The 57,671-nt window shown below is 74.1% G+C and carries 51 protein-coding genes; 25 read left to right on the forward strand and 26 right to left on the reverse strand.

What is annotated here, in order from left to right; all coding sequences use genetic code 11:
• From BAW75_RS15380 to BAW75_RS15395, 4 genes are all read right to left on the reverse strand, one after another.
• Positions 1-1,475: hypothetical protein (locus tag BAW75_RS15380; protein ID WP_104113996.1), on the reverse strand; the 1,475-nt coding region annotated here is incomplete at its 3' end.
• Between the two features lie 133 nt (positions 1,476-1,608).
• Positions 1,609-2,613, reverse strand: coding sequence for a glycine betaine ABC transporter substrate-binding protein (locus BAW75_RS15385; protein WP_043327905.1), 1,005 nt, complete (start codon positions 2,611-2,613; stop codon positions 1,609-1,611).
• A 152-nt stretch (positions 2,614-2,765) separates the two neighbouring features.
• Entirely contained in the window at positions 2,766-3,488 is a 723-nt protein-coding gene (locus tag BAW75_RS15390; protein WP_104114025.1) for an ABC transporter permease, read from the reverse strand.
• Entirely contained in the window at positions 3,485-4,174 is a 690-nt protein-coding gene (locus tag BAW75_RS15395) for an ABC transporter permease (RefSeq protein ID WP_043327903.1), read from the reverse strand. Before BAW75_RS15395 ends, BAW75_RS15390 begins: the two co-directional genes overlap by 4 nt.
• Before the next feature lie 2 nt (positions 4,175-4,176).
• Between BAW75_RS15395 and BAW75_RS15400 the strand changes: the two genes are divergently transcribed.
• Positions 4,177-5,169: an ABC transporter ATP-binding protein gene (locus BAW75_RS15400; RefSeq protein WP_069088243.1), complete on the forward strand. Its 993-nt coding sequence runs from the start codon at positions 4,177-4,179 to the stop codon at positions 5,167-5,169.
• A gap of 2 nt (positions 5,170-5,171) precedes the next feature.
• Here BAW75_RS15400 and BAW75_RS15405 read toward each other — a convergent pair whose 3' ends face one another.
• The 7 genes from BAW75_RS15405 to folP all read right to left on the reverse strand — a co-directional run bounded on the left by BAW75_RS15405 (position 5,172) and on the right by folP (position 9,850).
• Complete coding sequence (locus BAW75_RS15405) at positions 5,172-5,663, reverse strand: hypothetical protein (protein ID WP_104113997.1); 492 nt, start codon at positions 5,661-5,663, stop codon at positions 5,172-5,174.
• 83 nt (positions 5,664-5,746) lie between these two features.
• Positions 5,747-6,049 (reverse strand): hypothetical protein, encoded by a 303-nt coding sequence (locus BAW75_RS15410; protein WP_030502043.1) that lies wholly within the window; start codon positions 6,047-6,049, stop codon positions 5,747-5,749.
• 60 nt (positions 6,050-6,109) lie between these two features.
• Complete coding sequence (locus tag BAW75_RS15415) at positions 6,110-7,342, reverse strand: ABC transporter permease (protein ID WP_104113998.1); 1,233 nt, start codon at positions 7,340-7,342, stop codon at positions 6,110-6,112.
• 115 nt (positions 7,343-7,457) lie between these two features.
• A complete protein-coding gene (locus BAW75_RS15420; RefSeq protein WP_104114026.1) occupies positions 7,458-7,946 on the reverse strand; it encodes a DUF3180 domain-containing protein in 489 nt (162 codons plus the stop codon).
• 85 nt (positions 7,947-8,031) lie between these two features.
• Positions 8,032-8,559, reverse strand: a complete 528-nt coding sequence (gene folK, locus BAW75_RS15425; protein ID WP_043327898.1) for a 2-amino-4-hydroxy-6-hydroxymethyldihydropteridine diphosphokinase — start codon at positions 8,557-8,559, stop codon at positions 8,032-8,034.
• Complete coding sequence (gene folB, locus BAW75_RS15430) at positions 8,556-8,915, reverse strand: dihydroneopterin aldolase (RefSeq protein WP_043327897.1); 360 nt, start codon at positions 8,913-8,915, stop codon at positions 8,556-8,558. The genes folK and folB overlap by 4 nt, the downstream gene beginning before the upstream one ends.
• Positions 8,912-9,850: a dihydropteroate synthase gene (gene folP / locus BAW75_RS15435; RefSeq protein ID WP_244206129.1), complete on the reverse strand. Its 939-nt coding sequence runs from the start codon at positions 9,848-9,850 to the stop codon at positions 8,912-8,914. Before folP ends, folB begins: the two co-directional genes overlap by 4 nt.
• A gap of 359 nt (positions 9,851-10,209) precedes the next feature.
• Here folP and BAW75_RS15440 point away from each other — a divergent pair, with 359 nt between their 5' ends.
• From BAW75_RS15440 to BAW75_RS15470, 7 genes are read left to right on the forward strand one after another with little or no spacing between them, the layout of a single operon-like run.
• Positions 10,210-10,524, forward strand: coding sequence for a hypothetical protein (locus BAW75_RS15440; protein ID WP_043327895.1), 315 nt, complete (start codon positions 10,210-10,212; stop codon positions 10,522-10,524).
• 14 nt (positions 10,525-10,538) lie between these two features.
• Positions 10,539-10,901: a hypothetical protein gene (locus BAW75_RS15445; protein ID WP_013288977.1), complete on the forward strand. Its 363-nt coding sequence runs from the start codon at positions 10,539-10,541 to the stop codon at positions 10,899-10,901.
• A gap of 49 nt (positions 10,902-10,950) precedes the next feature.
• Positions 10,951-14,328, forward strand: a complete 3,378-nt coding sequence (locus BAW75_RS15450; protein WP_104114000.1) for an ATP-binding protein — start codon at positions 10,951-10,953, stop codon at positions 14,326-14,328.
• A gap of 1 nt (position 14,329) precedes the next feature.
• Positions 14,330-16,267, forward strand: coding sequence for a hypothetical protein (locus BAW75_RS15455; RefSeq protein ID WP_104114001.1), 1,938 nt, complete (start codon positions 14,330-14,332; stop codon positions 16,265-16,267).
• A complete protein-coding gene (locus BAW75_RS15460) occupies positions 16,264-16,824 on the forward strand; it encodes a hypothetical protein (protein ID WP_043327892.1) in 561 nt (186 codons plus the stop codon). Before BAW75_RS15455 ends, BAW75_RS15460 begins: the two co-directional genes overlap by 4 nt.
• The gene (locus BAW75_RS15465) at positions 16,821-17,996 is read left to right on the forward strand and encodes a M23 family metallopeptidase (protein ID WP_043327891.1); all 1,176 of its coding nucleotides are present in this window, start codon (positions 16,821-16,823) and stop codon (positions 17,994-17,996) included. The genes BAW75_RS15460 and BAW75_RS15465 overlap by 4 nt, the downstream gene beginning before the upstream one ends.
• 10 nt (positions 17,997-18,006) lie before the next feature.
• The gene (locus tag BAW75_RS15470; RefSeq protein ID WP_104114002.1) at positions 18,007-18,606 is read left to right on the forward strand and encodes a hypothetical protein; all 600 of its coding nucleotides are present in this window, start codon (positions 18,007-18,009) and stop codon (positions 18,604-18,606) included.
• Position 18,607: 1 nt separating this feature from the next.
• Here BAW75_RS15470 and BAW75_RS15475 read toward each other — a convergent pair whose 3' ends face one another.
• Entirely contained in the window at positions 18,608-19,168 is a 561-nt protein-coding gene (locus tag BAW75_RS15475; RefSeq protein WP_104114003.1) for an Rv0361 family membrane protein, read from the reverse strand.
• Between the two features lie 213 nt (positions 19,169-19,381).
• On the opposite strand from BAW75_RS15475, the gene BAW75_RS15480 reads away from it, so the two are divergent.
• A complete protein-coding gene (locus BAW75_RS15480; RefSeq protein WP_208635256.1) occupies positions 19,382-21,910 on the forward strand; it encodes an FtsK/SpoIIIE domain-containing protein in 2,529 nt (842 codons plus the stop codon).
• Positions 21,907-22,608, forward strand: a complete 702-nt coding sequence (locus BAW75_RS15485) for a hypothetical protein (protein ID WP_104114005.1) — start codon at positions 21,907-21,909, stop codon at positions 22,606-22,608. Before BAW75_RS15480 ends, BAW75_RS15485 begins: the two co-directional genes overlap by 4 nt.
• A 53-nt stretch (positions 22,609-22,661) precedes the next feature.
• Here the strand turns inward: BAW75_RS15485 and folE are convergent, their stop codons facing one another.
• The 4 genes from folE to BAW75_RS32340 all read right to left on the reverse strand — a co-directional run bounded on the left by folE (position 22,662) and on the right by BAW75_RS32340 (position 26,586).
• Positions 22,662-23,279: a GTP cyclohydrolase I FolE gene (gene folE / locus BAW75_RS15490; protein ID WP_013288986.1), complete on the reverse strand. Its 618-nt coding sequence runs from the start codon at positions 23,277-23,279 to the stop codon at positions 22,662-22,664.
• Between the two features lie 86 nt (positions 23,280-23,365).
• Positions 23,366-25,396, reverse strand: coding sequence for an ATP-dependent zinc metalloprotease FtsH (gene ftsH / locus BAW75_RS15495; protein ID WP_043327886.1), 2,031 nt, complete (start codon positions 25,394-25,396; stop codon positions 23,366-23,368).
• Positions 25,397-25,773: 377 nt separating this feature from the next.
• On the reverse strand, positions 25,774-26,349 hold the full coding sequence (hpt, locus tag BAW75_RS15500) for a hypoxanthine phosphoribosyltransferase (protein WP_013288988.1): 576 nt from the start codon (positions 26,347-26,349) through the stop codon (positions 25,774-25,776).
• Between the two features lie 99 nt (positions 26,350-26,448).
• On the reverse strand, positions 26,449-26,586 hold the full coding sequence (locus BAW75_RS32340) for a hypothetical protein (protein ID WP_167435576.1): 138 nt from the start codon (positions 26,584-26,586) through the stop codon (positions 26,449-26,451).
• A 150-nt stretch (positions 26,587-26,736) separates the two neighbouring features.
• On the opposite strand from BAW75_RS32340, the gene BAW75_RS15505 reads away from it, so the two are divergent.
• Positions 26,737-27,696, forward strand: a complete 960-nt coding sequence (locus BAW75_RS15505) for a GlxA family transcriptional regulator (RefSeq protein WP_104114006.1) — start codon at positions 26,737-26,739, stop codon at positions 27,694-27,696.
• A gap of 293 nt (positions 27,697-27,989) precedes the next feature.
• On the opposite strand, the gene tilS is transcribed toward BAW75_RS15505, so the two are convergent.
• The 3 genes from tilS to dacB all read right to left on the reverse strand — a co-directional run bounded on the left by tilS (position 27,990) and on the right by dacB (position 31,758).
• Positions 27,990-28,940 (reverse strand): tRNA lysidine(34) synthetase TilS, encoded by a 951-nt coding sequence (tilS, locus tag BAW75_RS15510; RefSeq protein ID WP_104114007.1) that lies wholly within the window; start codon positions 28,938-28,940, stop codon positions 27,990-27,992.
• 178 nt (positions 28,941-29,118) lie between these two features.
• Positions 29,119-30,186 carry a zinc-dependent metalloprotease gene (locus BAW75_RS15515; RefSeq protein WP_043330860.1) on the reverse strand — a complete coding sequence of 356 codons (1,068 nt, stop codon included), beginning with the start codon at positions 30,184-30,186 and terminating at the stop codon, positions 29,119-29,121.
• Between the two features lie 66 nt (positions 30,187-30,252).
• Positions 30,253-31,758, reverse strand: coding sequence for a D-alanyl-D-alanine carboxypeptidase/D-alanyl-D-alanine endopeptidase (gene dacB / locus BAW75_RS15520; protein WP_420915008.1), 1,506 nt, complete (start codon positions 31,756-31,758; stop codon positions 30,253-30,255).
• 293 nt (positions 31,759-32,051) lie between these two features.
• Between dacB and BAW75_RS15525 the strand changes: the two genes are divergently transcribed.
• Complete coding sequence (locus BAW75_RS15525; protein ID WP_013288994.1) at positions 32,052-32,558, forward strand: inorganic diphosphatase; 507 nt, start codon at positions 32,052-32,054, stop codon at positions 32,556-32,558.
• Positions 32,559-32,615: 57 nt separating this feature from the next.
• Here the strand turns inward: BAW75_RS15525 and eccD are convergent, their stop codons facing one another.
• Entirely contained in the window at positions 32,616-33,998 is a 1,383-nt protein-coding gene (eccD, locus tag BAW75_RS15530; protein WP_104114009.1) for a type VII secretion integral membrane protein EccD, read from the reverse strand.
• 105 nt (positions 33,999-34,103) lie between these two features.
• On the opposite strand from eccD, the gene eccCa reads away from it, so the two are divergent.
• The 4 genes from eccCa to BAW75_RS15550 all read left to right on the forward strand — a co-directional run bounded on the left by eccCa (position 34,104) and on the right by BAW75_RS15550 (position 41,048).
• Positions 34,104-38,042 (forward strand): type VII secretion protein EccCa, encoded by a 3,939-nt coding sequence (gene eccCa / locus BAW75_RS15535; RefSeq protein ID WP_104114010.1) that lies wholly within the window; start codon positions 34,104-34,106, stop codon positions 38,040-38,042.
• Positions 38,043-38,151: 109 nt separating this feature from the next.
• Entirely contained in the window at positions 38,152-39,450 is a 1,299-nt protein-coding gene (gene mycP / locus BAW75_RS15540; RefSeq protein WP_420915009.1) for a type VII secretion-associated serine protease mycosin, read from the forward strand.
• A 47-nt stretch (positions 39,451-39,497) separates the two neighbouring features.
• A complete protein-coding gene (locus tag BAW75_RS15545) occupies positions 39,498-40,292 on the forward strand; it encodes a phosphatase PAP2 family protein (protein ID WP_104114012.1) in 795 nt (264 codons plus the stop codon).
• Between the two features lie 30 nt (positions 40,293-40,322).
• A complete protein-coding gene (locus BAW75_RS15550) occupies positions 40,323-41,048 on the forward strand; it encodes a phosphatase PAP2 family protein (RefSeq protein WP_069088227.1) in 726 nt (241 codons plus the stop codon).
• Between the two features lie 15 nt (positions 41,049-41,063).
• Here the strand turns inward: BAW75_RS15550 and BAW75_RS15555 are convergent, their stop codons facing one another.
• From BAW75_RS15555 to BAW75_RS15580, 6 genes are all read right to left on the reverse strand, one after another.
• Complete coding sequence (locus BAW75_RS15555) at positions 41,064-42,242, reverse strand: MarP family serine protease (RefSeq protein WP_043327876.1); 1,179 nt, start codon at positions 42,240-42,242, stop codon at positions 41,064-41,066.
• Positions 42,243-42,318: 76 nt separating this feature from the next.
• On the reverse strand, positions 42,319-43,011 hold the full coding sequence (locus tag BAW75_RS15560; RefSeq protein WP_104114013.1) for an NUDIX hydrolase: 693 nt from the start codon (positions 43,009-43,011) through the stop codon (positions 42,319-42,321).
• The gene (locus BAW75_RS15565; protein ID WP_208635257.1) at positions 43,008-43,613 is read right to left on the reverse strand and encodes a TlpA family protein disulfide reductase; all 606 of its coding nucleotides are present in this window, start codon (positions 43,611-43,613) and stop codon (positions 43,008-43,010) included. The genes BAW75_RS15560 and BAW75_RS15565 overlap by 4 nt, the downstream gene beginning before the upstream one ends.
• Entirely contained in the window at positions 43,610-44,389 is a 780-nt protein-coding gene (gene nth / locus BAW75_RS15570) for an endonuclease III (RefSeq protein WP_064446796.1), read from the reverse strand. Before nth ends, BAW75_RS15565 begins: the two co-directional genes overlap by 4 nt.
• Before the next feature lie 59 nt (positions 44,390-44,448).
• Entirely contained in the window at positions 44,449-45,669 is a 1,221-nt protein-coding gene (locus BAW75_RS15575; protein WP_420915010.1) for a CapA family protein, read from the reverse strand.
• Between the two features lie 106 nt (positions 45,670-45,775).
• Positions 45,776-46,453 carry an adenosylcobinamide amidohydrolase gene (locus BAW75_RS15580; RefSeq protein WP_064446863.1) on the reverse strand — a complete coding sequence of 226 codons (678 nt, stop codon included), beginning with the start codon at positions 46,451-46,453 and terminating at the stop codon, positions 45,776-45,778.
• 219 nt (positions 46,454-46,672) lie between these two features.
• Here BAW75_RS15580 and BAW75_RS15585 point away from each other — a divergent pair, with 219 nt between their 5' ends.
• The 9 genes from BAW75_RS15585 (at position 46,673) to BAW75_RS15625 (ending at position 57,400) form a co-directional block, all read left to right on the forward strand.
• A complete protein-coding gene (locus BAW75_RS15585) occupies positions 46,673-47,350 on the forward strand; it encodes a Crp/Fnr family transcriptional regulator (protein ID WP_007466162.1) in 678 nt (225 codons plus the stop codon).
• A 161-nt stretch (positions 47,351-47,511) separates the two neighbouring features.
• A complete protein-coding gene (locus tag BAW75_RS15590; RefSeq protein WP_104114015.1) occupies positions 47,512-48,255 on the forward strand; it encodes a metallophosphoesterase family protein in 744 nt (247 codons plus the stop codon).
• A gap of 105 nt (positions 48,256-48,360) precedes the next feature.
• Positions 48,361-48,981 carry a TetR/AcrR family transcriptional regulator gene (locus tag BAW75_RS15595; protein WP_043327870.1) on the forward strand — a complete coding sequence of 207 codons (621 nt, stop codon included), beginning with the start codon at positions 48,361-48,363 and terminating at the stop codon, positions 48,979-48,981.
• A 30-nt stretch (positions 48,982-49,011) separates the two neighbouring features.
• Positions 49,012-49,803 carry a TIGR03084 family metal-binding protein gene (locus BAW75_RS15600; protein WP_104114016.1) on the forward strand — a complete coding sequence of 264 codons (792 nt, stop codon included), beginning with the start codon at positions 49,012-49,014 and terminating at the stop codon, positions 49,801-49,803.
• Positions 49,800-51,470: an acyclic terpene utilization AtuA family protein gene (locus BAW75_RS15605; RefSeq protein WP_104114017.1), complete on the forward strand. Its 1,671-nt coding sequence runs from the start codon at positions 49,800-49,802 to the stop codon at positions 51,468-51,470. Before BAW75_RS15600 ends, BAW75_RS15605 begins: the two co-directional genes overlap by 4 nt.
• Positions 51,467-52,606 carry an acyl-CoA dehydrogenase family protein gene (locus tag BAW75_RS15610; protein WP_104114018.1) on the forward strand — a complete coding sequence of 380 codons (1,140 nt, stop codon included), beginning with the start codon at positions 51,467-51,469 and terminating at the stop codon, positions 52,604-52,606. The genes BAW75_RS15605 and BAW75_RS15610 overlap by 4 nt, the downstream gene beginning before the upstream one ends.
• Complete coding sequence (locus BAW75_RS15615; RefSeq protein ID WP_069088221.1) at positions 52,603-54,210, forward strand: acyl-CoA carboxylase subunit beta; 1,608 nt, start codon at positions 52,603-52,605, stop codon at positions 54,208-54,210. Before BAW75_RS15610 ends, BAW75_RS15615 begins: the two co-directional genes overlap by 4 nt.
• A gap of 14 nt (positions 54,211-54,224) precedes the next feature.
• Positions 54,225-56,240, forward strand: a complete 2,016-nt coding sequence (locus BAW75_RS15620) for an ATP-binding protein (protein WP_104114019.1) — start codon at positions 54,225-54,227, stop codon at positions 56,238-56,240.
• Positions 56,237-57,400: an acyl-CoA dehydrogenase family protein gene (locus tag BAW75_RS15625; protein WP_043327864.1), complete on the forward strand. Its 1,164-nt coding sequence runs from the start codon at positions 56,237-56,239 to the stop codon at positions 57,398-57,400. Before BAW75_RS15620 ends, BAW75_RS15625 begins: the two co-directional genes overlap by 4 nt.
• Positions 57,401-57,671 lie beyond the last annotated feature (271 nt).

Below are 57,671 nucleotides of genomic sequence, written 5' to 3' on the forward strand. Positions count from 1 at the left end.
CCACCCGCGTCCGCCCTGCCGCCGCGCACCGACGCCCATCGGTCCTCGATCCGGTACTCCGTGCCGGCGCTGTCGGCGTGCATCGCGGCCCGTCGCTCCCCGAGGCGGATCTCCCGGCCCGCGTCGTCGTCGCGGACCGCCGCCCAGCGGTTACCCGCACGCAGCTCGGACCAGTGATCGCCGTCCGCCCGGTCCCGGCCTTCCCGCGCGTCCAGGGCCCCGGACGCGCCCGGTTCGCTGTGCCGGACGGCCGGTTCGCTGTGCCGCGCGGCGGGTTCGCTGTGCCGCGCGGCCGGTGACCAGGCCGGAACGTCGGCCGCGCCGCCCGGCGCCCAGCCGGCCCGGTCGTCGCCCGACCACTGTCGCTGCTCCTGGGCCGCAGCCCGGCCCTGGTCGTCCGACCAACGGCCACCCACGGACCAGCCCTGCTCCCCGCCGACGCCCGCCCACGGATGCTCGGCGCCCACGCGTCCGGCGTCGGCAGGCGAGTGCCCGTCACCCGGCCCGAAGCCGTCGTCCCGCGCACTCCCGACCCGGCGGCCGTACCCGGAGCGCTCGCCACCCGCCGGAGCACCCCAGCCGCTGTCGTCCGTGCCGGTCCATCCCGCGTCGGCCCGGTCCTCGCGGCCCCGCTCACGCTGCCCCGCGCCCCGGTGATCGGCCGGGTCGCCGCCCCGGGAGCGGTCCTCGTCCGACCAACCGCCGGGGAATCCGCCGTACCGGGAGCCGGTCGGCTCGGCGCCACCGCCGACGATGGTGTGCCGGGTGGTGACGTGCACGGTCTCGGTGTGGTGGACCACGCCCACCGGGCGGGACTCCGGCCGGGCGGCCGGTTCGGACACGCGCGCCGACCCGTACACGCCGCTCCCGGGCCGGTCCGGCGGGCGCACCGCCGCCCGCGCCGGCTCGGCGTCGTGGCGGCCCGCCCGCGGCGGTTCGCCGTCGGGCTCGCCGCCGTAGCGGCCACCGGAGTACGCCGGACGAGCCGGTTCGTCCTCGTCGCGACCGGCCGGGTGACCCCGATCCGCCTCGTACGCCCCGGCGGCCGGCACCCGGGCCGCGCCGCTCGGGCGATCCTGGGCGGGCGCGGAGGCCAGTCCCGCGGCGGCCGCATCGAGCCGATGCCGCACCGCCCCGGCCGCCTCCTCCGCCCGGCGTGCCTGGTCCAGCGCCTGGTTGCCGCGTTGAGCGGCGGCCACTATCTCGGCCCGCAGCTCCCGCCGGAGCTGCTCCAGCTCCTCGCGCAACTCCTCGGACGCCGCGCCGCCCGAACCGCCCTCCGGCCGCAGCGCGATGGACAGGCCGATCAGCACGACGGCGAGGATCGCCAGGACCGCGCCGAACCGGAGCGAGCCGTTGCCGTCGGCGATCAGCAGGATGAGCGCGGCCAGCGGCGCCAGCCCCACACCGGCCCAGAACAGGACTGTCAGCGGGGTGGGGTTGCGCTTGTCGGCAGGAGCGACCGAGGCGGGCATGGCTGAGCACAGTACCGAGAGTTCCACCTGAGGGGAACGGGTCGGCGTGACTCGATGTGCGGGCCTGCTGAGCAGGCAACCGCCCGGGGTGCGCGGCCGGCCGGCGCGCGTGGCGCCGGCCGGCCGCGGCGCGTCAGCTCGTGGCCAGCGCGGCGTCGGAGGAGAAGACCAGGCCGACGCTCGCGGCGCCGGTCTTCAGCGCGTTCTTGGTCTGCGGGCCGCCCGCGTCCAGCGAACTGAACGAGCCCGCCTTGAAGTCGTAGACCTCGACCAGACCGGCCTGGCACTTCGGCCGCTGCGGGCACTCCGGCGGACCGGCGAGCACGGTGGCCTGCCCGGAGCACTTCGCGGCCAGCTCGGAGAGCGTGGACACGCCGTACTTGTCGGCGAACGCCTTGGTCACCGCGAACGCGTTCTGGTCCTGCGCCTGGGACGGCTGGCCGAACACCAGGCCGGCCTTGTCGCCCTCGGTCTTCAGCGCGGCGACCGTCTTGTCCAGCTCCGGTGAGGAGACGGGCTGGGCGTCCTTGCCGTTGGCCTTGGTGTTGAGGAACTCCGCCATGGTGGCGGCGTACTCCGGGACGACCTGGATCTGCCCCTTCTCCAGGGCCGGGCCGTACAGCTCCCGGTTGCCGATCGTCTGCACCTTGACCTGGTAGCCGGCCGCCTCCAGCGCGATCTTGTAGAGCTCGGCGATGGTCTGGCTCTCGCTGAAGTTGCCGGCGCCGACGGTGATCTGGCCGCCCGGGCCCTTCTCGATCCCGTCGGTCACGCCGTTGGCGGACGCGAACTCCTTCGCCGCCGCCTGCGGCGTCTTGCGGTCGACGTCGACCGCCCGGTTGAGCTGGATCAGCTTCGGGGTGTCGAGCTTCGCGGAGACCTTGTCCAGCGCGGCGACGAGCTGCGGCGTGGCCGCCTTCGCGTTGATCGCGGGAATGACGTTGTCGGTGTTCTGGAGCTTCTTGTCGTCGGTCAGGACGACGAGCTGGTCGCCCGCCACCGGGGCACAGCCGGCCCCCGAGGCGCCCTGCTCGGGCGCGTCGGTGCCGGACGAGCCGGCGTCGCCGCAGCCGGTGAGGAGAGCGGCCGCGGTGAGTGCGCCGAACGCCCCCGCGACCAGTCGTGTACGCGCACGCATGAGTGCCCGCCTTCCGTGTCCCGGCGCGACCCGTCGGGCCGGCCGCGTGTCCGACGGGCGAACCGGACGGCCACCCGCGACTCCAGCCAATATCCTCCGGACCCGACCGACAAACTCGGAGCGGTTTTCGTCACCCGATCGTCACCGGCGGCTCAACTTCCGGCCGTCGCAGCCGTCGCGCGGCGGTTCGCCCGGCGGCGGACCGAGCGGATCGGACGCGGCGTGACGAGCCGCTCCACGATCGCGAGCAGCCCCTCGACGAGCAGCGCCAGCCCGGCGACCAGCACCCCGCCGGCGATGATCTGGCCGCCGCCGGCGGCGATGTCGAGCCCGAAGCCGGCGCGGATGATCTGGCCCAGCCCGCCGCCGTTGACGAACGAGGCCAGCGCGGCAGTGGCCACCACCTGCACGGCCGCGGTACGGAAACCGGCCGCCAGGTAGGGCACGGCAAGCGGCAGCTCCACCCGGCGCAGCACCTGCCCGCCGGACAGCCCCATCCCATGTGCCGCGTCCCGCGCCTCCGGGTCGGCCTGCCGCACCCCGGTGTACGCGTTCGCCAGCAGCGGCGGCACCGCGAAGACCGCGAGCGCCACCACCACCGCCGGCCGGCCGAAGCCGAGGAAGGTCAGCGGGAGGATGGTCAGCAGGGCCAGGGTCGGGATCGCCAGCGTGACGTTGGAGACCAGCAGCACCAGCCCGCCGCCCCGGCCGCTGTGCCCGAGCCAGAGGCCGATCGGCCAGGCCACCAGGCATCCGAGCAGCACCGCCAGGGCGGACATGCTCAGGTGCTCGCCGAGGCGGTCCAGCACGCCGCCGGGATTGGTCCAGTTCAGCGGGTCGTTCAGCCAGACGACCGCCTGCTCGACGGGGTTCACCGGGCGGACCTCCCGCGCAGCCACGGGGTGAGCAGGCGGCCCACGCCGGCCAGCACCAGGTCCAGCACCAGCGCCAGCAGCACGCACAGCACCGTGCCGGTCATGATCTGTGCCTTGTAGAAGTTGTTCTGGAAGCCGGCGAAGATGAGCTGGCCGAGCCCGCCCCGGCCGACCACCACACCCACCGTGACCAGCGCGACAGTCGACACCGTCGCCAGTCGTACGCCGGTGAGGATGCCGGGCAGCGCCAGCGGCAGCTCGATCCGGAACAGCCGCCCCCACCGGCCGTACCCCATGCCCTCGGCGGCCTCCCGCACCTCCGGCGGCACCTGGTTCAGCCCGGCCAGCGCGTTGCGCACGATGACCAGCAGCGCGTACAGCGCCACCACGGTGAGCACGGTGATCGCGCCGATGCCCAGGTAGGGCGCGAGGAAGGCGAACAGCGCCAGCGACGGGACGGTGTAGAGCACCCCGGTCAGCGCAAGGATGGAGGCCGACAACGACCGGAACCAGTACGCGAGCACCGCGAGCGGCAGCGCCACCAGCGCGGCGATCACCACGGCCCGGGCGGTCAGCCAGGTGTGCTCACGCAGCGCGGCCAGGATCGTGTCAGAGTTGTCCCGCACGTACTGCCAGGAGAACCACGGATTACCCGGGTCGGCCCGGTAGCTCAGGTGGAGGGACACAGGTGGACGGTACCCCGGGGGACGCTGCCGGACACGGCGCGGCGTCGATCACGCTGGAACGCATCCGCAAGCGCTACCCGGACGGCACCGAGGCGGTACGCGAGCTGAGCCTGCAGGTCGGCGCCGGTGAGCTGGTGGTCCTGATCGGCCCGTCCGGCTGCGGCAAGTCGACGGTGCTACGGATGATCAACCGGCTGATCGAGCCGACCGGCGGGCGGATCCTGCTCGGCGACGACGACGTCACCCGGGTCGACCCGGTGGCGCTGCGCCGCCGCATCGGGTACGTCATCCAGAACGTCGGCCTCTTCCCGCACCAGACCGTCGCGGCGAACGTGGCGACAGTGCCGGGACTGCTGGGCTGGCCGAAGCAGCGCACCCGCGCCCGCGTCGGCGAGTTGCTGGAGCTGGTCGGCCTCGACCCGGCCCAGTTCGGCCGGCGGTACCCGCACGAGCTGTCCGGCGGGCAGCGGCAGCGGGTCGGGGTGGCCCGGGCGCTCGCCGCCGACCCGGTGGTGCTGCTGATGGACGAGCCGTTCTCCGCGGTGGACCCGATCGTCCGGACCCGCCTGCAGGAGGAGTTCCTGCGCCTGCAGGCCGAGGTACGCAAGACGATCGTGCTGGTCACGCACGATCTCGACGAGGCGGTCCGGCTCGGCGACCGGATCGCGGTGCTCTCCGAGGGCGGCCGGCTGGAGCAGTACGACACGCCCGCCGCGCTGCTCGGGTCACCCGCTTCGGACTTCGTCCGCGAGTTCGTCGGCGCCGACCGGGGCATCCGGCGCCTCGCGGTGACCCCGGTGACCCGCGCCGTCCTCGACCCGCTCCCGGCCGACGGGGGCGCCGGCCTGCCCAATGTGGCGCTCGGCGACTCGGCGTACGACGCGCTCGGCGCGCTGCTCACCTCCGGCGCGGAGCACGCCGTGGTGACCGAGGAGGGCCGGGCGGTGGGCCTGCTCGCCCGTACCCGGGTGCTGGCGCTGGGCGCTGTGGACTGAGCTCAGGCCCGGCCGCCCAGGCTGGCCAGCCCGACGATCCAGCCGGCGAAGAAGCCGTACGTGACGCCGGTGCTGGCGGACTGGAACGCGGCGAACAGCGAGCCGTGCGGGCCGAGGAGCGTGGCGAGCAGGGCGCTGAGCCCGGCGGCGAGCACGTACGCGCCCCAGCCGGAGAGGAACTGGCTGCCCGAGGACGCCACCCGGTCGACCTGCGGGCCGGGCAGCAGGTAGAGCAGCGCAGCGGCCAGCACGATCAGCAGGATCGCCCGCAGGTTGGTGGCGAACACGCCCTCGTCGGCGTGCCACCGCCAGGACGGCCAGGCCAGCAGCCGCAGGAACCAGCCGCCCGCCCCGGTCGGGTCGGTGGCGCGCTGCGCCCAGTCCACGTACATCGGACTGCCGCCGACGGCGACCAGCAGGAACGCGGCGAGGGTGCCGGTGCCGGCGGCCGTGCCGTACCGGGAGTCGGCGCGGGGGCGGTTGCTCAGAGCCATGCGGCGGTCAGTTCCCGGCCGGTCGCGCCGGGCAAACCTGCGCAACCGGCCGGCCGTCGCCGGCCGGCGGGTCGTCATCGACGTCAGTGCTTCATCAGGTAGTCGATGAAGGCGGCGCGCAGCAACGGCGCGGACTCCTCGTAGCCGTGCCCGGTCAGCTCGCGCCAGAGCGCGTTCGCCTCGTCGATGGTCGGGCCGATCGAGTTCGGCGCGCCGTCCAGCGCGGCGGCCTCGTCGGCGTTGGGCAGGTGCCGCAGGACCGACCAGAAGAAGCCCACGTCGCGACGCTCGCGGGCCAGGTTGAACGCCTGCTCGCGCAACTCCTCGGTGGAGAGCTTGTCGAGCTCGTCGAAGGTGCGGCCGCCGGGGGCAGGAGTCTCGCTCATGCCGCCGAGCCTAACCGGCGAGATCAGCTCCGGCGCGCCGGACGCACGGCCACGGTCGGGTCAGCGTTCGTCGGCGTCCCAGCGCCGGGGCTCGCTCTCCCAGCGCGGGGCCTCCCACGCCTCCACCGGGGTGTCGTTCTGGCGTACCGGCAGCACCGACGGCCAGGTGTCGGCCGGCTCGGGCGCCGGGGTCATCCCCCAACCGCCGCTCGTCGCGCCGTCCCGCAGCGGGCGGACCGGAACCGGTCCCACAGTCGCCGGCGGCGCCGGGCGGGGCCGGCCGAACGTCTCCACCAGCCGGGTGACGAGCAGCCCCGCGCCGAGCGTGGCGCCGCCCAGCGCCCACCGGCCGACCGACCAGCCCTGCGGCACGGTCCAGGCCAGGAACACCACCACCAGGCATACCGCGAGCAGGGTGCCGAAGATGCCGCCGCGACGGCCGTACGCGCTGGTGCCGCCGAGCATCACCGTTCCGACCGCCAGCACGGTCCAGTCCAGGCCGGTGCCGGGCGCGACGGCGCCGTCCCCGTTCGCGGCGATCAGCACGCCGCCGAGCGCCGCCAGCACGGTGGACGCGATCAGCGCCAGCGCGGTCACCGTGGCGGCCACCGCGCCGCGCCGCCGGGCCGGGTCGGCGACCGGCCGGAACCGGCCGATCAGCCGGCGCACCGGCATCATCGCGGCGAACAGGCCACCGAGGACGGCCACCGCGGCGAAGCCCACGAAGAGGTACAGCGCGTTGCGGCGCGGGTCGTAGTCACTCTGCACCGCGACCGGCACGCTCCGGCGCTCCAGATAGACGATCACGCCGGCCGCCCCGGCCAGGCTCGCCGCCCAGCCGGGCACGTGCAGCACCACCACGGCCAGCGCGAGCGCCAGCCCGGCCGCCGCCGCCACCGCGAGCGCCGGCAGCAGCGCCTCCCGCATGCCGCGGTCGCCCTGCTCGGCGAAGTGCAGCGCGGCGGCCAGCGCGACCGGGCCGACCGCCAGGTTCACCGCGCCGGCCCGCAGGCTCAGGCCGGCGGCCAGGGTGAGCAGGCCGAGCGCGGCCACGTCGACGAGCAGCGTCTTCAGGGAGCCGCCGCGCAGCGCGTCCGCGTCCTCCCGCCAGAGCAGCCAGGTCACCGCGACCAGCGCGGCGAGCAGCACGAACTCCCAGAGCACGTGCACCGCGATGCGGTCCCGGCCGGGCTCGCCGTGCGCCGGGTCGTCGAAGACGTGCTCCAGTACGGCGGCGGGCACGCCGGACGATGTCTCCGGCGGCGCTGTCCGACCCGCGTCGTCGTACGCCATAGACCCGCGCCTCCCAGGTGGCCGCGTCCGGCCCACGGGCGGGCGGACCGTGGCGGCCGTCGCTCTCCGGTCGCCAGGGACGGTACCGCCGGGCCGGGGTGTGGGGAACCCCGGATCAGAGACGCCCGCGCGGCGTCTCGCGGTCGCCCGGCTCGCGGTCCTCGTCGTCCTCCTGCTCCGGCACCCGGCAGGAGCGTTCCAGCCAGAGCGCGGCGGCGACGAGCGCGAGCGACGCGATCAGACCGCCGAGCGCGGCGGGCCGGTCGCCCTGGGCGGCATTGGTCCGTTCCACGAAGAGCCAGCCGGTCAGGCCGGCGTAGAAGCCGGCGAAGATGGCACCGGCCAGCGCGGACGCCTTCGCCAGCACCACGAACCGGGCGACCAGCAGTGGGTTCACCGGCTCGCGGCCGGGCCGCCGCTCGATCCGGCTGCGGGTGTTCACCGCCGCGTAGCCCTCCAGCACGGCCAGGCCGGCCAGCGTGATCACCGGCAGCCAGGGCAGGTCGGGCGCGAAGTCGTAGTAGAAGCCGCTGATCAGCAGCCAGGCCACCGCGGCGGCGGCCAGGCCGGCCACCACGAGCGTGGAGGCCCGGGTCGGCCCCATCCGGAAGCGGTCGGGCCCCTGCGGGGAGCGGTCGGTGCTCACCGCGCCTCCTCAGCTCGCCACTGCCGGGCCACGCTCCTGCGGGTCATGTGTCCGACTCTAGCGTCAGATCGGGTCGTGGGCTCAGTTCCAGGGCGTCACCGGCCAGCGGCTCGGCGTTGAGCAGATCGGTCAGCCAGCCGTGCCCGGGCAGCCGGCCGTGCGGCTCGACGTCGATCCACGGGCGCAGCACGAACGCGCGCAGGTGGGCCCGGGGATGCGGCACCGTCAGCTCGGGATCGTCGCGGAGCACCGGCTGGCCGGCGTCGTCCCAGACCGCGATCACGTCCACGTCGAGCGTGCGCGGCCCGTACCGCCGCTCCGGGTCGCGGGCCCGCCCGGCCGCCGCCTCCGCGGCCCGGGCGCGGGCCAGCCAGTCCTCCGGCGTCGCCGCCGGGTCCGCGACCATCACCACCGCGTTCAGGTACGCGGGCTGGTCCGCGTCCCCCCACGGTGGAGTCTCGTAGACACCGGAGACCAGCAGGACCCGGTCGCCGAGCGCGGCCACCGCGCCGCGCAGGTGGCCGAGGCGGTCGCCCAGGTTGCTGCCGATCGACAGCACGGCCCGGGTCACCGGGTACGCCTCATCGTGACGGCGACGTCCCGGAACGCGTGCGGGATCGGTGCCTCCGGCTTGTGCACGGTCACCGTCGCCGCGGCGACCAGCGGCTCGGCCAGGCAGACCGCGAGCAGCCGGTCGGCGAGTGTCTCGATGAGGTTCACCGGTTCGCCGGTGATCACCGCGACCAGCCGTTCGGCGAGTTCCCCGTAGTGCACGGTGTCGGTCACCTCGTCGGAGCGGGCGGCCGGGCCCAGGTCCAGTTCGAGCACCGCGTCGACCACGAACTCCTGCCCCTGGGCGCGCTCGAAGTCGTAGACGCCGTGCCGGCCGTGCGCGCGCAGGCCGGTCAGCTCGATCCGGTCGGTCACCTGTCGCCTCCACTCGCGCCGGTGGCCGCTTCCGCCGGACGGCTGCGGGTGACCGCTTCGGTCGGCGCCGCGGTCGCGGGCCGCCTGCCGGTCGCGGTGACGAGCCGCGGGCTGCCGGTGGCCTGCCAGACGGCGAGCGCGTCGGCGGTGCCGCGGACGTCGTGCACGCGTACCCCCCAGGCGCCGGCCGCGACGGCGAGCACGCTCGTCGCGACGGTCGCGGCCTCCCGCCCGGCGGTGGGCCGCGGCTCGCCCGCCGCGTCGGCGAGCAACCGGCCCAGGTAGGACTTGCGGCTGGCCCCGAAGAGCACCGGAAAGCCCAGGTCGACCAGCTCGGGCAGGCGGGCGCTGAGCGCCCAGTTGTGCGCGGCGGTCTTCGCGAAGCCCAGACCCGGGTCGACGACGATCCGGTCGGCGGCCACCCCGGCGGCGAGCGCGGCGTCGACCCGCCGGCTCAGCTCGTCCCGGACCTCGGTCACCACGTCGGTGTACGTGGCCAGCTCGCGCATCTCCCGCGAGTGTCCCCGCCAGTGCATGAGCACCCACGGACAGCCGGCGTCGCGGACCACCCGGGCCATGTCCGGGTCGGCGAGGCCGCCGGAGACGTCGTTCACCAGGTACGCGCCGGCGGCGAGGACCGCCTCGGCGACCCGGGCCCGGCTGGTGTCGATGCTGACGACGATGCCGGCGGCGCTCAGCTCACGGACCACCGGCAGCACCCGGGCGGTCTCCGTCTCCGCGTCGACCCGCTCGGCGCCGGGCCGGGTGGACTCGCCGCCCACGTCGATCAGGTCGGCGCCGTCGGCGCGAAGTCGCACCCCGTGTGCGACTGCCGCGTCCAGATCGGCGTATCTGCCGCCGTCGGAGAAGGAGTCGGGCGTGACGTTGAGGACGCCCATCACCACCGGGGTCTCCGCCCGTACCAGATCGGTCACGGAGCCGACAGTACCGCTCGCGGGCGGGGCTTCCGGCGACCGGGCGAGCCGCCGACGCAGCAGCCCTGACATGCGGATTGGAACAGGTGTACGATCGGTCTTCCGGGCGATTCACGGTCGACTCTTCGCGGCTTGTCGCAAAGGTGGCCGGGCCGTACGCTTTGGAATTGCCCAGCATCGAGATGGCGAAGCCTGGAGGGAGGGCCGAAGCGGGAAGAATCCGCCCAAAACTCACCACCCAGAGTGGTGGGTCACGGACACAGCGTTGACCACTTCCGTGTCCGCCGAGCACCATCCCGCCAGGCTTGCCTACTTGCACCAACGCGGCACCGCCGGCCGCGACCTTGGGGAGGTTTCCAGTGATCGCCATCGAGCTCATGGCAGCGGCGTCGAGCGCCGTCGACCACGCGCTCCACACCCTGGCGTCGACTCCACTCGCCGAGCCGGCTCCGAAGGGCATCGACACCGACAACGTCGTCACCTTCTTCGCCAGCAAGATCGCACCGATCCTGCTCGCCGTCCTCGGGGTGATCTTCATCGGCCGGGCCAGCCGGGGTGAGATCTCCAAGGTGCTGACCAGCTCGGCCATCGCCATCATCGGCCTGGCCTTCATCGCCGGCGCCGCCACACTCTTCTTCGTCGGCGACTACCTGATCAACCTGATCTTCGAGTAGGACGCTGGGCGACGATGCGGCTGCGCACCGACGACGACATCTACCGGGCACGCCTCGTCTACCTGGGGCCGCCCGGGTACACCCTTCCCGTTCACCTGCCGTACGCCCAGTACGGCCTGTTCATGCTGCTCGTACCCCTCTACATGTTCATCCACTGGCTGTTCACGCTCCAGGTCGAGCTCTTCCCCGCCTGGGAGATCTCGCTGGCGATCGTGACGACCTCGTTCATCTTCCGGTACGTCGACCCGGACCGGCCCGCGCGCATGGTGATCCGGACCGCGCTGACCGACTGGCGACGCACCCGGGAACCGGCCACCGAGCAGCGGGATCCGCGGCTCGTCGCGAGCCGGATCAGGATCCGGGAGGAACTGGCATGACCGGGCGTACGACAACCGTGCAGACGAACGACGCGGGTGAGGCGGTCGCATGAGTCGCTCTTCCACGCCGGGTTCCCCGGCCGGGCGTCCGGCCGGGCCGAATGGTAACCGTCAGCGATCGTTCGACTACCCACCGGACGAGGATCTGGACGAGGTCGTCCTGGACGGCGCGCTCGTCACCAGCCCGGGACACAGCCGGGTCGGTGTCTTCCAACCGCCGCGACCGATCACGCCCCGCGAGCCGGTACGCCCCGACGGCGACATCGACTCGCCCTTCCTCGACCTCTTCGGCGGCGCGCAGCCCCGGGTCCGGCGACCCGCCCCCACCCCGCCCCAGCCGGTCGAGCCGGTGGTGGCGCCGCCCCGCCGCGGCGTCGGCCGTGAGCCCCTGCCGATCCCGCACCAGCACGCCGCGCCGGTCGAGCCCGCGCCGCGGGCCGAGCCGGAACCCCCGGCCCGCGAGCAGACCCCTGGGGTACGCGCGGTCGGACGCCCCCGTCCCGAGCCCGCACGCGCCGCACCGCTGCCGGCCGAGCCGGCCCTGCCCGACCCGCCGGCCGCGCTCGCCTCGCCCCCGCCGTCCCGGAGCCGGGTGCCGCAGCAGGCCGGTGACCGGCTGCCCGCGCTCCGGCCCCCGACCGAGCCGGAGCCGGCACTCCCACCGCCCCCGCAGATCGCCGCGCCCGGACCCGCGCCCACCGAGTACCGGGAACCGGATCTCGCGCCGGCGGAACCGCTCGCGACCGGCGCCGCGCCGTCGCGGGAGGTCGGCCGTCCGGCGCACCGCGAGGTCGCGCCGCCCCGGCAGCGCACGCCGGAACGCCGCAACCGGCCGACCAAGCCGGTCCGGGTCCGCGCCCCGAAGATCAAGTTCGGTGACCGGGACCCGTCGGTCGAGCTGGCCATCACCGAGATCGCCGGCCACCTCACCTTCACCCCCAACACCGTCACCGCCTGGTACTGGCTGCCCGAGGTGCGGTGGGCGTTCCGGCCCGACGCCGAACGCGAGGCACTGCTCTCGGCGATCTCCGAGCAGTACGCCGGACTCGCCGGGTTCCGGCTGCACCTGCGCCGCACCACCCGGCCCTTCCCGGCCGACGAGTGGGCCCGCACCATCGACGCGCACACCGCCGCCCCGCTGCCCGACGTACCAGGCACCACCGGCTGGGCCGACCACCTGGTCGCCGCCCAGCGGCACCTGATGGCGGTCAACCACGCCGAGGGCCAGACCTACCTCGGCGTCACGTTCGCCCGCCGGTCGCTCGGCGACTCGCTCACCGAACGCCTCCTGCGTACGTTCGGCCGGGGCACCGCCGACGGCGAGCGGCGCCGGCTGAGCCGTACCGTCGAGCAGTTCGACGAGGTCCTCGGCGCGTTCGGCATGCGCGGGCGGCGGGTCACCGCGCCCGAACTGGAATGGCTGCTCTACCGGTCGGTGGCGCTGTGCATGGCGCCGCCCGGCGTCCTGTCCCCGATCACCAACGGCCGGTGGGAACGCGGCGACCTGCTGGCCCTCACCGAGCAGGTGGAGCGCTACCGCACCCCGTACGGCTCGACGGTGAAGCTGGTCAACCGGATGACCGGCGAGGAACGCCACGTCGCGGTGCTCGCGGTCGGCCGGATGGAGCCGCTGGAGATCCCCGAGCGGCACGAGCCCTGGCTGCACTTCCACGAGCGGCTGCCCTGGCCGATGGAGCTGTCCACCCGGGTCGACATCCTCGGCCCCAACGACTCGTTCCGGAACCTCGAACACCGGCTGCGGATGATCCGCTCCCAGCAGCTCGACTACGCCGAGCACGGCATCGACGCGCCGCCCGAGCTGGAACGCCTGGCCAAGCGCGCGCTGGTGATCGGCGACGAGATGACCACCGGCCTGCCCGTCGACTCGGCCCGGGCACACGGCTGGCACCGCATCGCGGTCGGCGGCCGTACCCGGGAGGAGTGCCTGGAGCGGGCCCGGCGGCTCATCCAGCTCTACTCCCGTGAGCTGCGGATCTCGCTCCAGCACCCGAAGAACCAGGACTGGCTGGCCCGCGAGTTCATCCCCGGCGAGCCGATCGCCAACACCGGCTACGTCCGGCGGATGCCGGTCAACCTGCTCGCCGCCGCGCTGCCGCAGGCAGCGTCCACAGTCGGCGACCGGCGCGGCGACCTGATCGGGCGTACCGCCGGCACCTGCCGCCGCCCGGTCTTCCTCGACCTGCACTTCCCGATGGAGGTACGCGAACGCTCCGGCCTCGCCGTCTTCGTCGCCGAACCCGGTGGTGGCAAGTCGCTGCTCCTCGGCGCGCTCGGCTACCTGGCAGCGCGCCGTGGCGCGCAGGTGACGCTGCTCGACCCGTCCGGCCCGCTGGCCCGGCTCTGCGCCATGCCCGAACTCGCCCCGTACTCCCGGGTGCTCAACCTGACCGGCTCGGAGCAGGGCACGCTGGCGCCGTACGCGCTGATCCCGACGCCGCTGCGCACCGAGTTCGGCGCCGGGGCGGCCGGTGACCGCGAGTTCGAGATCGCCGTGTCGAACGCCCGCGCCGAGCGCCGGATGCTCGTGCAGGACATCTGCATGATGCTGGTGCCGCCGCAGGTGGCCCGGGAGGCATCCACCGCCACGCTGTTCCGGCACGCCGTACGCCAGGTTCCCGCCGAGGAGACCTCCACGCTCGACGACGTGGTGGCCTGCCTGCAAGGGCTCGACGACGACGCCGGGCGCGAGCTGGCCCACCTGCTGCTCGACACCGCCGAGATGCCGCTGGCCATGCTCTTCTTCGGCCGGCCGCCGGAAGGGCTGCTCGGCGCCGACGCCGCGCTCACCGTCATCACCATGGCCGGCCTGCGGCTCCCCGACCTCAAGATCGAGCGGGAGTACTGGTCGGCCGAGGAGGCGCTCGCGCTGCCGATGCTGCACACCGCGCACCGGCTGGCCGTACGCCGCTGCTACGGCGGGTCGATGTCCTCCCGGAAGCTGGTCGGCCTCGACGAGGCCCACTTCATGGAGGGCTGGCGCTCCGGCCGGTCGTTCCTGGTCCGGCTCGCCCGCGACTCCCGCAAGTGGAACCTCGCCGCGCTCGTCGCCTCGCAGAACCCGAAGGACATCCTCGGCCTCGACGTGCAGAACCTCGTCTCCACCGTCTTCGTCGGCCGGATCGCCGAGGACAGCGAGATCGCCTCCGAGGCGCTGCGCCTGCTGCGGGTGCCCGTCGACGACGGTTACGAGGCCACACTCGCCTCGCTCTCCCAGGCGGACAGCGGATCGGCCAACCGGCTCGGCTTCCGCGAGTTCGTCATGCGCGACGTCGACGGGCGCGTGCAGAAGGTCCGGGTCGACGTGTCGTACGTCGACGGGCTGCTGGAGCACCTGGACACCACCCCCGCCGCGGTCGCCCAGGCCGCCGGGATACTGCCGACCGTCCTGGCTGACCTGGAGGCGTGACATGGCGAGGGCACGGATCGCGGCGCTCCTCCTCGCGCTCGGCGTACTCGCCGGGGCCACGATCTCCTGGCCGGTGATCGGTGCGGCCACACCCGCGTACGCCGCCGCGCCGGTCACCCAGGCGCGGGCCGAGTTGTGCAGCACCAAGGAGTGGCAGGCCGACTTCCGCGCCTGCGTCGGCCGCCTCAAGGCGGTCAGCGAGGACCAGGTCGAGTGCCGCAACGCGCCGGTGCCCGCCGCGCCGGACTCGGGCCTGGCCGGCTGGTTCGCGTCCCGGCCCGACTCGGCGAAGGAGCCCGGCCCGAAGGGCCTCTACAGCGACTACGGGTACGCCGGCTACAGCTACAACACGTACGACGTCGACGGGGGCTGCGCCTCCTCGGTGCTGCATCCGGACTACCGCTTCACCACGATGGTCGCCAACGGCGAGTTCATGTTCGCCAACGCGGTGATCGGCGCGTCCAACGCGCTGCGGGAGCGCGCCTGGGATCCGCGCACCATGTGGAGCTGGGCCGACCCGCTGGTGGAGCAGGCCACGAAGGCCGTCTACCAGAAGGTGTTCAGCGTCTTCGGCATCATCACGGTCTGCGTGGTCGGCCTCTACCTGCTCTGGCGGTCCCGCCAGTCGGACATGAGCAACGCGATGACCACTGCGGGCTGGGCGCTGCTGGTGATGGTGGCGGTGACCGCGCTGGCCGCCTGGCCGGTCAAGTCCGCGAACATCGCCGACAGCACGCTGATCACCACACTGGGCGTGGTGCACGACGCGGTCGGCCCGTCCGCCAAGGACACTCCGCCGGGCCAGTGCGACGACCCGAACCCGCAAGCGTGCAAGGATCACCGCCCGCCCGCGGTACGCGCCAGCGACACGGCGACCGAGACGATGCTCTACCGGAACTGGCTGCGCGGTGTGCTCGGCTCGGCAGACAGCGAAACCGCGAAGAAATACGGTCCTGCTCTGTACGACGCGAAGTCCCTGACCTGGGAGGAGTCGGAAAAGCTCCGCCAGAATCCGGCAACCCGTGAGGGCACGATCAAGGCCAAGCAGCAGCAGTGGGCCCGTGTCGCCGAGCAGATCAAGACCGAGGACCCGGAGGCGTACGAGTACCTCAAGGGCACCAAGGACATGGACCGGATCGGCGCCGGGTTCATCGCGGTGCTGGCCTCGGTGCTGTTCGCCATGTTCGACCTCACCGCGTCGCTGCTGGTGCTGCTCGGCTTCCTGATCTTCCGCTGGGCGGTGATCGCCGCGCCGATCCTCGGCACGGTCGGCCTGATGCGCCCGGCCAGCGCCGGCCTCCGGCGGCTGGCGAACGCGGTGGTCGCCGCCGTCTTCAACATCGCCATCTTCGGCACCGGCGCGGCCATCTACCTCTTCGCCGTCGACCTGATCATGAACACCGCCACGCTGCCCGGCTGGCTCCAGGTGGTGCTGGTCTGGCTCTGTGGCGTGGTCGGCTGGCTGCTCCTGCGGCCGTACCGCCGCATCACCCAGCTCGGCGGCAAGGACAGCAGCGAGGCGGTCAGCTCGGCCGGCTCCTGGCACCGCCGGTTCTTCCGGGACATGCGGATCGCCGCCCGGCTGGACGTGGCCGAGCCCGGCGGCACCAACGAGCCGACCATCGGCAGACGCCGTACCGTCACCGCCGATCAGCGCAGCCTCCGGCCGGAGGCCCGCCACGAGGATCCGGCGCACAGCGCCACACCGGCCGAACGGGAGCGGCCGGACGGACGGGAACGGACGGAGGGGGCGCCCGCGAGCGGGCGGCCGGGCGAGAGTCCCGGTAGCACGCCCCGCCCCCGGCGCGCGCCGTCGACCTGGACCGAGCCGGACGTGCCGGAGGAGGCGCCCTCCTACGCCGTCTACCGGCCGGACTCCGCGGGCCGCGGCACATCCCCGGCCCGGCCGGCGCCGCGCATCCGCTCCGAGGCCCGGTGAGTCCGGTGCGGCGCGCGCTGGAGTTCCTCTTCACCCGGGTCCTCCGGTCGAGGCTCGGCGTCGCCCTGGTGATCGCCGTGCTGGTCTTCGGTGTGATCGGCGCGGCCCGCCTGGTCGGCGGGCCCGGCGATTCGGGGCTCGGCCTGACCAGCCGGCCCAGCCAGCCGATCAGCACCGCGGACCCGGAGGCCGGTGACGACGGCGTGCTGGCCAGCCCGCCGACCGCTGTCGCCCCGAAGACCCGGCCGGGCGAGGACACGCCGGAGCAGGTCGCCGGGCGGTTCACCAACGCGTGGCTGAGCGGCCCGGGCAGCACCGGCGACGCCTGGCAGGCCCGGCTCCGGCCGCTCTCCACCCCCGCGCTGGCGGAGAAGATGACAGACGCCGACCCGGAGACCGTGCCGGCGCGGAAGACGACAGGCGCACCTTCCCTCCGGCCCCGCACCGAGTCGTTCGTGGAGGCGCTCGTTCCGCTGGACAACGGCACGCTCCGGCTCGAACTCGTCGCACCGGACGGCCCCTGGCTGGTGGACGCCGTCGACTGGGAGCGGTCGTGACCGCCGGCCCGGCCGTCGCCGGACAGGTCCGCCGGAAGTTGCGGGTCGGCGTGCTCGCCACCGCTGTCACGGCGGCACTCGCCCTGCTCTGCTGCGTCGGCGGCGCCGGCGCCTTCTTCCTCACCGAACTCGGCGGCGACGGGGACGACCCGAAGCTCGCCGCCCTGAGCTGCGACCCGGCCTACCAGGTGAACCTGACCGGGGACATGCCGCGCTTCGCCGAGTACGGCGAGCGTCAGCTGCGCAACGCAGCGGTCATCATCAAGGTCGGCCAGGACATGAAGGTCCCCGCCCGCGGCTGGGTGATCGCGCTGGCCACCGCTATGCAGGAATCAGCGCTGCGCAACCTAGCGAACAGCACGGTCCCGGCGTCGCTGGCGCTGCCGCACGAAGGGGTCGGCGCCGACCACGACTCGCTCGGCCTGTTCCAGCAGCGGCCCGGGTGGGGCAGCGTCGAGCAGCGGATGACGCCCTCGTACACGGCCCGGAAGTTCTACCAGAAGATGGTGAAGGTGCCGAACTGGCAGCAGCGCCCGCTGACCGTCGTGGCCCAGCGGGTCCAGGTGAGCGCCTACCCCGATGCCTACGCCAAACACGAGGAACTGGCCGGACGCATCGTCGACGCGCTGGCCGGCGGCGCCGCCCGGACCGTGGAGATCGCCGGCAAGGCCGTGTGCGACGCGGCGGCCGGAGACCGGATCGCCGCCTCCGGCTGGACCGCGCCGCTGCCCGGCGGCGTGGTCTCCGGCTTCCGGACCACCGCCCGTCCCAGCCACCACGGCGTGGACCTGGCTGCCTCGAAGGGCACGCCGATCCACGCCGCCTCGGCGGGCCGGGTGCTGGTGGCCCGTTGCGATCCCGACAGCGCCGGGCGGAAGGACTGCGACCGGGACGGCTGGCCGAACAAGGGCGGATGCGGATGGTTCGTGGACATCCTGCACGCCGGCGGGTTCATCACCCGCTACTGCCACATGGTCGAGCGTCCCCGGGTGGTGCCGGGTCAGTCGGTCGCGGCGGGCGAGGTCATCGGGCTCTCCGGCAGCAGCGGCAACTCGTCCGGCCCGCACCTGCACTTCGAGGTGCACAGGAACGGCGACCGGTCCAGCAACGGCGCGGACAACCCGGTGCCCTTCATGCGCAAGCGGGGCGCGCCCCTCGGCGAGACCGAGTGAGGCCGGGCGGATGAGCAACCCCCTGCCCGACCCGTTCGCCGACCGGCCGGACTGGGCACCGCTGCCGCCCCGGCCGGTCGAGACGGTGCCCGCCACGAGCGGAACCGAGCTGCGCGGCCGGCGGGTACTCGTCGGCCTTCCTGGCCTCGGCTGGCGCGGGGACCTGCGGGCTGACGAGCGCGTGGTGCAGGGCAGCCGCACCTACGTGCCGGTCATCCCCGAGCACGAGTGGTACCGGGCCGAATCCGAGCAGGTGGAGGTGTTCGCCCCGCTGGTGCCCGTGGAACGGGTCTGGGTGGAGACGATCGGCGAGCGACCCCCGCCGACCTCACCAGCCCCCTCGGGAATCCGGCTGGTCTCGCTGGACGCCCCGAACCGCCGGCCGCCCACTCCGGTGTTCGATGCCGACGCGGTGACCGGCCGGCGCGTGGTGCACGTGGACAACGGCGTGGAACGGCGTGACCTGCGCGCCGTCACCGAGACCTACTCCGGGGCGGACGGCGACATCTGCGTGCGGGTCACGCCGGAACTGGAGTGGTACCGGTGGGCCTGGCGCGGTCAGGCACCGACCACGCTGGAGATACCGGTGCACCTGCTGTGGCTGGAGTAGGTCAGCCGACCTTACTTGCCCCGCAGACGCGCCAGCCGTCCCGCTCGACTACCTGGAACTGCCAGTCCTCCCGGCGGCTGCTTCGTGTTTGACCATCAGCCGAACTCGAGATGGTCAATGTCGTGGTCACCGACTCACCGTCGCCGTTCTCGACCCGGGTCAACGGTCCCCAACTGACGCGCACTACCACGTCGAAGTTGGCCTCACGCTGCTCCACCTCGGCGCGGAGGCCCCGAACCGCATCAAGGTCCCCGTCAGACTTACAGGCGAACTCATCGGCCTTCGTGTCGTTGCGGTCCACGAGGAAAGCTCGCAAATAGTTGTCGACCACGACGTCGGGGGCGCTTCGGTCCGGCGCTGTCGCGCGGTCGTACAGCACGAATCCGGCCACCGCTCCACCCGTGCACAGCAGCGCCAGCACCCCCGCGACGACGCCGACGACCGTCCGCAGCGACCGCTTGGGGCGTACCGGCGCGGGAGCGGGCGCGGGAGGCGCCAACTGCTCCGGCGGGGTCCGCTGCGCCGGTACTCGGGACACCTGGGAACCGGCGGGGGGCTGCACTGATTCCACCTCCTGAGGCTATCGGCTGCGCGTCGCGTACCCAATGCCTGGAACCGGCGGATCGTGGCGAACCGCCGGGCGGAGGCCGCCCGGCGGCGGGGTGAGGCTGCTCACCGCCGACCAGCTCACCGCGCCGACCGACATCCCGGTGGACGGCCCCCGGCTGGGTTACCGTCACACCTCGGGGAGGACATGTCGGCCTCGGGAAGAGAGGTGGACGCGGTGGCGACTCCGAAGGCGCGCGCCGGCCGGGCCGCCGCGCTGCACCGCCGGGCCGAGGCCGCCGCGACGGCGGCGGCGGGCATCCTCGACGAGATCCGGCCCGCGCCGGCCGACCATCACCGGCAGTACGAGCTGGCCGAGCGTCTGCGCGCGGCTGCTGAACTGGCCGCGCCGGGCTGGGCCGGCGGTCCGCTGGAGACGCTGACCGCGGCGACGCCACCCGGTGACGGCCCGCCGCCACTGGTCCGGATGGGCACCGCCGCGCCGCTCGACGACGCCCGGTTCCCCGCGCTCGCGCCCCTGTTCGGCAGCGGTCACGTGAGCCTCGACGCCGACGCCTCGGACCCTCGGGTGGCGGGGCTGCTCCGCGCGCTGCTGCTGCGCGTGTTCGCGGCGACGCCGGCGGGAGCGCTGCTGGCTCGCGCGGTGGACGGCGGTTCCGGTGAGACCTTCGCCGGGTACGCGCCGCTCGCCGACGCCGGCCTGCTGCCCCCGCCCGCCACCGACCTCGCGGGGATGCGCGCGGTGCTGGCCGAGGCGGAGCAGTGGGTGGCCGCCGGCACGGCCCGGCACCGGGCGCACGACCGGACGCTGCTGCTCGTGGTGGCCGCGCTGCCGGAGGGTACTACCACTGCCGACCTGGACCGGCTCGCCGGCCTGGCCGAGGGCGGGCCGCGGGCCGGGCTGCATCTGGTGGTCGCCGGCTGGCCGGACGGCGGTCCGCTGCCGCGCGCCACGGCGATCACGGTCCGCACCGCGTACGCGCTCGTCGGCGACCCGCCCGGCGCCGGGTTCAGCAGTCCCGGCGCGGAGCCGCCGGGCGGGCTGAACTCGCCGGTGTTCCTGGACGACGACCCGCCCGCCGAGCTGGTCGCCGCTGTGTGCGCGCGGCTGGTCCGGCAGATCGAGGACGGCTCCCGCCTCTCGCTGGGTGACCTGCTCCCGGCGGACGGTTTCTGGACCGACGGCTCGGCGGACGGGTTGAGCACCACCGTGGGTGACGCCGCCGGGCGCCCGGTCAGCCTCGGCTTCACCGAGCTGACCCCGCACTGGCTGGTCAGTGGCCGGGGCCAGGCCGGCCGGTCGGCGTTCCTGACCGACGCGCTGTTCGGGCTCGCCGCCCGGTACGGCCCGGACGAGCTGGCGCTCTACCTGGCCGATCTGGTCGACGGCGAGTCCTTCGTGGAGTTCCTGCAGACCGAGCGGGACCGTTCCTGGGTGCCGCAGGTGCGCGCCGCCGGGATGGCGGCCGACCGGGAGTACGTGGCCGACCTGTTCGGCGAGCTGGAGGCGGAGTTGCGCCGCCGCGAAGAGGCGTCCCGGCGGGCCGGCGGGCAGCGCTACGCCGAGCTGCGGCAGCACCAGCCGTTGCCCCGGATCGTCTGCGTGATCGACAACTTCCCGCTGGTGCTGCGCGAGCGGGACCGGCTCGCCGCCGACCTGCTGGCCCGGCTGGACGCGCTGGCCCGCGCCGGCCGGTCGTACGGCATCCACCTGGTCCTCGCGGGCGAGGGTGACCTGGGCATCGGCGGCCCGCGGGATCCGCTGCTCGGCCAGTTCCCGGTGCGGGTGGCACTGCCCGGCGGCTCGGCGGTGCTGGAGCCGGCGAACGACTCGGCGGCCGGGCTGCCGGTGGGCAGCGCGGTGGTGAACACGGCGGGCGGTCTGGGCGGTCCGCGCGGCGCGACCCGCGGGCATGAGCGGATGATCCGCTTCCCGGACCCGTACGAGGATCCGGAGGTCCTGGCCGGCCTGCGGCGACGCCTCTGGGAGGCGCGGGGCGAGTCGGCGACGCCGCCGGTGGTGTTCGCCGGGTACGCCCGCCCGCTGCTCGCCAACGACCCGCGGCACCGGGCCGCGCTGGCGGGCCGGGCCCACGCTCCCGCCGCCCTGCTGGGCCGGGCGGTGGACGTGCGGCGCTCCACAGTGACGGTGCCGCTCGGGCCGGGCGCCGGGCGCAACCTGGCCGTCCTGGGCCGGGACGAGGAGGCCGAGCGGCTGCTGGTGACGGCGGTCCGCAGCGCGGCGGCGGCGCATCCGGGCGCGGCCCGGTTCGTGCTGGCGCCGCTGGCGAACGGGTCGGCCGAGCCGGCCGGGGTGCTGGCCGCCGAACTGGCCGGGCGGCATCGGGTGGAGACCGTCGACGCGGCCGGGCTGCGGACCGCGATGGCGTCGGACGAGCCCGGCTACCTGGTGGTGTTCGGGGTGGACGTGCCGGACGCCACCGAGTTGCCGCCGGAGTTGCTGCGGTCGCTGCTGCTGGAGGGCCCGCCGGCCGGGCGGCACCTGCTCGGCTGGTGGCGGACGCCGGCGCCGCTGGCCGGGCTGCTCGGCCCGGAGGGTGAGTTGGACAAGCTCACCGCCGTGGCGGTCACCGACGTGCCGGGCGGGCGGCTGGAGCAGCTCTTCGACCGTCCGGTCTGGTGGCGGCCCCGGCCGGGCCGCGCGATGCTCTGGGACGGCCCGGACGAGCAGGGCACCGTTTTCGTGCCGTTCGGCGCCGGGGAGGGTTCGGCATGAGCGAGACCGGCACGACCGTGCCCGGGCCCCGCAACGGCGGACCGACAACAGTGGCGGAACCCGCCGAGTCGGCCTGGACGGAGTACGTCGCGGCCGCACGGGCGCTCGACGGCGTACGCCGGGCGGCGGCCACCGCCGCCGGGGAGCAGGCGCGGTCGGTGGCGGCGGCCCGCGAGGAGCTGACAGCGGTACGCGAACGGCTGGCGTCGCAGCAGTCCCGGCTGCGTGAGCTGGGCGTACCGGCGTTGTCGCTGGTACCGACGCCGCCGGAGGTGACCGAGGCGGCCCGGTCGATGGCGGGTGGGCCGTCGGCGGTGCTGGCGGCGTTGCGCGCCGCCGGGGGCTGGGCGGACGCGGCGGACGACACGCTAGCCGCGCGGGGCCTGCCCCGGCTGGCGCGGTGGCCGTCCCGGCCGCGCAACCTGCTGGTGTACGGGCCGCTGGCGCTCGTGGTGCCGCTGCTCCAGCTCGTGCTGTACGCGGTGGCCGGGCCGGGGGCGGTGACGGTGCTGGCGCTGCTGGTGGGGCTGCCGCTGCCGGCCGTCGCGTACATGCTGGGCTGGCTCGCTGTGGGGCGGCTCTTCCGTCCGCGTCCGACCGACCGGGTGGACCGCACGCCCCGGTTCGGGGCCCTGGTCTGCCTGATCCCGGCCGTGCTCACCGCCGCCGGCCTGCTGCTGGCCATGCTGCCGAGCTGACGACGGCCGCGTCTCCCGGGCGGGAGTACGCGGCCGTTCGTGTCGGTCGAGGGTCAGCGGGCCATGATCAGCGCCATCGCCTCGGCCCGCGACTTCGCGTCGTTCTGCAGGCCGCCGCGCACCGCGGACGTGATCGTCTTCGCGCCGGACTTCTGGATGCCGCGCATCGCCATGCACATGTGCTCGCACTCCAGCACCACGATCACGCCGCGCGGGGCGAGGCTGGACATCAGCAGGTCGGCGATCTGCGAGGTGAGCCGCTCCTGCACCTGCGGCCGCCGGGCGAACACCTCGACCAGCCGGGCCAGCTTGGACAGGCCGGTGATGCGGCCGTCCGGGCCGGGGATGTAGCCGATGTGCGCGCTGCCCCGGAACGGCAGCAGGTGGTGCTCGCAGAGGCTCATCACGTCGATGTCCCGGACGAGCACCAGTTCCTCGTGGTTGGCCTCGAACGTGGTGCGCAGCACCTGCGCCGGGTCGACCCGCAGGCCGGCGAAGAGCTCGGCGTACGCGCGGGCGACCCGGGCCGGGGTCTGCTGGAGGCCGTCGCGGTCCGGGTCCTCGCCGACCGCGATGAGGATCTCGCGTACCGCCTTCTCGATCCGGGCGAGGTCGACGCTGTCCTCCACCGGGCCGCCTGTCAGCTTGCCGCTGATCAGGCGCGCGGCCACGTAGTCGAGCGCGTCGTCGCCGTCGGGCTCGGTCGCGGAGACGGCCGACTCCCTGTGCGGGGAGCCGGCCGTCGTCGGATCGCTGTTCAGTGCGTACCGTCCGAGTTGTTGCTGGAACCACCGATCGAGCTGGAACCACCGATCGAGGCGGCCGCGTCGGCGCGGGCCTGCGTCGCCAGCGCCTCCTTCTCGGCCGGGGTGAGCACCGGCGGCTCGGTGGAGGGCTGACGCTTGCCGAAGCCGTGGTACGGGGCCATCGGCGGGCGCTTGACCACCCGGGCGCAGATGCGGGCCATGTCGGCGGTGGAGAGGGTCTCCTTCTCCATCAGCTCCAGGACCATGTTGTCCAGGACGTCCCGGTATTCCACCAGGATCTCCCAGGCCTCGTCGTGCGCCAGCTCGATCAGCGCGCGCATCTCGCCGTCGATCTCGGCGGCCACCGCGTCGGAGTAGTCCCGCTCGTGGCCCATGTTGCGGCCGAGGAACGGCTCGTCGCCGCTGGTGCCGTACTTGATCGCACCGAGCTTGGAGCTCATGCCGTACTGCGTGATCATCGCGCGGGCCAGCTGGGTGGCCTTCTCGATGTCGTTGCCGGCGCCGGTGGTCGGCTCGTGGAAGACCAGCTCCTCCGCCGCCCGGCCACCGAGCGCGTACGCCAGGGTGTCGATCATCTCGGCCCGGGTCTGGGTGTACTTGTCCTCCGTCGGGAGCACGAGCGTGTGACCCAGCGAGCGACCCCGGGACAGGATGGTCACCTTGTGCACCGGCGCGGCGTGCGGCAGCGCCCAGGCGACCAGCGCGTGCCCACCCTCGTGGTACGCGGTGATCTTCTTCTCCTGGTCGCTCATCACCCGGGTCCGGCGCTGCGGGCCGGCGATCACCCGGTCGATCGACTCCTCCAGGGAGTCGTTGGTGATCGCCCGCTGCTCCTTACGGGCGGTGAGCAGCGCGGCCTCGTTGATCACGTTGGCCAGGTCGGCGCCGCTGAAGCCCGGGGTACGCCGGGCGACCGCGTCGAGGTCGACGTCGGGCGTGAACGGCTTGCCCTTGGCGTGCACCCGCAGGATGGCCTTGCGGCCCTCCATGTCGGGGGCGTCGACCGGGATCTGCCTGTCGAACCGGCCCGGGCGCAGCAGCGCCGGGTCGAGGATGTCCGGCCGGTTGGTGGCGGCGATCAGGATCACGCCGCCCTTGGTGTCGAAGCCGTCCATCTCGACCAGAAGCTGGTTGAGCGTCTGCTCCCGCTCGTCGTGGCCGCCGCCCATGCCGGCGCCACGGTGGCGGCCGACCGCGTCGATCTCGTCGACGAAGACGATCGCCGGGGCGTTCGACTTGGCCTGCTCGAACAGGTCGCGGACACGGCTGGCGCCGACGCCGACGAACATCTCGACGAAGTCGGAGCCGGAGATGGAGTAGAAGGGCACCCCGGCCTCGCCGGCGACCGCGCGGGCCAGCAGCGTCTTGCCGGTTCCGGGCGGGCCGAACAGCAGCACGCCCTTCGGAATCTTGGCGCCGAGGGCCTGGTACTTCGCCGGGTTCTGCAGGAAGTCCTTGATCTCGTGCAGTTCCTCGACGGCCTCCTCGGCCCCGGCCACGTCCGCGAAGGTGGTCTTCGGCGTGTCCTTGGTGATCATCTTCGCCTTGGACTTGCCGAAGTTGAGCACCCGCGAGCCGCCACCCTGCATCTGCGACATGAAGAACAGCAGCAGGAGCACGAGAAGCGCGATGGGAAGCAGGTTGACCAGCAGGCTGACCCAGATGCTGTCCGACGACACCTTGGTGTCGACCGGGCCGGTGATCCGGTCCGCCGCCTCGGCCTCGCGGACCTGGTTCCAGACCTGGCCGCCGACCTCGTACGGGAACTGCGCCTCGATCTTGTCGGTGGTGGTGTCGTCGCCGAACTTGGCCTTGTCCTTCAGGTCGAGCTGGAGCGTCTGCTCCTTGTCCTGGAAGACGACCTTCTCGATGCCGCCCTTGTTGAGCTGGTCGAGCGCGACGGACGTGTCCACCCGGTGGTAGCTGGGACCAGCGGTGAACAGTTGACTGAGCACAACGGCGCCGAGGATGACCAGGATGATCCAGACCACCGGTCGGCGGAAGAAACGCGTACGTTCCATGCTGTTGTCGGGTGCCGAGGCGCCCGCATCCTCCTGATCGACGTCCTGACCGTCTGAATGGTGTCGCCGCCTTGAGCGGCGGCCGGGGCCGCCGTGCGGGCCGGCCCGACCCCCGGGGCACGCAAACTGCCGCACCACGGTCATTCGACGGTACACCGTACGCGCGACGAGCGAGCTTGCGAGCCCGTCACTTACGCGCAGGGCGAACCCGGGTTTGGGCCGGCGTGGCGGGGAGCTCCGCACCCGGCCCACCCATACCGCACGGTCAGCGGTTCGAGGGGTCGGGCGTGGAGGGTGCCTCCACGTCACCGGCCCCTACCGTAGACCGGAAGGCTGAGAGCCCGCTGAATGTCCGCTGACGAAGGGCTCGGCGGAACTCACGCCCGGGCGTACACCTCGGGCTTGAGCACCCCGACGTAGGGCACCTCGCGGTAGCGCTCGCCGAAGTCGAGGCCGTAGCCCACGACGAACTCGGTGGGGATGTCGAATCCGACGTACTTGACCGGAACCTGCACCTTGACCGCGTCCGGCTTGCGGAACAGCGCGACCACCTCGACGCTGGCCGCGGAGCGCGACTCCAGGTAGCGCAGCAGCCAGGACAGGGTCAACCCGGAGTCGACGATGTCCTCGACCACCACCACGTGCCGGCCGGCGATGTCCCGGTCCAGGTCCTTGAGGATGCGGACCACGCCGGACGAGGTGGTGCCCTGGCCGTAGGAGGAGACGGCCATGAACTCCAGCTCGGCGGGCGGGCCCTGGCGGCCCAGCGCGCGGGCGAAGTCGGCCATGAACATGACCGCGCCCTTGAGGACGCAGACGAGCAGGAGGCCGTCCTCGACGTGCGCGTAGTCCGCCGAGACCTGCTTGGCCAGCTCCGCGGTCTTGTCGCGGATCTGGGCCTCCGAGATGATCACGTGGTCGATGTCGGCGTCGTACCAGGAGCCGTCAGCCATGCTCCTAGCCTGCCGTACGCCCCACGGCGGCCGTCGGCGGGGCCGCTCCTTTTGGCGCGGTCCCGCCGGGGATTTTCGGCGCGATCTGAACAAATCACCTCAGCAGGTACGGGAGCGCCAGCGCTGCCCGTCGTCGCTCGGCTTCCAGTCGGCCGAGTCGCGGGTGTCGGCGGTGAGCCCGAAGGCGCTGGCCCCGACGAGGAGCAGCAGGAAGAGCAGGAACAACAGAACGGTCATGGCGGCGCTCGCTTTCGCATGGTTGAGACGGTTTTCGCCGCCGGTGCGCACCGGACACCATTGATTCTGCGAGCCACCGACCGATACGGACAGTGGCAGGAATGTCATTGGGCATCGATTTACTGCCACCGGTCGGGTTACCCTCGTCACATGCTCCGCTCGGTCGCCGTCATCGTCATGGACCAGGTCGCCGCGTTCGAGCTCGGCGTGCTCGCCGAGGTCTTCGGCACCGACCGCACCGCCGACGGCTTCCCCAGCTACCGGTTCGATGTCTGCACCGCCGACGGCGGCCCGGTCCGCAGCCGCTCCGGATTCCTGCTCGCCCCCACCGCCGACCTCACAGTGGTGGAGGACGCCGACCTGGTGGCGGTGCCCGCGCACGCCGACGGCGCCCCGGCGCCCGAACCGGTGCTCGCCGCGCTGCGCCGCGCCGCCGACCGCGGAGCCTGGCTGCTCAGCGTCTGCGCCGGCGCGTTCGTCCTCGGCGAAGCCGGCGTGCTCGACGAGCGCGCCTGCACCACCCACTGGCGCTACACCGACGAGCTCCAGCGACGCTTCCCGGCCGCCCAGGTGCAGTGCGACTCGCTCTACGTGCAGGACGGCCGGCTGCTCACCAGCGCCGGCACCGCCGCCGGCATCGACGCCTGCCTGCACCTGGTACGCCAGGAGCACGGCTCCGCCGTGGCGACCCGGCTGGCCCGCCGGATGGTCGTCCCACCGCACCGCGACGGCGGCCAGTCCCAGTACGTCGAGGCGCCCATCCCGAAGGCCCCCGAGGCGCCCACCCTGGAACCGGTGCTGGAGTGGCTGATGGGGCACCTCCGCCACCCGGTGACAGTGGACGAGCTGGCCGCGCGCGCCGGCATGGCCCCGCGCACGTTCGCCCGCCGGTTCCGCGCCGAGACCGGCACCACCCCGCACGACTGGCTGACCAACCAGCGGGTGCTGCTGGCCCGGCACCTGCTGGAGGACACCACGCTGAGCGTGGAAGGCGTCGCCGAGCAGGCCGGCTTCGGCGACGCGGCGGCGCTACGGCACCACTTCACCCGCCGCGTCGGCACCACCCCGCTCGCCTACCGCACCACCTTCCGCGAACGCACCACCGCCTGACGCTCCCCGCTCCACCCGGGCCCGGCCCGGCCCACCCCGGCCCGGCCCACCCCGGCGATCATGAAGTTGACCGTGGATTTCGTCCGTTCCCTCCCCGTCAACCTCATGATCACCGCCCCCGGGTGGGCCCGCTTCCCGCGCCGCACCCGTGATCAAGGAGTTTGCGGGCTGCCGGAGGCGTGAAGTGGACACAAAGTCCTTGATCACCGCCAGGCGAGGCGAGGCGGGAGGGGCGAGACGCCGCGGGGCGCCAGGCCGCCGGAGTGGCGGCGCGAACCCGGCTGGATCACCGGTCAGGGCAGGAGGTGACCGGCCTGGCGGCGTACCTGGTGGCCGCCGGGCAGGTGCACCGGGCCCTGGCCGCGCCAATCAGTGACCAGGGCGTCCAGTGCTGCCACGTGACTGTGGGACAGCGCGGCCGGCGCGGCGCCCAGCTCGCGGGCCCAGGTGTGCAGCACCCGGGTACGGACGAGGGCCGGCAACCCGGCCAGCCCGTCGACGGCGAGCGCACGGCCGTCGGCCCGGACGTCGGCCAGCGCGGCGTCCGCGAGCGCGGCGAGCGCGGCGTTGTCCGCGGCGAGCAGGCGGGCGGTACGGGCCAGGTTCGCCACCACCCCCGGCCCGAGCGCGTCGACGAGTGCCGGCAGCGCGTCGGACCGGACCCGGGCCCGGGCGTACGCGGGGTCGGCGTTGTGCGGGTCCGCCCACGGGTCGAGCCCGAGCGCGGCGCAGGCGTCCCGGGTGTCGGCACGTGGGATGTCGAGCAGTGGGCGCAGCAGGGTTACCCCGTCGAGATCACGACTTTCCGGCATCCCGGACAGCCCTCGTGGCCCGGCGCCCCGGGCCAGCGCGAGCAGGACGGTCTCGGCCTGGTCGTCCCGGGTGTGCCCGAGCAGCACCCCGGCCGCGTGGTGCCGGTGGGCCGCCGCGACCAACGCCTCGTACCGGGCCTCGCGGGCGGCCGCCTCGGGGCCGCCGGGCCGGCCGTCCACCCGTACCGGAAGCACCTCGACCGGGTCGAGCCCGGCCGAGCGGGCCCAGGCGGCGACCGCCTCGGCCCGCTCGGCGGAGCCGGGCTGCAGGCCGTGGTCGACTGTCACCAGGCCCGCCGGGCGGCCGAGGCGGGGAGCCACGAACGCGGTGGCGGCGGCGAGCGCGAGCGAGTCGGCGCCGCCGGAGCAGGCCACCAGCACCGGTCCGGCGCCGGGCAGGCCGGTCAGCGTCCGGCGTACGGCGAGCCGCACGGCGGCGACGGCGGGAGCGGGCGACGGAGAGCGGCGCGATCGCGCGCCGGAATCAGCCCGGCCGGGGCGATCCACCGAGCCAGCCGGATCCGCCGAGCCGGCGGGACCGCCCGGCACGACCGAGCCAGCCGAACTCAGCGCACCGACCGAACTGGGCGAACCACCCGGGCCGGGCGGGTCAGCCGAGGGGCGGGGTGGCACCGGCGGGCCCGTGTACGCGGTTCACCCAGGCGTCCGGGTCGCCCAGCTCGTCCAGGCGCGGCAGCGTCAGCGGCGACGAGAAGATCTTGTTGAAGCCCGGCATCCCCACCCGGTCGACCACGCCGTGCACGAACTTGCGGCCCTCGGCGTACTGGCGCATCTTGACCTCGATGCCGAGCAGCCGCCGGATCGCCTTCTCCAGCGGGTTGCCGGACTCGCGGCGGCGGTTGAACGCCGCCCGGATCGACTCGACGCTGGGGATGACCTGCGGGCCGACGCCGTCCATCACGAACTCGGCGTGCCCCTCCAGCAGCGTCATCAGCGCGGTCAGCCGGTCCAGCACGGCGCGCTGGGCCGGGGTCTGCACGATGTCCAGCACGCTGGCCCGGCTCTCCGGGTCCTTGACCGCGTCGGAGAGCGTGGCCACGCCGCGGCGGAGCCGTTCCAGCAGGTGCTCGCCGCCCTGGGAGGCGTCCACGAACGCCTGCACCTCGCCGAGGAAGTACGCGCGCATCCACGGCACGGCGGTGAACTGGGTGCGGTGGGTGACCTCGTGCAGGCACACCCAGAGCCGGAAGTCGCGCGAGTTCGCGCCGAGCTTCCGCTCCACCTCGAGGATGTTCGGGGCCACCAGCAGCAGCTGGCCGGGGTCACCGGCGAACACCTCGTACTGGCCGAGCACGCGGCCGCTCAGGTACGCCAGCACGGTGCCGGCCTGCACGCCCGTCACGCGGGAGCCGATCGCCTCGGTGAGCGCGCCCGGCCGCTTGTCGCCGGAGAGGCGCTCCACGAGCGGGGACACCACCTCACGCAGCCCGGCGATGTTCGCCGCGGCCCAGTCCCGGCGGTCGACCACGCGTACCGGCGGGTGGGCGACCTGCGGACGCAGGCCGGTGTAGTCGGCGACGTGCCCGGCCGCCTCCTCGGTCAGCCGGCGCAGGTCGCCGACCACGTCGGTGGCCTCGGCGTACGACACCCGGGGGCCCGACTTGCTCAGCGCCCCCGCTGTCGCGGCGGCCAGATCCCAGTCCACGAACTGCGCCATGAACCCACCGTACCCGCGCCGGAACACCCCCACCCGGGCTCGCGCCCGCCGATCGACGCCCGTCGGTCAGCGGCAGCCGCACCCGGCCAGCGCGGAGGTGATCCGGTCCAGCGCCGCCCGGGTCTCGTCCAGCGAGCCCTGCGTCCGGTCGGTGAGCACGGCGAACGTGAGCAGCCGGCCGTCGGCGGTGGTGACCGTGCCGGCGATGGCGTTGACCCCGCTGAGCGTGCCGGTCTTGGCGCGCACCACGCCCGCGCCGGCGCTTGTCGCCGCCGCCCGGTAGCGCTCGTCGAGCGTGCCGGACCAGCCGCCGACCGGCAGGCCGCCGAAGATCGCGGCGAGTTCGGGGTGGCTGCCGTTGCCGGCGAGCGTGATCAGGTCGGTGAGCAGCGAAGGGCTGATCCGGTTGGTGCGGGACAGCCCGCTGCCGTCGGCCAGGCTGATCTCGCCGGCCGGCAGACCCAGCTCGCCGAGCACCTGGCCGGTGGCCGCGGCGCCGCCGGCGAACGAGCCGGGCTTGCCCTTGGCGAGCGCCACCTGGCGGGCCATCGCCTCGGCGATCACGTTGTCGCTGTCGCTGATCATGATGTCGACCAGCCGGATCATCGGCAGGGACTCGACGGTGCCCAGTTCGGCGCCGGGGGCCGTACCGGTGGCGCCGGACGCGGCCGGCGCGGTGCCCCGGGTCACCTGGGCCGCGCCGCCGGTGAGCCCGAGCAGCTTGGCGAACTGCCGGCCGGCGGCCAGGTCCGGCTGGGGCACCCGTTCGGCGGCGTGGTTGGTCTGCTCGGCGGTGCGGCGCGCCTCCGCCGGGTTCTTCCGGGCGCCGTCGGTCATCAGCGCGGTGATCGCCCGGTCGAACCCGCCGGTGGGGATGTCGGAGTCCCAGCCGGGTTCGAAGACCGGGCCGGTGAACAGCGACGAGTCGACGATCACCTTGGTCGGCGCGGTGCCGCCGAGCGCGTTGCGCACCTGGGCGGCGAGGTCGTCCAGCCGGGCCGCGCCCGGGTAGAAGCCGTCCTTGTCCACGGCGAGCGTGGGGTCACCGCCGCCGACCAGGACCACCTCGCCCGGGTTCGGGCCGGCCACCGCCCTCGTCGGGATCCGGTAGGCCGGGCCGCGCGCCGCGAGCACCGCCACGCCGGTCGCCAGCTTGGTCACCGAGGCGGGCACCGTCGGGGTGTCCTGGCCGCTGCCGTAGAGCGCCTGGCCGGTGCTCACGTCGGCCACCGACAGGTGCACCCGGTCGCCGAGCGCGGCGGCGCGCACCAGCGGGTCCAGGGCGGCGCGGATTCCGGCCTCGGTGGGCAGCGGGGCGTTGCCGTCCGGCCCGGCCAGCACGGCCGGCGGGGTGGGCTCGGGCGGCGCGGCGACCGCCGTACCCGAAGAACTGTCGTCGCCCAGCCAGCCCGCGACCGGACCGGGCCGGAACACGGCAAGCCCGGCGACCGCCAGGGCCAGCACGAGTACGCACGCGAGCGCCGCGACCAGCCGGGAGCGGCGACGCGGCGCGGCCGGAGGCGGGGAGGGCGGGGGCGGCGCGGCGCCGGCCGGTGGGACGGGCGGGCTCACCGGGATCGGACCCGGAGCCGGACGGTGGGGGACGTTCGCACCCGGTACGGACACCCGGCCGGTGGCGCCACCGGAACCGGAACCCCCGGAAGCGGACCCGTCAACCCTCTCGGGGCGGTAGTGTGAATCTTCCCTCCCCACGGCCCCCTCCTCCCCGCTCGAAATCGCCTTGGGCGACACTACTTCGGTCCGAACACTATGCGGCGGCCGAGGCCGACGGGGGGCGTTCCCCCGCGCCGGGGGCGAACCGCTGGTTCCGTTAGCCAGCGTGGGCAAACGAGGGAGCGTGGGAGATGGATTTCGACGTCACGGTTGAGATCCCCAAGGGTCACCGCAACAAGTACGAGGTAGACCACGCGACCGGCCGCATCCGGCTGGACCGTACCCTCTTCACCTCCACGCAGTACCCGGCCGACTACGGCTTCATCGAGGGCACCCTCGGCGAGGACGGCGACCCGCTGGACGCGCTGGTGCTGGTGCCCGAGCCGACCTTCCCCGGCTGCCTGATCCGCTGCCGCACCATCGGCATGTTCCGGATGACGGACGAGAAGGGCGGCGACGACAAGGTCCTCTGCGTGCCCTACGAGGATCCGCGCCAGGAGCACCTGCGCGACATCCACCACCTGGGCGAGTTCGACCGGCTGGAGATCCAGCACTTCTTCGAGGTCTACAAGGACCTGGAGCCGGGCAAGTCGGTCGAGGGCGCGACCTGGGTCGGCCGGGTCGAGGCCGAGGCGGAGATCGCCGCCTCGTACCGGCGGGCCAAGGAGGCCGAGGAGCGCGGCGAGACGCTGCACTGACGCTCACGCTTTCGCCGGAGGCCCGGGTCGCGCTTCGCGACCCGGGCCTCCGCGTGTTCAGGCGAGCAGGTCGCGGGCCCGGTCGTAGAGGCCCAGCACCGCGCAGGCCACCGGCACGACCGCGACCACCAGCGCGGTGTCGGTCAGGTCGGCCAGCCGGCCGAGGTACGGGGAGACGGGTCGCCGGGCGTACGTGGCGCCCGCGGTGACCGCGGCCAGGGCCAGCGCCAGCCCGCCAACGGCCAGCGCGAACCGGCCGGCCGGACCGGCGCGTTCGGCCAGCACCGCGCCGAGCAGGGCGTACCCGGCCAGCCCGGCGACGACGGCGGGCACCCGGTGGCGTACCGCGACGAACAGCCGGGAGCGCAGCAGCAGCACCCCGCAGGCGACGGCGGCGAGCAGCAGCCCGGCGGTCCGGCCGGTGGCGACGAGCACCGCGACCGCGCCGACCGCGAGCAGCGCGTGGCCGAGGAGCATCCCGGTCAGCACCTCCTCGGCGCGGGCCACCGCCGCGTGCACCCGGCCCCGGTCCGGCAGGTCCCGGGTGCCGGCCGGGCTGGGCAGGGTGAGCGGCGGCAACGGCAGCTTGCCGACCCGGATGGCCAGCAACGGCAGCCCGCCGAGCGCGAACACCAGCACGGCGAGCAGGACGGCCGCGGCGCCGGCCGGGTCGAGCAGCAGCCCGCCGAACGCGGACGCCACGCCGGTCACGCCCGCCGTCACCCCGGCCACGAAGACCCGGGACCGGCTGGCCACGCCGAGCAGCCCGAGCACCGCCACCAGCAGCAGCGCCACCGAGCCGACCAGCAGTTCCGGAGCGCCCACCCAGCGCAGGCCGGGAATCGGGCCGACCGGATCGCCGGAGGCGACGGCGAGCGCGCCGGCCGTCGCCGCCCAGGGCAGCGCGTACCCGCCGAGCGTGGCGCCGACGGCGCCGTCGCCGTACGCCCGGGAGGCCGCGGTGGCGGTGAGCACCAGGATCAGGGCGATCGCGGCGGCGACCGGCCAGCCGCGCTCGTCCGGTCCGGCCGCGACGACGGCGACCAGCCCGACGGCCAGTGGTACGGCGGCGCCGCCGAGCGCGGCGGCCCTTGTGGCGCGGGCCGACCAGGCGGCGCCCCGGCGCCGGGCCCCGTCGACTATCGCCTCGACCACGTCGTCGTACTCCAGCTCGGGCCACTCGGCACGGGCCGGCACCAGGTGCAGCACCTCGCCGTCGCGGACGCCCTGCGGCAGGAGCGCCTGCGCGGTGGCGAGCACCCCGCCGTCGGTGCGGCGCAGCACCCACCCACCGTGCCGTTCGCCGTCGTCGGCCAGCCCGACACCTGCGTGCCGGAGCACCTCGGGCAGCAGCTCGGCCAGGGGGACCTGCTCCGGTAGGGCCACGTCGACCCGCCGCCGGGGCGCGCTGATGGTGACCCGGGCGAGCCCGCTTGTCATCGAGGCACCTCCATATCGAGCGGGAACAGTGGGCTGACGGACGAGAGGACTTTACCTACGATGAGCCAGGCTCGGGTTACCCAGAGCCACTTCCGGGGAGGGTGAGTGTCCACTGTCGTCATCAAGCGGCCGCCACGCCGCCCGGCGCCGGAGATCCCGGTCGGCGAGCTGCCGGTCGAGGCCCCGCCGGAGATCCCGGTGGCTGCCGGCGGGCGCTGGCAGCAGGCGCTGATGGTGCTGCCGATGCTCGGCGGGACGGTGGCCATGGCGATGATGTTCGGCCGGGGCGGCGGGGCCTACTCGTACGTGGTGGGCGGCATGTTCGGCCTCTCCTCGCTGGCGATGCTGGTGACCACCTGGGGCAGCGCCGGGCCGAAGAAGTCCGAGCTGATGGCCGCCCGCCGGGAGTACCTGCGGCACCTGGCCACGCTGCGCCGCCGCGTACGGGAGACCGCCAGCGCGCAGCGTGCCGGCCTGTCCTACCGCCATCCCGATCCGGGGCGACTCTGGTCGACTGTCGACAGCCACCGGGTCTGGGAACGGCGGCCCGGCGACGGGGACTTCGCCGTGGTCCGGGTCGGTGTCGGGCCGCAGACGCTGGCCACCCCGCTGGTCCCGCCGGTCACCCGCCCGCTGGAGGAGCTGGAGCCGATGACGGCCGGGGCGCTGCGGCGCTTCCTGGACGCGTACTCGGTGGTGCCGGACCTGCCGGTGGCGCTGTCGCTGCGCAGTTTCGCCCGGGTCTTCGTGCGCGGGCCGGCCGGCCCGGTACGCGGCGCCGGATCGCCCGCCGCGCAGGCGCTGGCCCGGGCGGTGCTCACCCAGCTCGCCGTCTTCCACGCGCCGGACGAGCTGCTGATCGCGGTCTGCTCCGGGCCGGAACGCCGGGCCGCCTGGGAGTGGGTCAAGTGGCTGCCGCACGCCCACCACCCGAGCCGTACCGACGCGCTCGGCCCGGTGCGGCTGGTCACCAGTTCCGCCGCCGACCTGGAACGGCTGCTGCACGACGTGCTCGGCGCCCGGTCGCGGTTCAGTCCGCACGGCGTGGCCACGGACGGGCCGCACGTCGTGGTGGTGCTCGACGGCGGCGACCTGACCGGGGCCACCGACCTGGCCGGCGACGGCGGCATCGACGCGGTCACCGTGCTCGACCTGGACACCCCGCCGCCCCGGCTGCTCGACCGGTACGCCCTCCTGCTCGACCTGGTCGACGGCCGGCTGCACTCGCACTCCGCCGAGGGGCACGCCGAGGTGGGCGCCGCCGACGCGCTGGCGACCGCCGACGCCGAGGCGGTGGCCCGGCGGCTCGCGCCGCTGCGGCTCGCCGGCACGGTACGCGGGCCGGACGCGCCGCCCGGCGCCGAACCCGGCCTGCCCGAGCTGCTCGGGCTCGGTGACCCGGACGGCTTCACCGCAGAGCAGGGCTGGGCGCCCCGGGCCGCGCGGGACCGGCTGCGGGTGCCGATCGGGGTGGGCGCGGACGGCGGCGCGATCGACCTCGACCTGAAGGAGTCGGCGCAGGACGGCATGGGCCCGCACGGCCTGCTGATCGGCGCGACCGGCTCCGGCAAGTCGGAACTGCTGCGCACGCTCGTGCTCGGGCTGGCCGCCACGCACAGCTCGGAGCAGCTCAACTTCGTGCTCGTCGACTTCAAGGGCGGTGCCACGTTCGCGCCGTTCGAGCGGCTGCCGCACACCGCCGCCGTGATCACCAACCTGGCTGACGCGCTGCCACTGGTGGACCGGATGGTGGACGCGATAAACGGTGAGCTGATGCGCCGGCAGGAACTGCTGCGCCGGGCGGGCAACTTCGCGAGCGTGCGCGACTACGAGCGCGCCCGGGCGGCCGGCTCGCCGCTGGCGCCGCTGCCGTCACTGCTGCTGATCTGCGACGAGTTCTCCGAGCTGCTGTCCGCCAAGCCCGACTTCATCGACCTGTTCGTGCAGATCGGCCGCCTGGGCCGGTCGCTCGGGGTGCACCTGCTGCTGGCCAGCCAGCGGCTGGAGGAGGGGCGGTTACGCGGGCTGGACACGCACCTGTCGTACCGGATCGGGTTGCGGACGTTCTCGGCGCTGGAGTCGCGGACGGTGCTGGGCGTGCCGGACGCGCACGAACTGCCGCGCAGCCCGGGGCACGGCTACCTGCGTTCCGGCACCGACCCGCTGGTGCGGTTCAAGGCCGCGTACGTCTCCGGCGCGGTCCACCGGCGCGGCGGGCCGGCGGGCGCGCCCGACGCCGGTGAGTCGCGGGTGCTCGCCTTCTCCACCCATCTGGTGCCGGTGCCCGAGCCGGCCACGCCCGCCGCCCTCCCCGCCGAGGACGACAGCGGCGAGACGCTGCTGGACCTGCTGGTGGACCGGCTGTCCGGGCAGGGCCCGCCGGCGCACCAGGTGTGGCTGCCGCCGCTGGACGCCTCGCCCGCCCTGGACGAGCTGCTCGGCCCGGTCGGCGCCGACCCGGTACGCGGGCTCACCGTCGCCAACCCGGAGCTGCACGGGGCGCTGCAGGTGCCGGTGGCGGTGGTGGACAAGCCGTTCGAGCAGCGGCGTGACCTGCTCTGGCTGGCGCTGGACGGCGCGGCCGGGCACGTCGCGGTGGTCGGCACCACCCGCAGCGGCCGGTCCAGCCTGCTGCGCACCCTGGTCTGCGCGCTGGCGCTCACCCACACCCCGGCCGAGGTGCAGGTCTACTGCCTCGACTTCGGCAGCGGCACGCTGGGCACGTTGCGCGACCTGCCACACGTGGGCGGTGTCACCGGGCGCTCCGACGGCACCGCGGTGCGCCGTACCGTCGGCGAGGTCGCCGGCCTGCTCGCGGAGCGGGAGCGGCGCTTCGCCGAGGCGGGCGTGGAGTCGATGGCCGCGTGGCGACAGCGCCGGGCGGCGGGCGCGACCGACGCCTTCGGCGACGTGTTCCTGGTGGTGGACGGCTGGAACACCCTGCGCGGCGAGTACGAGGACCTGGAACCGCTGGTCACCGAACTGGCCACCCGCGGCCTGGCGTACGGGGTGCACGTGGTGGCGACCGCGCTGCGCTGGTCGGACTTCCGCCCGGCGATCCGCGACCTGTTCGGCTCCCGGCTGGAGCTGCGCCTGGGCGACCCGGCCGACTCGGTGGTGGTCAAGCGGGCGCTGGCGGCGACGGTGCCGGAGGAGCGGCCGGGGCGGGGCATCACCGCCGGCGGGTTGCACTTCCTCACCGCCGTGCCCCGGGTCGACGCGCTCGGCGGCGAGACCGCCGACCTGGTGAAGGCGGTCGCCGGGGCGTGGACCGGTCCGCCGGCGCCCCGGGTGCGGCTGCTGCCGCCGGTGCTGCCCTACGCCGAGCTGGACCAGAGCGCGACAGCCGGACTGGCGTTCCCGATCGGCGTGGCGGAGGCGGACCTCGCCCCGGTGGTGCTGGACTTCGCCACCGAGCCGAACTTCATGGTCTTCGGCGACGCCGAGTGCGGCAAGTCGTCGTTCCTGCGCGCGCTCGCCACGTCGATCGTCAACCGGTTCACCCCGGAGCAGGCCCGGGTGATGCTCGTGGACTACCGGCGCAGCCTGATGGGCGTGATCGACACTCCACACCTGATCGGGTACGGCACGGCGGCGCCGCACACCGCCGAGCTGATCGAGTCGGCCGCCGGCTACCTCGCGGGGCGGCAGCCCGGACCGGAGGTGACCCCGGCTCAACTGCGCAGCCGGTCCTGGTGGCAGGGGCCGGAGCTGTTCGTGCTGGTGGACGACTACGACCTGGTGGCCGGCGGCCCGACGAACCCGCTGCGCGCGCTGGAGGAGCACCTGCCGCACGCCCGGGACGTCGGGCTGCATCTGGTGCTGGCGCGGCGGACCGGCGGGGCGGGACGGACCGCGTACGAGCCGATCGTGCAGCGACTGCGGGAGTTGTCCACGGCCGGGCTGGTGATGTCGGGCGGCCCGGAGGAGGGCGCGCTCGTCGGTCAGGTGAAGGCCGGGCCGCTGCCGCCGGGCCGGGCCCGTCTGGTCACCCGTCGTGAGGGGGTGCGCCTGGTGCAGTTGGCGCATCTTCCGCCCGGGTGATCCGAAGTGCCGAGTTGGCCCGTGACGGCCGGGACAACCGGTAATCTCCGAGCGGCATGTGTCTGACGCGACGGAACGGCTGGGGAATGTGACCAGGGATCGGCAGGGCCTGCCCGGTGGGCCGCCCCGGCGCGTCGCCCGGCGCGCGTTGCTGGCCGTCGCGTCGGCGCTGGTCGTCGTCGCCGGTCCGCTGACGCCGCCGGCACAGGCCGCGCCGTCCGTCCCGGTCGCCGCCTCTCAGCGGCAGTTGGCGGCTCCCGACCGGGTGCTCCGCGGCGACCACGTCCGCGACGAGCAGTGGCAGTTGGAGAAGCTGCGGGCGAAGACCGCCTGGCGCACCTCGACCGGGCGCGGCGTGGTGGTCGCGGTGATCGATTCCGGTGTGGACGGATCGCATCCCGACCTGGCCGGCCAGGTCCTGCCCGGCCTCGACCTGGTGACTCCGGACGGCTCGGACGGGCCTGATCCGGTGGGGCACGGCACCACCGTGGCCGGGCTGATCGCCGGGCGGGCCGACGACGACCGGGGTGTGGTGGGGCTGGCGCCGGACGCCAAGATCCTCCCGGTCCGGGTGCTCGACGCCGAGAACCGCTACGACGACGCGCTCATCATCGCCAAGGCGGTGCGCTGGGCGGTGGACAACGGCGCCGGAGTGGTCAACCTGTCGCTGGGCGGCAGCAGCGACAGCGCGGCCCTGGCCGCGGCGCTCGACTACGCCTTCGCCCGGGACGTGGTGGTGGTCGCCTGCACCGGCAACCTGGCCACCTCGACGACCACCAAGGTCTGGTACCCGGCCCGGCAGCCCGGCGTGCTGGCCGTCGCCGGGCTGGAACGCTCCGGCGAGAACCTCTGGTCCGGCTCGATCACCGGCCACGAGACGGTCCTCAGCGCACCCGCCACCGCGCTCTACGGCGCGCGGCCGGAGGGGGGCTACTGGCGGGTGCAGGGGACGAGCTTCGCCGCGCCGCTGGTGGCCGCGACCGCCGCGCTGGTCCGCTCGCGGTATCCGAAGATGTCCGCCGGGGACGTGGTCAACCGGCTGATCAGCACGGCCCGGGACCTCGGCCCGACCGGACGCGACGACCGGTTCGGCTACGGCCTGGTGGACCCGGTGGCGGCGCTGACCGCCGACGTGCCGTCGGTGGGTCACAACCCGCTGGACGACAACGACTCTCCCGGCGTGGTGGGCTTCGGGCCGGCTCCGGAGGACGGACGCGACACCCGGGCCGCGGCGGCGGGCCGCGGCGGCGACCCGCTGGGTGGTAGGCCGGAGGGCTGGTCGGCGCTGCCGGCGGGGCAGACCGTCGTGGGCGCCCCGGAGCGGCTCTGGAGCGGCCTGGCGCTGTTCGTGGCGTTGATCACCGGCAGCGCGCTGATGGTGCGCCGGTTCCGGCAGATCCGTCGCTGACCGACGCGGTGGTCTGACCGCGCCCGTTCCTGGGTAGGGAAGCCCCCATGGACACCACCGGGGCGACTGTCACGCGCCGCCGGTCGTGGCGGAGCCGCCGCCTCGACCGGGACCACTCACTGGGTCTGCGGCTCTCCCTGGCCACCGCCGCCGCGTTCCTGGTGCTGATCCCGTTCTCCCTGCTCGCGCTGCTGGTGCTCGGCGCCTGGTCGCCGCTGCTCCGGCTGGACGCTTCGATCACCGACGCGTTCCACGGGTACGCGCAGGACCATCCCGCCTGGGTCGCGGTGATGACGGTCTGGACGCATGTCTTCGGGCCCGGCCCGCTGCGGGTGGCCGCGGCAGCGGTGGCGGTGTGGCTGTTCCGGCGCGGCGCGTCCCGGCTCGCGGCCTGGGTGGTCGTCACCATGATCGCCGGTGGGCTGCTCGGCGCGCTGCTCAAGCTCCTGGTCGGGCGGGACCGGCCGGACCTGCTCGAACCGGTGGCCCGGGCGGCCGGTTACTCGTTCCCGTCCGGTCACGCGCTCAACGCGGCGCTGGCGGCCGGGGTGCTGTTGCTGGTGTTCCTGCCGTTCGCCCGGGACAGCCGCGCCGGCCGGATCATGCTGTGGGCCGCCGCGCTGCTGGTGACTGTGGTGACCGGGCTCAGCCGGATCGCGCTGGGCGTGCACTGGACCAGCGACGTGGTGGGTGGCTGGGTGCTCGGGGCGGCGGTGGTGGCCGCGACCTCGGCCGCGTTCGCCACCTGGCGCAGCGGATCCGGGCGACCGTCCGCCCGTCCGCTCCGCGAGGGCGTCGAGCCGGAGCTGGCCGATCAGCGGCCGGAGGACGGCCGGGCGTAGCCGGAGCCACCACGGGGTACAGGCGAGCCCATGTCCGATGTCGTGATCCGAGTCACCCGGCGTGTCCTACTGCCGCTGGCCCTGCTCTTCGCGCTGATGGTGGGTCTGGGCCTGCTGGTGACCCGGGTGCTGGCGCGTACCTGGCCGTTCACCGTGGAGGACACGGTCAACCGGGAGCTGGCCGGCGATCGCACGCCGGGCTGGAACGACGTCTCGCTGGTGTTCAGCACGCTCGCCAGCACCCAGATGATCGTCGTGGTCACGGTGCTGGCGGCGCTGGTGCTGCGGCTGGTGCTGCACCGCTGGCGGGAGCCGCTGTTCCTCTGCGCGGCGGTGACCGCGCAGGCACTGATCTTCCTGTTCACCACGATGGTGATCGACCGGAACCGTCCGGCCGTCGAGCACATGGACGCCTCCCCGCCGACTTCGAGCTTCCCGTCCGGGCACACGTCGGCGGCCACCGCGCTCTACGTGGGTCTCGCGGTGCTGCTGGCGCTGCGGGCGCGCAGCACCCCCGTGAAGGTGGGCTGGTGGGCGCTGCTGGTGCTGGTGCCGGTGGGCGTGGCGCTCACCCGGATGTACCGGGGCATGCACCACCCCAGCGACGTGGTCGCCTCGTTCCTCAACGGCGGCGCCTGCGTGGCGATCATGGCGCGGGCGGTGCTCGACCGCACGCTCACCTGGGGTCGCGCCCGGCTGCCGCTGTCCCGCTCCGGCGACGACGTGACACCGGCGGGAGCATCCGCGGGCGGCTGAGCGCCGCCGGCCGGCTCAGGTGCACTCGCCGGTGGCCACTCCCCGGGTACGCTCCGCGCCCGCCAGCGCCACCGGCCGCGCCTCGGCCGCTGTCACCGCGAAACCGGTGTTCGGGTCGTCCGCCGCCGCCGCGAAGATCACGCCGAGCACCAGACCGTTCGAGGAGACCAGCGGGCCACCGGAGTTGCCGCTGCGGACCAGCGCCCGGATCGTGTAGATCTCCCGGGTGACGTCCCCGGCCGAGTAGATGTCCGGACCGGTGATCCGGTCGACGTCCCGGATCCGGGCCGGGCGGGCGTCGTACGGGCCGTCGAGCGGGAAGCCGAGCACGATCGCGTCCGCGCCGGTGGCGGCCTGACCGGCGGCGAAGCGCAGCGACGGGCCGGGCAGCCCGGGAACGTAGAGCACGGCGAGGTCCCGGTCCGGGTCGTAGACGACGACCTCGCCGTCGTACCGCTCGCCGCGCAGCTCCACCGCAACCGAGCGGGTGCCGGCGACCACGTGCGCGTTCGTCATCACCCGGTCGTCGGCGTACACGAAGCCGGAGCCCTCGATGCGGCGCGAGCAGCTCGGCGCGGAGCCGAGCACCTTCACCACCGACCGCCTGCTGTTCTGCACCACCTGCGAGTTGGCCAGCGCCGGGTCGGGCGGGGCGACCTGCCGGGCCCGGGTCGGCGCGAGATCGCCGAACACGTCCGGGAAGCCGTTGGTGTCGACGGTGTCGCGCAGCGCGGTGGACAGGTCCTGCGCCTTGTCCGGCAGCACCTGGTCGACGACGGTGAGCAGCGCGCTGTTACGGACCGAGGAGGCCAGCCACGGCACCGAGGAGGAGCCGAGCGGCACGGCGACCAGCCAGGCCACCAGCATGACCGCGATGACCGAGATGAACGCGCCGCCGACGTCGTCGACCTTCCGCCCGGCCGGCCCGGTGATGGCCGCCCGCAGGTTGGAGCCGAGCCAGCCGGCCAGCGCCTGCCCGAGCACCGCGAGCCCGAAGATCGCCACCAGGGAGACCAGCACGCGGGTGCCGCTCGCCGTGAACTGCTGGGCGATCAGCGGCCCGACCTGGAGGCCGAGCAGCGCGCCCAGGAAGAAGCCGGAGAACGACAGGGCCCCGATGACGAAACCCTGACGGTATCCGCTGATCGCGAACACGAGCATGAGCAGGAGAAGGACGAGATCCACGGCGGACACGCCCCAAGGGTACGGGCACCGGGCCCGTGCTCGGCTCAGCGCTCGCGGAACGTGACCCGAGGATGCGTACCGGTGATCAACGCACGGGTGTCTCGTCGGCCGGTTCGGTGCCCGCCGACGGCGCGGGTGTGGCGTCGACCGGCGGCAGCTCCACCACCCGTGAGCGCGGCCAGGGCCGGGACCAGCCGCCCATCTCCAGCAACCGGTCGATCACGCCGGCGGTGAAGCCCCAGACCAGCATGCCGCGCACCGAGAACGCCGGGCCGGTCCAGCCGCTCGGATGACGGACCCGCATCCGGTTCTCCGGGTCGACCAGCTCGGTGACCGGCAGCCGGGCCACGTGCGCGACCTCGGCCGGCTCGCGCGGGTGCACCGGGTGCGGGTCGTGCCGCCAGGCGAGCACCGGCGTGACCACGAAGTCGCTGACCGGGATCCAGAGCCGGGGAAGCTCGGCCAGCACGGTGACGCTGCCGGGGTCGAGCCCGACCTCCTCGTTCGCCTCGCGCAGCGCGGTGGCGCGGGCGTCGGCGTCCTCCGGGTCGGCGGCGCCGCCGGGAAACGCCGGCTGACCGGCGTGGTTGCGCAGCGTCGCGGCGCGCTGGAGGACCAGCACGTCCGGCCCGGCGCCGGGCTCCTCACCGAGCAGCACCAGCACGGCGCTCTCCCGGCCGCCGCGCTCCGGCGTGACGATGCGGGTGAAGTCTTCCGCGCGCGCGGTGCCGAGCCGGCCCAGCAGCGGGTCGAACCACCCCGGCGGCCGTCGGGTCATACCTTCACCCCGAGGTGGCGCTGGAGCAGCGCGGCGAGGCGGGCGTCGTCGAGCGCGCCGGTGGCGTCGGTGTGCCGGATCCGCCCGTCGGCGTCGACGAGCACCGTGAGCGGGAACGCGTTGCGTTCCAGCGCGCGCTGGAACGCGTCGCCCTGGTCGAGCAGCATCGGGAAGCCGACGCCGTAGTCCTCGCCGATGGACTGCGCGCCGCCGCGGCTGTCCCGGCTGTTCACGCCGATCACCTGGAACCGGCCGTCGGCCCGCTCGCTGAGCCGCTGGAACGCGGGCAGCTCCTTGCGGCACGGCGGGCACCAGGACGCCCACACGTTGATCACCGCCGGGCCCTTGACGTCGCGCAGGTTCACCGGCGCGCCGCCGGTGAAGCAGTTGAGCGTCAGGTCGGGGAGCTGGTCCCCGGCCTTACCGGTGGGCGTCGGAGCCGCGGCGGCGGGCACGACGGTCAGCGGAGCACAGTCGGCGAACGGCGAGGGGCGCTCGGCCCGGGTCGCCGGCGCCGGACGTTCCGGCTCGTCGGCCGTGGCGGTGCAGCCCGCCACCGCGAGCAGCAGCGGGACGAGCAGGTACGCGAGACGGCGCATCACGGCACGTCCGCCGCGGCGGCCTGCTGCGGCACCAGGTCGGGGTCGAGGCCGACGGCCACCGCCAGGTCACGGGCCCGGGGGCCCTTGAGCAGCTTGGCCGCGGCGGCCGGCTCGGTCGGCCCGGTGCCGTACGCGGGACACAGCTTCGCCAGCGTGCACGCGCCGCAGGCGGGCTTGCGGGCGTGGCAGACCCGGCGGCCGTGGAAGATCACCCGGTGCGACAGCATCGTCCAGTCGCGCTTCGGGTAGAGCGCGCCGATCGCGTGCTCGATCTTCACCGGGTCGGTCTCGGTGGTGAGCGCCCACCGCTGCACGAGCCGCTGGAAGTGCGTGTCGACGGTGATGCCGGGGACGCCGAAGGCGTTGCCGAGGATGACGTTGGCGGTCTTGCGGCCGATCCCCGGCAGCGTGACCAGGTCGTCGAGCCGCCCGGGCACCTCGCCGTCGTACCGCTCGCAGAGCGCGCGCCCGAGGTTGATCAGGGAGCTGGTCTTGTTGCGGTAGAACCCGGTGGGCCGGATCAGCTCCTCCAGCTCGGCGCGGTCCGCCCCGGCGTAGTCGGCGGCGGTGCGGTAGCGGGCGAACAGCTTCGGCGTGACCTCGTTGACCTTCTTGTCGGTGCACTGGGCGGACAGGATCGTCGCCACTGCCAGCTCCAGCGCGTTGGAGTGGTCGAGTTCACAGTGCGCGTCGGGGTGCGTCTCGGTCAGCACGCGGCCGATGCGCCGGGCGCGGCGCGTACGGCCGAGGTCGGTCTCGGGGGAGCGCGTGGTCACGTCGGCCAGCCTACGTCGCGGGGCCGACGCTCCGGCGGCTCGGCGCGGTGGTCGTGCGCTCAGCCACCCGCGGGCGCGGTGATCCTCCCGGTCGCGTCGAGCTTCGCGCCGGTGTCCGGGAAGTCGGCCCCGTTCAGCTCGCGGACCAGCCCGAGGCCACGGTTCTGCCGGTCGACCGACGGGCGTCCCACTCCGTTCATCACGGTGGAGGTGAACGTGCCGCCGACGAACTTCCCCTCGGCGGTGAGCGACACCTTGAGCACGCCGCCCCAGCCGAGTCGCCCGGAGCTGTTCAGCGACTTCCCGCCGCCGGCGAAGTTGCCCAGGCTGTACGCGATCAGCCGCCCCTTGTAGAACTCCATCCCGCGAAGTACGTGCGGACCGTGGCCGATGACCAGGTCGGCCCCGGCGTCGATGACGGTGCGGGAGAAGCGGATCGGGTCGCCACGGTTCTCGCCGAAGAACATCTCGGTGCCCGGCTTCACCCGGGTCTTGTCCGACCCCTCGGCGCCCATGTGCACCTGCACCACGACGATCTGGGCCGCCTCCTTGGCCATCTCGATCACCTGCTTGGCGGCGTTCAGGTCGACCAGGCTGTTGGACCAGGGGTACGACGAGAAGCCCACCACGGCGACCTTGACGCCCTTGACGTCCACCACGGTGATCTCACCGGGCGCGCCGGTGTGCTTGAGCCCGTGCGCCTCCAGCGCCGACTGGGTGTTCTCGTAGCCCTGGCGGCCGTAGTCGTAGCCGTGGTTGTTGGCCTGGTTGAGCAGCTGGAACCCGGCCGAGCGCAGGTGCGCGGCGTAGCCGGGCGGCGCCCGGAACTGGTAGCAGTTCTTCGGCTGCGGGCCGCACTTGCCGGCGCCGGTGTCGTCGGTGAGCGGCTCCTCCAGGTTGCCCATCACCAGGTCACCCTTGAGCGCCGACTTCACGTCGTCGAAGAAGCCCTTGCCACCGTTGGGCGGCAGCCGGTCCGGGGCGTTGCCCATGATCACGTCGCCGGTCGCGGTGAGCGAGATCGACGGCTCGTCGGGGGCGTTCGGCGCCGCGGGCTGGTCACCGGTGGCGGGTCCGGCCGCGCCGGTCGACCCGCCGCCCTGACCGGCCTGCCACCTCGCGTCGCCGCCCGATCCGCCGGCGTCACCGGCGCAGCCGGTGGCGAACAGGACGGCGGCGAGCGCGGCTTGCGCGGCCAGACGGGTCCGGACCGCGCCTCGACGAGGTCCGGGGAGGGCTGGGCGCGGCGCGGCGACGGCGGCGCGGCGGGCACGGGGCACAGAACGGGCGGGAGCGTACATCGTCGGCGACGCTACCGTCCCCGGAACGCCGCGACGAGGGCCGATCGGTCGGAAAACCCGGCGTGTCGCATGTGAGGGGCGCACGTCAGCCCGCCCGCCGGTCGGACCAGGGCACCACGGTTCCGGCGCCGCCCGAGCGGACGGCGGCGTGCACGGCCCGGGCCAGTGGCGCGCCCCAGGCCGACCGGGGCCCGCCGTACGGGGCCGGATCGCCGTCGGCCGGGCAGAGCACAGTCACCGCGTCGGTGGGGGTGCCGGTGGCGGGCAGTCCGAGTTCCCAGATCGCCTGCGCCTTCGCCTCGGTGGCGGTGGCCACCGCGTTGACGAGTGCCGCGTCGCCGAGCCGCTGCGGCACGTACGCGACGATGTTGACCGTGCCGACGCGCTGCGCGGGCTCGGGCACGGCGGGCCGCGCCGGCTCGGGCGCGGCGGCCCAGACCGGCGTGCCCAGGCCGACGGTCGCCCAGACCCGGACGCCGCCGTCGGTGCGGCTGACCACCTCGGTGACGTCCACGCCGGTCAGCAGCCCGACGCCGGGTCCGCCCAGGCCGAGGCCGTGCGCCAGTTCGGCCAGGTGCGCGGCGGGGTCGTCCCGGTCGTACGACATCGGCACCGTCGCGTTCAGCACCCACCCGCGGACGCCGATCCCGCCACCCAGCGGAGCGGAGCCGACCGCCAGCAGCGGCGTCTCGGCCCGCCAGACCAGCAGGGGGATGTCCCACCCGGCTTCGGACCGGGTGGTCAGGAACGGCTCACACAGCACGCCGGTCACCCTACGATCACAGGAGGGAACGGGTGGCGCCGGCCCGGACCGGAAGCGGGATCTTAGCTGCTCACCGGGTCGGGCGGGTTACGCCCAACGATCAAGATTCCAGGGGTGCACCTCTGATTCCTACTCATGTGCGCCTAGACTGGCGGCGCGCGAGGGATCAGCGGACGGCGGACCCGGCCGACGGACGGCACGCGCAGGCGGAGGTGCGCGATGGACGAGGTACTGGCCCGCAGCGGGATCTTCCAGGGTGTCGACCCGGAGGCTGCCGAGGCGCTCGCCAAGGAGATGGAGACGATCGAGGTCCGCAAGGGCGAAATCGTCTTCAACGAGGGCGAACCCGGCGACAGTCTCTACATCCTCCTGTCCGGCAAGATCAAGGTGGGTCGCCGCGCGGCGGACGGCCGGCAGAACCTGATCGCCGTGATGGGCCCGTCGGACATGGTCGGTGAGCTGTCGCTCTTCGACCCCGGTCCGCGTACGGCGACCGCCACCGCGGTCACCGACACCCGGCTCGTACGCCTGCGCAAGCAGGCCCTGCGGCCGTGGCTGAACAACCGGCCCGAGATCGCCGAGCAGTTGCTGCGGGTGCTGGCCCGCCGGCTGCGCCGGACCAACGACTCGCTCGCCGACCTGATCTTCACGGACGTGCCGGGCCGGGTCGCCAAGAACCTGCTCCAGATGGCCGGCCGCTTCGGCACCCGCGACGGCGGCGTGCTGCGCGTGACGCACGACCTCACCCAGGAGGAGATCGCCCAGCTCGTCGGCGCCTCCCGGGAGACCGTCAACAAGGCGCTCGCCGACTTCGCCTCGCGCGGCTGGCTGCGACTGGACGGCAAGAGCATCATCATCCTCGACCCGGAGCGCCTGGCCCGCCGCGCGCGGGTCTGACCTCCGTACCGGCTTCTCCGGCCCGGCCCGCCATCGCGCGGAGCCGGGCCGGTGCCGTCTTGAGCGCATCGGGCCGGTGCCGCGTCTGAGCGGGCCGGTGCCGTCTCTGCCCGCCGCAGAATCGCTTGGTCCTGCCGGGCCGGTGTCGCCAGGCTGGGGCGATGCCCGATCGTGTCGCCGTCCTCTCCGACATCCACGGTGTGCTGCCCGCGCTGGAAGCAGTGCTGGCCGAGCCGGACGTGGCCGCCGCCGACCTGATCGTCCTCACCGGTGACCTGGCGGCCGGCCCGCAACCGGTCGAGGTGCTGGACCGGCTGGCCGCGCTCGGCGACCGGGCCTGCTGGATCGGCGGGAACGCCGACCGGGAGCTGGTGCAGGCGCGTGCCGGGGCGGCTTCCCCGATCGAGGTGTCGAACTGGGCCGCGGGGCAGCTCCGCGACGACCAGGTGGCCCGGCTGGCCGCGCTGCCGCCGTCCGTCACGCTGCCGGTCACCGGTCTGGGCGACGTGCTGTTCTGCCACGCCACCCCGCGCGACGACGAGGAGGTCGTGCTCGTCGACTCGCGGCTGGACCGCTGGGCCGAGGTCTTCGCCGGCCTGCCGCCCGAGGTCGGCACCGTGGTCTGCGGGCACACGCACATGCCGTTCACCCGGCTGGCCGACCGCCGCCTGGTGGTGAACCCGGGCAGCGTCGGCATGCCGTACGGGGGCGCGGGCGCCTGGTGGGCGCTGCTCGGTCCGGGCGTGCAACTGCGCCGGACGCGCTTCGACGTGGACGCCGCATGTGCCCGGATCGCCAGCGAGTCCGCCTTTCCGGACGCGGCGGCCTGGGCCGACGAGTACGTCCGCTCCCGCCACTCCGACGTCGACGCGCTCACCGTCTTCGCTCCGCGCGACGGCCGGTGAGGCGTTAACAAGGGGCCCTTCCGCTACCGCAGGCGTTAACAAGGGCCCCCTCCTTTCAAAAAAGTCAGGCTTGACTGTTTGTTTTGGGGGCGGCAGGCTGATGGCGTGTCCACCGCACCGAGCCGAGTTCCGCAGCAGGAGCGCAGCCGCGCCACCCAGGCCCGGCTGCTTGAGGCGACAGTCGACTGCCTGGTGGAGCACGGCTGGTCCGGCACCACCACGACTGTGGTGGCGGCCCGCGCCGGTGTCTCCCGGGGCGCCCAGCTGCACCACTACCCCACCAAGGCCGCGCTGGTCACCGCCGCCGTCGCGCACCTGACCGAGCGCCGGGCGGCCGAGCTGCGTGCCGAGGCGGCGGCCCTGCCGGTCGGCCCGCAGCGGCTCGACGGCGTGGTCGACCTGCTCGCCGCCTCCTTCACCGGCCCGCTGTTCGCGGCCGCGCTGGAGCTGTGGGTGGCCGCGCGTACCGACGCCGAGCTGCGCGCCGCGCTGGTGCCGCTGGAGGCGCGGATCGGCCGCGAGATGCACCGGCTCACCGTCGAGCTGCTCGGCGTGGACGAGCGCAAGCCGGGCGTACGCGAGTCGGTGCAGGCCACGCTCGACCTGCTCCGCGGCCTCGGCGTAGCCAACCTGCTGAGCGACGACTCGCCCCGCCGCGCTGCCCTGCTGCACACCTGGAAACGCCAGCTCGCCGCGCTGCTCACCCCCGAGAGCGAGCGGCACTGATCCCCTGACCCACCCCCGCCCGGAGGCACAATGGTCGACCTGACAGCCCTGCTCGCGGATCTGGCCGCCGAGTCCGAACAACTCGACGCGCTCGTCGCGGACCTGCCACCGGACGGATGGGAGCGGCCGACACCGGCCCCGGGCTGGACCGTCGCACACCAGATCGCACACCTGGCCTGGACCGACCACGTCGCCTACCTGGCGGCCACCGACGAGTCCGCGTTCTTCGCCTCGGTGATGGCCGCGCCGGACCCGTCGCGCCTGGTCGAGGACGGCGCCGAGTCCTTCCTCGCGCCCCCGCCTGCGCTGCTGGCCCGCTGGCGTTCCGGCCGGTCGGCGCTCGCCGGCGCGCTCACCGCCGTCCCGGCCGGGCAGAAGATCCCCTGGTACGGCACCAGCATGTCGCCCACCTCGATGGTGACGGCCCGGCTGATGGAGACGTGGGCGCACGGCGAGGACGTGGCAGACGCGCTGGGCGTCAGCCGTACCCCGACGCAGCGTCTGCGCCACATCGCGCACCTCGGCTTCCGTACCCTCGGGCACGGCTTCGCCGCCCACGGCCGTGCGGTGCCCACGGTGCCGGTGCGGGTCGAGCTGACCGCGCCCGCGGGCGGCGACGTGTGGGAGTTCGGGCCGGCCGACGCGGCCGACCGGGTGACCGGCCCGGCGCTCGACTTCTGCCTGCTCGTCACGCAGCGCCGGCACCGCGCGGACCTGGCCCTGACCGCCACCGGACCGGTCGCCGACGAGTGGCTGGACGTGGCCCAGGCGTTCGCCGGCCCGCCCGGCGGCAAGCGTGAGCCGGACGGAGCCTCCTCGTGAGCGTGCTGCGGGTCGGGAACGCGTCCGGCTTCTACGGCGACCGCTTCACCGCCTGGCGGGAGATGCTCGACGGCGGCGAGCTGGACGTGCTGACCGGCGACTACCTGGCCGAGCTGACCATGCTCATCCTCGGCCGCGACCGGATGCGCGACCCGTCGCTCGGCTACGCCAAGACGTTCCTGCGCCAGGCGGAGGGCGTGCTCGGCACCGCGCTGGACCGCGGCGTCACGCTGGTCACCAACGCGGGCGGCCTCAACCCGGCCGGGCTGGCCGACGCGATCCGGTCGCTCGGCGACCGGCTCGGCCTCCAGGTGCGGGTCGGGTACGTCGAGGGCGACGCGATCCAGCGGCCGGACGCGCTGACCGCGAACGCCTACCTGGGCGCGTTCGGGATCGCGGCCTGCCTCGACGCGGGCGCGGACGTGGTGGTCACCGGGCGGGTCACCGACGCCTCGCTGGCGGTCGGCCCGGCCATCGCCCGCTTCGGGTGGACCCGCGACGACCTCGACGCGCTGGCCGGCGCGACTGTGGCCGGGCACCTGATCGAGTGCGGGGCGCAGGTCACCGGCGGCAACTTCAGCTTCTTCACCGAGCTGCCGGACGGCGGGCACCGGCCCGGCTTCCCGATCGCCGAGCTGCACCCGGACGGCTCGTCGGTGCTCACCAAGCATTCCGGCACCGGCGGCGCGGTGACGGTCGAGACGGTCACCGCCCAGCTGCTGTACGAGGTGGGCGGGCCGGACTACCTCGGGCCGGACGTGGTGACCCGGCTGGACACCGTGCGGCTGGAGCAGGAGGGCCCGGACCGGGTACGCGTGTCCGGGGTGCGGGGCACGCCACCGCCGGACACGCTCAAGGTGGGCGTCAACAACCTGGGCGGCTTCCGCAACGCGATGACGTTCGTGCTGTGCGGGCTGGACATCCCGGCCAAGGCGGCACTGGTCCGGGGCCAGATCGAGGAGTCGGTCGGCGCGGAGGGGCTGGAGTTCACGCTGGCCCGTACCGACCACCCGGACACCGGCGACACCGAGGCGGCCAGCGCGCTGCTGCACGTACACCTGCGCGACGGCGACAAGTCGCGGGCCGGGCGGGCGTTCTCGGCGGCGGCGGTGGAGCTGGCGCTGGCCTCGTACCCGGGCTGCACGCTCACCACGCTGCCCGGTGACGCCACGCCGTACGGGGTGTTCACCGCCGACACGATCGCGCAGGACGAGGTCGAGCACGTGGCGGTGCTGCCGTCCGGCGAGCGGGTACCGATCTCCCCGCCGGTGGTCACGGCGACACCGGCCGAAGCACCGGCACGGGAGGTCACCGCCGTACCGGCTCCGGCCGCCACCCGGCGCGGGCCGCTCGGTGAGCTGGTCGGCGCGCGGTCCGGCGACAAGGGCGGCGACGCCAACCTGGGCGTCTGGGCCCGCACCGACGCGACCTGGCCCTGGCTGCGCGACTGGCTGACGGTGGAGCGGCTGGCCGAGCTGCTGCCGGAGACCGCGGCGCTCACAGTCGAGCGGTACGAGCTGCCGAACCTGCGCGCGGTCAACTTCGTGATCCGAGGGCTGCTCGGGCAGGGCGTGGCCGCCTCCACCCGGTTCGACCCCCAGGCCAAGGCGCTCGGCGAGCTGCTGCGTTCGCGAGTGGTCGACCTACCGACGGAGGTTCCGGCATGACCATCGTGGACACGCCGGAACGCCGGCAACTGCGCGAGCTGACCCGCTCGTTCGTGACCCGGGAGGTGCTGCCGCACCTGTCCGACTGGGAACGGGCGGGCGAGGTGCCCCGCTCGCTGCACGAGACCGCCGCGAAGATCGGCCTGCTCGGCATCGGCTTCCCGGAGTCGGTCGGCGGCAGCGGCGGTGACCTGCTCGACTCGATGGTGGTCACCGAGGAGATCATCCGCTCGGGCGGGTCGTCCGGGCTGGTCGCCGCGTTGTTCACGCACGGGATCGCGCTGCCGCACATGGTCGAGACCCAGGACGAAGGGCTGATCGAGAGGTACGTGCGGCCCGCGCTCGCCGGGACGATGATCGGCGCGCTGGCGATCACCGAGCCGGACGGCGGCTCGGACGTGGCGGGCATCCGCACCTGCGCGGTCCGCGACGGCGACCACTACGTCGTCAACGGCTCCAAGACGTACATCACCAGCGGGGCCCGCGCCGACTTCGTCACCACCGCGGTCTGCACCGACTTCCCCGGTTCGGGCTCGGTCAGCCTGCTCGTGATCGACAAGGGCTCGCCCGGGTTCACGGTGGGGCGGCGGCTGGAAAAGCTGGGCTGGCACTGCTCGGACACCGCCGAACTGTCCTTCGTCGACGTCCGGGTGCCGGTGACGAACCGGGTCGGCCCGGAGGACACCGGGTTCCTCGCCATCATGCAGCAGTTCGCCAACGAGCGGCTGTCGCTCGCCACGCAGGCGTACGCGACCGCGCAGCGCTGCGTGGACCTGGCGGTGCAGTGGTGCCGGGACCGCCAGACGTTCGGCCGTCCGCTCGTCGGGCGCCAGGTCGTCCGGCACAAGCTGGCCGAGATGCACAGCCGCACCGACGCGGCGCGGGCGTACGTGCACGACGTCGCCGAGCGGGTGGCCGCCGGGCAGCCGGTGGTGACCGAGGTGGCGATCGCGAAGAACGTGGCGGTGTCGGCGTGCGACTTCGTCGTCGACGCGGCGCTGCAACTGCACGGTGGCTTCGGCTACATGCGTGACGCCGAGGTGGAGCGGCACTACCGCGACGCCCGTCTGCTCGGCATCGGCGGCGGCGCCACCGAGATCATGAACGAGATCATCGCGAAGGGCATGGGCCTGTGAGCACGACAGTTCTGCAGAGCACGATCGACCCGTCCGCGCCCGCCTTCACCGCCAACCGGGAGGCGCTGCTGGAACGCCTCGCCGAACTGGAGGCGGCGCTCGACCAGGCCCGGGGTGGTGGCGGCGAGAAGTACGTGACCCGCCACCACGGCCGCGGCAAGCTGCTCCCCCGGGAGCGCATCGAGCTGCTGCTCGACCCGGACAGCCCGTTCCTGGAGCTGTCGTCGGTGGCCGCGTTCGGCACCGACTTCCCGGTCGGCGCCAGCACCGTGACCGGCATCGGCGTGGTCGAGGGCGTCGAGTGCCTGATCGTGGCGAACGACCCGACGGTACGCGGCGGCGCGATCAACCCGTGGTCGCTGGCGAAGACCCGGCGGGCGGGTGAGATCGCGGCGGCGAACCGGCTGCCGATGGTGAACCTGGTCGAGTCGGCCGGGGCGGACCTGCCCACCCAGGCGGAGATCTTCATTCCGGGCGGCCGGGTGTTCCGGGACCTGACCCGGCTGTCGGCGCAGCGGATCCCGACGGTGAGCGTGGTCTTCGGCAACGCCACCGCCGGTGGCGCGTACGTGCCCGGCATGTCGGACTTCACCATCATGATCCGGGACCGCTCGCAGGTCTACCTGGCCGGGCCGCCGCTGGTGAAGATGGCCACCGGCGAGGTCACCGACGACGAGTCGCTGGGCGGCGCGGCGATGCACGCCACCACGTCCGGCCTGGCCGACTTCCTCGCCGAGGACGAACGCGACGGGATCCGGCTGGCCCGGCAGTGCGTCCGCCGGCTCAACTGGCGCAAGCAGGGCCCGCCGCCCCGCAACCCGCACCCGCTGCCACCCCGGTACGACCCGGAGGAGCTGCTCGGCATCGCCAGCGCCGACCTGAAGGTGCCGTTCGACCCGCGCGAGGTGCTGGCCCGGGTACTCGACGACAGCGCGTTCGACGAGTTCAAGCCCGGCTACGGCACCGCGCTCGTGACCGGCTGGGGTGAGCTGCACGGCTACCCGGTCGGTGTGCTGGCGAACGCCCGGGGCGTGCTGTTCAGCGAGGAAGCGCAGAAGGCGGCGCAGTTCATCCAGCTCGCCAACGCGGCGGACACACCGCTGGTCTTCCTGCAGAACACCACCGGTTACATGGTCGGCACCGAGTACGAGCAGCGCGGCATCATCAAGCACGGCGCCCTGATGATCAACGCGGTGTCGAACTCGAAGGTGCCGCACCTGACGGTCAACCTGGGCGCCTCCTACGGCGCCGGCAACTACGGCATGTGCGGCCGGGCGTACGAGCCGCGGTTCCTGTTCACCTGGCCGAACGCGAAGTCGGCGGTGATGGGCCCGGCGCAGCTCGCCGGGGTGCTGTCCATCGTGGCCCGGCAGGCCGCCGCCGCCCGGGGCCGCGAGTACGACGAGGACACCGACGCCGCCATGCGGATGATGGTCGAGCAGCAGATCGAGTCGCAGTCCGGCGCGCTGTTCCTGTCCGGGCGGCTCTACGACGACGGGGTGATCGACCCCCGGGACACCCGTACCGTCCTCGGGCTGTGCCTGTCGGCGATCCACAACGGACCGGTGAAGGGCGCCGACGGTTTCGGCGTCTTCCGGATGTAGGGGGCGTACTCAAAATGATCACCAAGCTTCTGGTTGCCAACCGGGGGGAGATCGCCCGCCGGGTCTTCGCCACCTGCCGCGCCCTCGGCGTGGCCACCGTAGCCGTGCACTCCGACGCGGACGCCGACGCGCCGTTCGTCGCCGACGCCGACCAGGCGGTACGGCTGCCGGGGAACACGCCGGCCGAGACGTACCTGCGCGTCGACGCCATCCTCGACGCGGCCCGGCGGTCCGGCGCGGACGCCGTCCACCCCGGTTACGGCTTCCTGGCCGAGAACGCCGAGTTCGCGGCGGCGGTGACCGACGCGGGTCTGACCTGGGTCGGGCCGTCCGCGAAGGCGATCGCGGCGATGGGCGACAAGATGGCCGCCAAGGCGCTGCTCGCCGACGCGGGCGTGCCGATGCTGCCCACCTGGACCGACCCGGCCGAGGTCACCGCCTTCCCGGTGCTGGTCAAGGCCGCCGCGGGTGGCGGCGGCCGGGGCATGCGGATCGTCCACGACGCGGCCGGGCTGGCCGAGGCCGTCGCGGGCGCGCGCCGCGAGGCCGCGGCGGCGTTCGGCGACGGCACGGTCTTCATCGAGCGGTACGTGGAACGCGGCCGCCACGTCGAGGTGCAGATCTTCGGCGACACCCACGGCACCGTCGTGGCCCTCGGGGTACGCGACTGCTCGATCCAGCGCCGCCACCAGAAGATCGTCGAGGAGGCGCCCGGCGTGCTGCCCGACGACGTGCGCGCGGCGCTGCACGAGGCGGCGGTGGCGGCCGGGCGGGCCGTCGACTACGTCGGCGCGGGAACAGTGGAGTTCCTGCTCGCGCCGGACGGGCAGGTGCACTTCCTGGAGATGAACACCCGCCTCCAGGTGGAGCACCCGGTCACCGAGCTGACCACCGGGCTGGACCTGGTCCGGCTGCAACTGCTCGTCGCCGAGGGCGAGCCGCTGCCGGTCACGACGACGCCGCCGGCCGACGGCCACGCCATCGAGGTACGGCTGTGCGCCGAGGACCCGGCTCAGGGCTTCCGTCCGGCCACCGGCACGCTGCACCGGTTCGCGATCCCCGGGGTCGCCGCCGAGTTCGGTCCGGCCCGGGGGCTGCGCCTGGACTCGGGCGTGGTGGACGGCTCGACGGTGAGCGTGCACTACGACTCGATGCTGGCGAAGCTCGTCGCCTGGGCGCCCACCCGCACCGAGGCGGCCCGCGCCCTGGCCGGCGCGCTGGCCCGCGCCGAGCTGCACGGCGTGGCCACCAACCGGGACCTGCTGGTACGCGTGCTGCGCAGCCCGGAGTTCGCCGCTGTGGACGTCGACACCGGCTTCCTGGACCGGCACCCGGAGGTGTTCGAGCCGCTGCTGCCGGCCGAGCAGCTTCCGGTGGTGGCGCTGGCCGCCGCGCTGGCCGCTGCCGCCGCGCGCCGGGCCGCCGCCCCGGTGCTGGCCGGGCTGCCGTCGGGTTGGCGCAACGTGCCGTCCTTCCCGCAGGTCACCCGGTTCACCGGCCCGGGCGACGAGGAGATCGAGGTCCACTACCGCCTGGACCGCACCGGCGCCCTCGCCGAGTGGGGAAGGAAGGGCCCCCTCTTAACGGATCCGGTAGAGGAAGGGTCCCCTGTTAACACCGAGCTGCCGGTGGTCGAGCTGGTGACAGCCGCCCCGGACCGGGTGGTGCTCGACGTCGACGGGGTTCGGCGGGCCTTCCGCGTACACCGGGTGGGGTCGTCGGTCTTCGTGGACGGCCCGGACGGGGCGGCGAGCCTCACCGAGCTGCCCCGCCTGCCCCTGCCCACCGCGGAGCTGGCGGCCGGGTCGCTGCTCGCGCCGCTGCCCGGGGCGGTCACCCGGGTGCACGTCGAGGTCGGTCAGCGCGTCGCCGCCGGTGACCTGCTGCTGACGCTCGAAGCTATGAAGCTCGAACATCCCGTGCTCGCCCCCGCCGACGGCGTGGTGACGGAACTGCCGGTGCCCGCCGGCGGCCAGGTCGAGACGGGTGCCGTACTGGCCGTCGTGGACCCCGAGGAGGACCCCCAGTGAACTTCGACCTCACCCCCGAACAGGACCAGCTCCGCGATGCGGTACGGGAGCTGGGACGCAAGTACGGTCATTCCTACTTCGTGTCGAAGGCCAAGGCCGGCGAGCACACCACCGAGCTGTGGCACGAGGCCGGCCGGCTGGGCTACCTGGGCGTCAACATCCCCACCGAGTACGGCGGCGGGGGCGGCGGCATCACCGACCTGGCGCTGGTGTGCGAGGAGCTGGCCGCGACCGGCTGCCCGCTGCTGCTCCTGGTGGTCTCCCCCGCCATCGCCGCCACGATCATCAGCAAGCACGGCACGGAGGAGCAGCGCAAGAAGCACCTCCCCGGGCTCGCCGACGGCTCCGAGAAGATCGTCTTCGCGATCACCGAGCCGGACGCCGGTTCGAACTTCCACCGGCTCTCCACAGTGGCCCGCCGCGACGGCGACGACTGGCTGCTCAGCGGCCGGAAGATCTACATCTCCGGCGTGGACGAGGCCGGGCACGTCCTCGTGGTCGCTCGCACCGAGGACGCGTCCACCGGGAAGCTGAAGCCGGCGCTGTTCATCGTGCCGACCGACGCGCCGGGCCTGGAGAAGTCCAAGCTGGACATGGAGATCCTGTCGCCGGAGAACCAGTTCCTGCTCTTCCTCGACGACGTCCGGCTGCCCGCCGACGCGCTCGTCGGCGAGTCGCTCGACGCCGGGCTGCCGGCGCTGTTCGCCGGGCTCAACCCGGAGCGCATCACGGTGGCCGCGATGGGCGCCGGCACCGGCCGGTACGCGATCGACAGGGCGAGCGACTACACCGCCACCCGCAAGGTGTGGGGCGGGAACTCGATCGGCTCGCACCAGGGCGTGGCGCACCCGCTCGCGCACGCGGCGGTACAGGTCGAGCTGGCCCGTCTGATGATCTACAAGGCGGCGACGCTGTACGACGCGGGTCGCGACCTGGAAGCGGGCATCTCCGGCAACATGGCCAAGTACGCGGCCGGTGAGGCCGCCGCGCTCGCCGTCGACACCGCCGTCCAGGCGCTCGGCGGGGCCGGCATGACCACCGAGTACGGCGTGTCGACGCTGCTCGGCGCGGTACGCGCGGGCCGGATCGCCCCGGTCAGCCGCGAGATGATCCTCAACTTCGTCGCCCAGCACGTCCTCGGCCAGGACAAGTCCTACTGACCGAGGTGGGCCCGGGGTACGGCGGGTGCCCGATCACCTGCCGTACCCCGGGGGTCCGTCACTGGGCGGTGTGGTCGAGGAGACCTCGGCCTCGCCACTCCCGGATCGACGCTCACGGTAGCGGCTTCCCAACCCGGAGCGATACGGCAGCCGGCCAACAGATGTAACGATTTTTGCTCGATCGACGCTTCTGCCGCTCCGAAGTGGAGCGTCACTGACGGGAAGCCGTCTCGGCCCGCCGGTTGACAGGTTGCCGCGCTGGGCCATGCTT

Origin of the sequence: Micromonospora chalcea (assembly GCF_002926165.1) — a bacterium.
Classification (GTDB): domain Bacteria; phylum Actinomycetota; class Actinomycetes; order Mycobacteriales; family Micromonosporaceae; genus Micromonospora; species Micromonospora chalcea.

What these genes read in the sequence shown, in the direction of transcription:
- BAW75_RS15385 (WP_043327905.1), bottom strand. Translation starts at nt 2,613, where the DNA reads ATGCGTGCGCGTACACGACTGGTCGCGGGGGCGTTCGGCGCACTCACC.
- BAW75_RS15405 (WP_104113997.1), bottom strand. Translation starts at nt 5,663, where the DNA reads ATGGCTCTGAGCAACCGCCCCCGCGCCGACTCCCGGTACGGCACGGCC.
- BAW75_RS15410 (WP_030502043.1), bottom strand. Translation starts at nt 6,049, where the DNA reads ATGAGCGAGACTCCTGCCCCCGGCGGCCGCACCTTCGACGAGCTCGAC.
- BAW75_RS15415 (WP_104113998.1), bottom strand. Translation starts at nt 7,342, where the DNA reads ATGGCGTACGACGACGCGGGTCGGACAGCGCCGCCGGAGACATCGTCC.
- BAW75_RS15420 (WP_104114026.1), bottom strand. Translation starts at nt 7,946, where the DNA reads ATGGGGCCGACCCGGGCCTCCACGCTCGTGGTGGCCGGCCTGGCCGCC.
- BAW75_RS15445 (WP_013288977.1), top strand. Translation starts at nt 10,539, where the DNA reads ATGCGGCTGCGCACCGACGACGACATCTACCGGGCACGCCTCGTCTAC.
- BAW75_RS15450 (WP_104114000.1), top strand. Translation starts at nt 10,951, where the DNA reads ATGAGTCGCTCTTCCACGCCGGGTTCCCCGGCCGGGCGTCCGGCCGGG.
- BAW75_RS15455 (WP_104114001.1), top strand. Translation starts at nt 14,330, where the DNA reads ATGGCGAGGGCACGGATCGCGGCGCTCCTCCTCGCGCTCGGCGTACTC.
- BAW75_RS15470 (WP_104114002.1), top strand. Translation starts at nt 18,007, where the DNA reads ATGAGCAACCCCCTGCCCGACCCGTTCGCCGACCGGCCGGACTGGGCA.
- BAW75_RS15485 (WP_104114005.1), top strand. Translation starts at nt 21,907, where the DNA reads ATGAGCGAGACCGGCACGACCGTGCCCGGGCCCCGCAACGGCGGACCG.
- ftsH (WP_043327886.1), bottom strand. Translation starts at nt 25,396, where the DNA reads ATGGAACGTACGCGTTTCTTCCGCCGACCGGTGGTCTGGATCATCCTG.
- hpt (WP_013288988.1), bottom strand. Translation starts at nt 26,349, where the DNA reads ATGGCTGACGGCTCCTGGTACGACGCCGACATCGACCACGTGATCATC.
- BAW75_RS32340 (WP_167435576.1), bottom strand. Translation starts at nt 26,586, where the DNA reads ATGACCGTTCTGTTGTTCCTGCTCTTCCTGCTGCTCCTCGTCGGGGCC.
- BAW75_RS15505 (WP_104114006.1), top strand. Translation starts at nt 26,737, where the DNA reads ATGCTCCGCTCGGTCGCCGTCATCGTCATGGACCAGGTCGCCGCGTTC.
- BAW75_RS15515 (WP_043330860.1), bottom strand. Translation starts at nt 30,186, where the DNA reads ATGGCGCAGTTCGTGGACTGGGATCTGGCCGCCGCGACAGCGGGGGCG.
- BAW75_RS15525 (WP_013288994.1), top strand. Translation starts at nt 32,052, where the DNA reads ATGGATTTCGACGTCACGGTTGAGATCCCCAAGGGTCACCGCAACAAG.
- eccD (WP_104114009.1), bottom strand. Translation starts at nt 33,998, where the DNA reads ATGACAAGCGGGCTCGCCCGGGTCACCATCAGCGCGCCCCGGCGGCGG.
- BAW75_RS15545 (WP_104114012.1), top strand. Translation starts at nt 39,498, where the DNA reads ATGGACACCACCGGGGCGACTGTCACGCGCCGCCGGTCGTGGCGGAGC.
- BAW75_RS15550 (WP_069088227.1), top strand. Translation starts at nt 40,323, where the DNA reads ATGTCCGATGTCGTGATCCGAGTCACCCGGCGTGTCCTACTGCCGCTG.
- BAW75_RS15560 (WP_104114013.1), bottom strand. Translation starts at nt 43,011, where the DNA reads ATGACCCGACGGCCGCCGGGGTGGTTCGACCCGCTGCTGGGCCGGCTC.
- BAW75_RS15585 (WP_007466162.1), top strand. Translation starts at nt 46,673, where the DNA reads ATGGACGAGGTACTGGCCCGCAGCGGGATCTTCCAGGGTGTCGACCCG.
- BAW75_RS15590 (WP_104114015.1), top strand. Translation starts at nt 47,512, where the DNA reads ATGCCCGATCGTGTCGCCGTCCTCTCCGACATCCACGGTGTGCTGCCC.
- BAW75_RS15600 (WP_104114016.1), top strand. Translation starts at nt 49,012, where the DNA reads ATGGTCGACCTGACAGCCCTGCTCGCGGATCTGGCCGCCGAGTCCGAA.
- BAW75_RS15610 (WP_104114018.1), top strand. Translation starts at nt 51,467, where the DNA reads ATGACCATCGTGGACACGCCGGAACGCCGGCAACTGCGCGAGCTGACC.
- BAW75_RS15620 (WP_104114019.1), top strand. Translation starts at nt 54,225, where the DNA reads ATGATCACCAAGCTTCTGGTTGCCAACCGGGGGGAGATCGCCCGCCGG.